This is a genomic window from Pseudobutyrivibrio sp. 49 (genome assembly GCF_900100545.1).
GTDB lineage: Bacteria > Bacillota > Clostridia > Lachnospirales > Lachnospiraceae > Pseudobutyrivibrio.
The window spans coordinates 115,343-173,013 of sequence record NZ_FNDP01000005.1 but is presented as its reverse complement, the minus strand read 5'-3'; the positions used below and the strand labels follow the sequence as shown (position 1 = coordinate 173,013).

The 57,671-nt window shown below is 40.0% G+C and carries 49 protein-coding genes (2 of these 49 running past the window's edge); 47 read left to right on the top strand and 2 right to left on the bottom strand.

The features are described from left to right. Both BLP54_RS06905 and BLP54_RS06900 read left to right on the top strand, forming a co-directional pair. Nucleotides 1–98, top strand: the end of a protein-coding gene (locus tag BLP54_RS06905; RefSeq protein ID WP_090168039.1) for a glycosyltransferase. Its footprint begins 2,263 nt before the window's first position; 98 of the gene's 2,361 nt are visible here — the last part of the coding sequence; its start codon lies beyond the left edge, outside the window; it ends in the stop codon at nucleotides 96–98. A gap of 12 nt (nucleotides 99–110) precedes the next feature. After that, nucleotides 111–1,025, top strand: coding sequence for an FkbM family methyltransferase (locus tag BLP54_RS06900; RefSeq protein ID WP_090168036.1), 915 nt, complete (start codon nucleotides 111–113; stop codon nucleotides 1,023–1,025). Between the two features lie 87 nt (nucleotides 1,026–1,112). Here BLP54_RS06900 and BLP54_RS06895 read toward each other — a convergent pair whose 3' ends face one another. Then, on the bottom strand, nucleotides 1,113–2,552 hold the full coding sequence (locus BLP54_RS06895) for an AAA family ATPase (protein WP_090168034.1): 1,440 nt from the start codon (nucleotides 2,550–2,552) through the stop codon (nucleotides 1,113–1,115). A 295-nt stretch (nucleotides 2,553–2,847) separates the two neighbouring features. On the opposite strand from BLP54_RS06895, the gene BLP54_RS06890 reads away from it, so the two are divergent. The 39 genes from BLP54_RS06890 to recD2 all read left to right on the top strand — a co-directional run bounded on the left by BLP54_RS06890 (nucleotide 2,848) and on the right by recD2 (nucleotide 49,510). Further along, nucleotides 2,848–4,164 carry a glycosyltransferase family 9 protein gene (locus BLP54_RS06890; RefSeq protein ID WP_090168033.1) on the top strand — a complete coding sequence of 439 codons (1,317 nt, stop codon included), beginning with the start codon at nucleotides 2,848–2,850 and terminating at the stop codon, nucleotides 4,162–4,164. A 16-nt stretch (nucleotides 4,165–4,180) separates the two neighbouring features. Continuing rightward, nucleotides 4,181–6,043 (top strand): glycosyltransferase family 9 protein, encoded by a 1,863-nt coding sequence (locus tag BLP54_RS06885; protein WP_090168031.1) that lies wholly within the window; start codon nucleotides 4,181–4,183, stop codon nucleotides 6,041–6,043. Nucleotides 6,044–6,091: 48 nt separating this feature from the next. Then, nucleotides 6,092–7,501, top strand: coding sequence for a glycosyltransferase family 9 protein (locus BLP54_RS06880; RefSeq protein ID WP_090168029.1), 1,410 nt, complete (start codon nucleotides 6,092–6,094; stop codon nucleotides 7,499–7,501). Further along, nucleotides 7,501–8,484, top strand: coding sequence for an ADP-glyceromanno-heptose 6-epimerase (gene rfaD / locus BLP54_RS06875; RefSeq protein WP_242870650.1), 984 nt, complete (start codon nucleotides 7,501–7,503; stop codon nucleotides 8,482–8,484). Before BLP54_RS06880 ends, rfaD begins: the two co-directional genes overlap by 1 nt. 17 nt (nucleotides 8,485–8,501) lie before the next feature. Continuing rightward, nucleotides 8,502–9,935, top strand: a complete 1,434-nt coding sequence (gene rfaE2 / locus BLP54_RS06870) for a D-glycero-beta-D-manno-heptose 1-phosphate adenylyltransferase (protein WP_090168028.1) — start codon at nucleotides 8,502–8,504, stop codon at nucleotides 9,933–9,935. Nucleotides 9,936–9,938: 3 nt separating this feature from the next. After that, a complete protein-coding gene (locus tag BLP54_RS06865; RefSeq protein WP_090168026.1) occupies nucleotides 9,939–10,508 on the top strand; it encodes a D-sedoheptulose-7-phosphate isomerase in 570 nt (189 codons plus the stop codon). Then, complete coding sequence (locus BLP54_RS06860) at nucleotides 10,501–11,010, top strand: D-glycero-alpha-D-manno-heptose-1,7-bisphosphate 7-phosphatase (RefSeq protein WP_090168024.1); 510 nt, start codon at nucleotides 10,501–10,503, stop codon at nucleotides 11,008–11,010. Before BLP54_RS06865 ends, BLP54_RS06860 begins: the two co-directional genes overlap by 8 nt. Continuing rightward, a complete protein-coding gene (locus BLP54_RS06855; RefSeq protein ID WP_090168022.1) occupies nucleotides 10,986–13,013 on the top strand; it encodes a hypothetical protein in 2,028 nt (675 codons plus the stop codon). The genes BLP54_RS06860 and BLP54_RS06855 overlap by 25 nt, the downstream gene beginning before the upstream one ends. Before the next feature lie 7 nt (nucleotides 13,014–13,020). Next, nucleotides 13,021–13,224, top strand: coding sequence for a DUF3990 domain-containing protein (locus BLP54_RS06850; protein ID WP_242870649.1), 204 nt, complete (start codon nucleotides 13,021–13,023; stop codon nucleotides 13,222–13,224). Nucleotides 13,225–13,528: 304 nt separating this feature from the next. Further along, entirely contained in the window at nucleotides 13,529–13,723 is a 195-nt protein-coding gene (locus tag BLP54_RS06845) for a hypothetical protein (RefSeq protein WP_090160474.1), read from the top strand. Further along, nucleotides 13,713–14,297 (top strand): hypothetical protein, encoded by a 585-nt coding sequence (locus BLP54_RS06840; RefSeq protein ID WP_143001161.1) that lies wholly within the window; start codon nucleotides 13,713–13,715, stop codon nucleotides 14,295–14,297. Before BLP54_RS06845 ends, BLP54_RS06840 begins: the two co-directional genes overlap by 11 nt. Nucleotides 14,298–14,364: 67 nt before the next feature. Then, nucleotides 14,365–14,676 (top strand): helix-turn-helix domain-containing protein, encoded by a 312-nt coding sequence (locus BLP54_RS06835; protein WP_176754492.1) that lies wholly within the window; start codon nucleotides 14,365–14,367, stop codon nucleotides 14,674–14,676. Between the two features lie 24 nt (nucleotides 14,677–14,700). Further along, complete coding sequence (locus tag BLP54_RS06830) at nucleotides 14,701–15,057, top strand: hypothetical protein (RefSeq protein ID WP_090168018.1); 357 nt, start codon at nucleotides 14,701–14,703, stop codon at nucleotides 15,055–15,057. Nucleotides 15,058–15,087: 30 nt separating this feature from the next. Next, entirely contained in the window at nucleotides 15,088–15,246 is a 159-nt protein-coding gene (locus tag BLP54_RS06825) for a hypothetical protein (protein WP_176754491.1), read from the top strand. Nucleotides 15,247–15,464: 218 nt separating this feature from the next. Further along, the gene (locus tag BLP54_RS06820; RefSeq protein ID WP_090168016.1) at nucleotides 15,465–16,568 is read left to right on the top strand and encodes a hypothetical protein; all 1,104 of its coding nucleotides are present in this window, start codon (nucleotides 15,465–15,467) and stop codon (nucleotides 16,566–16,568) included. A gap of 398 nt (nucleotides 16,569–16,966) precedes the next feature. Next, nucleotides 16,967–20,008, top strand: a complete 3,042-nt coding sequence (locus tag BLP54_RS06815) for an EAL domain-containing protein (protein WP_090168014.1) — start codon at nucleotides 16,967–16,969, stop codon at nucleotides 20,006–20,008. Nucleotides 20,009–20,168: 160 nt separating this feature from the next. Next, entirely contained in the window at nucleotides 20,169–20,921 is a 753-nt protein-coding gene (locus BLP54_RS06810) for a DeoR/GlpR family DNA-binding transcription regulator (protein ID WP_090168011.1), read from the top strand. A gap of 24 nt (nucleotides 20,922–20,945) precedes the next feature. Beyond that, complete coding sequence (gene pfkB / locus BLP54_RS06805) at nucleotides 20,946–21,854, top strand: 1-phosphofructokinase (protein ID WP_090168010.1); 909 nt, start codon at nucleotides 20,946–20,948, stop codon at nucleotides 21,852–21,854. 44 nt (nucleotides 21,855–21,898) lie between these two features. Next, nucleotides 21,899–23,806, top strand: coding sequence for a PTS fructose transporter subunit IIABC (locus BLP54_RS06800; protein ID WP_090168008.1), 1,908 nt, complete (start codon nucleotides 21,899–21,901; stop codon nucleotides 23,804–23,806). Between the two features lie 211 nt (nucleotides 23,807–24,017). Continuing rightward, on the top strand, nucleotides 24,018–24,281 hold the full coding sequence (locus BLP54_RS06795) for an HPr family phosphocarrier protein (protein ID WP_028247563.1): 264 nt from the start codon (nucleotides 24,018–24,020) through the stop codon (nucleotides 24,279–24,281). Nucleotides 24,282–24,318: 37 nt separating this feature from the next. Continuing rightward, complete coding sequence (gene ptsP / locus BLP54_RS06790; protein ID WP_028247564.1) at nucleotides 24,319–26,022, top strand: phosphoenolpyruvate--protein phosphotransferase; 1,704 nt, start codon at nucleotides 24,319–24,321, stop codon at nucleotides 26,020–26,022. A 121-nt stretch (nucleotides 26,023–26,143) separates the two neighbouring features. Next, on the top strand, nucleotides 26,144–27,283 hold the full coding sequence (locus BLP54_RS06785) for a cation diffusion facilitator family transporter (protein ID WP_090168006.1): 1,140 nt from the start codon (nucleotides 26,144–26,146) through the stop codon (nucleotides 27,281–27,283). A gap of 22 nt (nucleotides 27,284–27,305) precedes the next feature. After that, a complete protein-coding gene (locus tag BLP54_RS06780; RefSeq protein WP_090168004.1) occupies nucleotides 27,306–28,808 on the top strand; it encodes a nicotinate phosphoribosyltransferase in 1,503 nt (500 codons plus the stop codon). Between the two features lie 2 nt (nucleotides 28,809–28,810). After that, the gene (locus tag BLP54_RS06775) at nucleotides 28,811–29,500 is read left to right on the top strand and encodes a class I SAM-dependent methyltransferase (protein ID WP_242870648.1); all 690 of its coding nucleotides are present in this window, start codon (nucleotides 28,811–28,813) and stop codon (nucleotides 29,498–29,500) included. A 120-nt stretch (nucleotides 29,501–29,620) separates the two neighbouring features. Then, a complete protein-coding gene (locus tag BLP54_RS06770) occupies nucleotides 29,621–31,072 on the top strand; it encodes a methyl-accepting chemotaxis protein (RefSeq protein ID WP_176754490.1) in 1,452 nt (483 codons plus the stop codon). 144 nt (nucleotides 31,073–31,216) lie between these two features. Beyond that, entirely contained in the window at nucleotides 31,217–32,206 is a 990-nt protein-coding gene (locus BLP54_RS06765; protein ID WP_090167998.1) for a LacI family DNA-binding transcriptional regulator, read from the top strand. Between the two features lie 153 nt (nucleotides 32,207–32,359). Next, nucleotides 32,360–33,643 (top strand): extracellular solute-binding protein, encoded by a 1,284-nt coding sequence (locus BLP54_RS06760; protein ID WP_090167996.1) that lies wholly within the window; start codon nucleotides 32,360–32,362, stop codon nucleotides 33,641–33,643. A 151-nt stretch (nucleotides 33,644–33,794) separates the two neighbouring features. Further along, nucleotides 33,795–35,207: a carbohydrate ABC transporter permease gene (locus BLP54_RS06755; RefSeq protein WP_090167993.1), complete on the top strand. Its 1,413-nt coding sequence runs from the start codon at nucleotides 33,795–33,797 to the stop codon at nucleotides 35,205–35,207. Then, complete coding sequence (locus tag BLP54_RS06750) at nucleotides 35,207–36,049, top strand: sugar ABC transporter permease (RefSeq protein WP_176754489.1); 843 nt, start codon at nucleotides 35,207–35,209, stop codon at nucleotides 36,047–36,049. The genes BLP54_RS06755 and BLP54_RS06750 overlap by 1 nt, the downstream gene beginning before the upstream one ends. 184 nt (nucleotides 36,050–36,233) lie before the next feature. Beyond that, entirely contained in the window at nucleotides 36,234–36,494 is a 261-nt protein-coding gene (locus BLP54_RS06745) for a DUF1292 domain-containing protein (RefSeq protein WP_072913388.1), read from the top strand. 66 nt (nucleotides 36,495–36,560) lie between these two features. Beyond that, nucleotides 36,561–37,298 (top strand): alpha/beta hydrolase, encoded by a 738-nt coding sequence (locus tag BLP54_RS06740; protein WP_090167988.1) that lies wholly within the window; start codon nucleotides 36,561–36,563, stop codon nucleotides 37,296–37,298. An 89-nt stretch (nucleotides 37,299–37,387) separates the two neighbouring features. Beyond that, nucleotides 37,388–38,854, top strand: coding sequence for a methyl-accepting chemotaxis protein (locus BLP54_RS06735; RefSeq protein ID WP_090167985.1), 1,467 nt, complete (start codon nucleotides 37,388–37,390; stop codon nucleotides 38,852–38,854). A gap of 137 nt (nucleotides 38,855–38,991) precedes the next feature. Then, a complete protein-coding gene (uvrB, locus tag BLP54_RS06730) occupies nucleotides 38,992–40,971 on the top strand; it encodes an excinuclease ABC subunit UvrB (RefSeq protein WP_090167983.1) in 1,980 nt (659 codons plus the stop codon). A gap of 1 nt (nucleotide 40,972) precedes the next feature. Then, nucleotides 40,973–43,801 carry an excinuclease ABC subunit UvrA gene (uvrA, locus tag BLP54_RS06725; RefSeq protein WP_090167981.1) on the top strand — a complete coding sequence of 943 codons (2,829 nt, stop codon included), beginning with the start codon at nucleotides 40,973–40,975 and terminating at the stop codon, nucleotides 43,799–43,801. A 92-nt stretch (nucleotides 43,802–43,893) separates the two neighbouring features. Continuing rightward, entirely contained in the window at nucleotides 43,894–44,877 is a 984-nt protein-coding gene (locus BLP54_RS06720; protein ID WP_090167979.1) for a rod shape-determining protein, read from the top strand. Between the two features lie 125 nt (nucleotides 44,878–45,002). After that, nucleotides 45,003–45,806 carry a flagellar hook-basal body protein gene (locus BLP54_RS06715; RefSeq protein ID WP_090167977.1) on the top strand — a complete coding sequence of 268 codons (804 nt, stop codon included), beginning with the start codon at nucleotides 45,003–45,005 and terminating at the stop codon, nucleotides 45,804–45,806. An 11-nt stretch (nucleotides 45,807–45,817) separates the two neighbouring features. Next, nucleotides 45,818–46,636 carry a flagellar hook-basal body protein gene (locus BLP54_RS06710; protein ID WP_090167975.1) on the top strand — a complete coding sequence of 273 codons (819 nt, stop codon included), beginning with the start codon at nucleotides 45,818–45,820 and terminating at the stop codon, nucleotides 46,634–46,636. Nucleotides 46,637–46,685: 49 nt separating this feature from the next. Beyond that, complete coding sequence (locus BLP54_RS06705) at nucleotides 46,686–47,141, top strand: hypothetical protein (protein ID WP_090167974.1); 456 nt, start codon at nucleotides 46,686–46,688, stop codon at nucleotides 47,139–47,141. 128 nt (nucleotides 47,142–47,269) lie between these two features. After that, entirely contained in the window at nucleotides 47,270–49,510 is a 2,241-nt protein-coding gene (recD2, locus tag BLP54_RS06700) for an SF1B family DNA helicase RecD2 (RefSeq protein WP_176754495.1), read from the top strand. Here recD2 and BLP54_RS06695 read toward each other — a convergent pair. After that, nucleotides 49,494–50,684, bottom strand: coding sequence for an HD-GYP domain-containing protein (locus BLP54_RS06695; protein WP_090167972.1), 1,191 nt, complete (start codon nucleotides 50,682–50,684; stop codon nucleotides 49,494–49,496). The genes recD2 and BLP54_RS06695 overlap by 17 nt on opposite strands. Nucleotides 50,685–50,915: 231 nt before the next feature. Between BLP54_RS06695 and metK the strand changes: the two genes are divergently transcribed. From metK to proS, 6 genes are all read left to right on the top strand, one after another. Then, nucleotides 50,916–52,097 carry a methionine adenosyltransferase gene (gene metK, locus BLP54_RS06690; protein WP_090167970.1) on the top strand — a complete coding sequence of 394 codons (1,182 nt, stop codon included), beginning with the start codon at nucleotides 50,916–50,918 and terminating at the stop codon, nucleotides 52,095–52,097. A gap of 68 nt (nucleotides 52,098–52,165) precedes the next feature. Further along, nucleotides 52,166–53,227 (top strand): sensor histidine kinase, encoded by a 1,062-nt coding sequence (locus BLP54_RS06685; RefSeq protein WP_090167968.1) that lies wholly within the window; start codon nucleotides 52,166–52,168, stop codon nucleotides 53,225–53,227. Further along, on the top strand, nucleotides 53,220–53,909 hold the full coding sequence (locus tag BLP54_RS06680; protein WP_090167966.1) for a response regulator transcription factor: 690 nt from the start codon (nucleotides 53,220–53,222) through the stop codon (nucleotides 53,907–53,909). Before BLP54_RS06685 ends, BLP54_RS06680 begins: the two co-directional genes overlap by 8 nt. 35 nt (nucleotides 53,910–53,944) lie before the next feature. Next, a complete protein-coding gene (locus BLP54_RS06675; protein WP_090167963.1) occupies nucleotides 53,945–54,601 on the top strand; it encodes an RluA family pseudouridine synthase in 657 nt (218 codons plus the stop codon). A 23-nt stretch (nucleotides 54,602–54,624) separates the two neighbouring features. Then, nucleotides 54,625–56,907 (top strand): GGDEF and EAL domain-containing protein, encoded by a 2,283-nt coding sequence (locus BLP54_RS06670; protein WP_090167961.1) that lies wholly within the window; start codon nucleotides 54,625–54,627, stop codon nucleotides 56,905–56,907. A gap of 117 nt (nucleotides 56,908–57,024) precedes the next feature. Next, a protein-coding gene (gene proS, locus BLP54_RS06665) for a proline--tRNA ligase (RefSeq protein WP_090167959.1) crosses the window boundary here: on the top strand, nucleotides 57,025–57,671 show its beginning. The gene runs 793 nt beyond the window's last position; only the first 647 of its 1,440 coding nucleotides appear in the window; its start codon is at nucleotides 57,025–57,027; its stop codon lies beyond the right edge, outside the window.

The following is a 57,671-nucleotide window of genomic DNA, read 5'->3' as shown; positions in this document are numbered from 1 at the left end:
TTGAATGTCCGTTATATAAAAAACCAATATGTATGGAAAGTATAAAGCCTGAAAATGTATTTGGCGAAGTATGTACTTATTTAGATGGTGTATTGTGATGGGGGTACATTATGGAAAGAGTAATTGTATTTGGTGCTGGAGATAATTATAGAAAACTAAAAGAAAAATTAGAAAATCAATATAATATTTTAGCGGTTGTAGATAACAAATATAAAGAAATTGGTCATAGTATAAAATCGCCAGAATATATAAGAGAAACATCGTTTGATAAGATTATTATAACGCCAAATATTTTTTTAGATATATATAAGCAATTAATTAATATGGGGGTAGATCCGGAGAAAATAGTGATTTATGGATCTGAGGTTGATGACTATAAAATGAATATTCTAGGAAATTCATATTGGGGACAACATGCAGATGATTTAATAGTAGAAGCTATTTTTTCTCGAATTAATATATTGAAGCCGTCATATATTGATTTGGGGTGTAATCATCCTAGTAAATGTAGTAATACTATCGCATTATATATAAATGGGTGTAGAGGAATTAACATAGATGCTAGTCCTCAGGTTATTGATATTGTAAATATTTTTAAGACCGAGGATATAAATATAAACCGTGGAGTTGCAGCAAAAACAGGTGTTTTGAAGTTTTATATGGCAAATGACTGCTGTGGTCGGAATTCTTTCGTTAAAGAAGAAATGAGAGATATGGAAGTGAAAAAGACTATCGATGTTCCGGTTGTGACATTAAAGTCTATTATAGATGAGTATTGCCCTGATGGATTCCCTGACTTCTTAGATTGTGATATTGAGGGGTTAGATTATGAGGTTCTTGAAAGTTATGATTTTTTGAAAGATGGACCGAAGGTTATTTGTGTTGAAGTTCGAGAGAAAGATATTAATAAATTTGATGATATGCTGGATGGCAAAGGCTATTACAAATTCTGCAGGATAGGGGAGAACAATATCTATGTGCAGAAGAAGTATAGCAATGTGGTGAGCCATATGTCGATGGAATAGAACAAAGCAGCGGTCAACTGGGTAAAATGTTAAAAAGCCGCTGCTTTGTCGATGATGTACTTTTATTGAGAAGAGATGAGAGCGTGACTACATAAATAAATCATCTAGAGTAATCACATTATCAAATATTGAGCTATATTCATTGGCTTTGAGTCCGTATGTTGAAATCAAAGTATTATGTACGATTGATTTTTTGTTAACCATATTTGAAATGAGCATCTGTCTATTTCTAATTGTCCGTTCGTATTTATTATTGACGACAAATTCATCTCCATAAAACTTGATTTCACACATATTAACTACATTGTCTTTCCTTACTATAATAAGGTCGATTTGTGCGCCTTCTTCATCATCTGCTTTCTTTGACCATGCAGATTCTTCAGAGCTGATTGCTGGTATTCCGAGAGCAGTTTTGATCTGATGTATATGATTAAAACAGACATTTTCAAAAGCGTAGCCTCTCCAAGAAGAGATTGAATTGGAGGATGTGTTTTGTTGCCAAAATTGTCCGTCTAGTTTATCTCGATTTTTAACAAACTTTAAATAAAAAATGCAGAAAGGATCGATTAGTTTATAATGCTCGTCCATTTTGCTAAGTCCGAATGGAACATATTTCATAATAAAATCACTGGCAATAAGAGCGCTGAGCATCTCGGTGAGGGTTCCACCATTTGATATTCCTGCTTTTTCTGATATCTCGTTTCTTGTGAATCCTGAACTTCTTTTGCTTAAAACTTCGACAATTTTTTGTATCTTATCAGGATTCTTAAATGTAGAGGCAAATAGTCTACGATACTCATCTTTTAGTTGGGCGTTTTTTTCAAAAAACATAGAATCTATGCTTTGTGAAAGGCTTTTTCCTTTTTGTAGATAATTGAGGTAGTAAGGCACACCACCCACAAGCATATAACTTTGAACTATATCATATCTAGATAAAGCTGTGCCCCGTTCTTTAAGAAAATCTTCACATTCCTTTAAAGAAAATGGTTCCAAATGCATCTCGTATGTAACTCTGTCATACAAACCGCCCTGATCATTTATTAGTTTATCCAGAATCCAAGAATTAGCACTTCCACAAACCACAACCATTACATTTTTTCGATGTGAAGCCCATCCATTACAGAAGGCTTCAAATGCAGTGATGAATCCAGATTTATTTGTATCCATCCATGGAAGTTCATCCAAGAAAATAACTTGTCTGGAACCATCGTCTTTTTCCTGTAAAAACATTTCTAACATGAAAAATGCTTCTAGCCAGTCCTTTGGACAGTGGCTTTTTTTCATTCCATATGAAAGCAAGGAATAGTAAAAGGCTTGAAGCTGTTGTTTAAGAGGCCTGGCTTTTTCGTTTTTTCCAGTTTCAACAGGAGATAGACCAGCATGTCTGAAAGAAAGCTTATCTGAAAACACCTCGTCAACAAGGTATGTTTTACCTACACGCCTTCTTCCGTAAATAGCAACGAGTTCAAAAGAGTTTCTATTATAAAGTTCTATAAGTTTTTCTGATTCCGCTTTTCTTCCAATCATGAATCATAGCCTCCTTTATATGTTAATTACATAATAACTATACAATAATTAGCTGACAATTGCAAAAATATACTTTGTTCAGCTGGTTATTGTAAAGAAACTGTACAATAATCAGCTAAAGCCGCATATATGGATGCTATGAGTAATTGAAGAGCTGAAGTGTGACAATTCAATGACCAACAGGCAATTGCATTGTAAACTATAGGGTGTTTTTATATAATTATTACATAAATAAACGTACTGTGGGGAATATTACAAACGCAAAGATTTTCGATTTACACTAGTAAAAGTAGAAATGAAAGTATTTGTATATGGATTAGGGAACAACTTCACAAGATGTATTGGATGGATAAAGGCCAATTATGAGGTGATTGGTCTTGTTGATGGTGCGCCAGAAAAGCAAGGGAAGAATATTGCGGGTTTTGAAGTGATAAGCCCAGAAGAGACTTGCAATATAGATTATGATGCAATACTTGTTACTCCGAATCAGAGTTATGAGATAACGAATCGATTAGTTGAACTCGGTGTTCAGCGCGATGACATATTATATCTTAATGATGTAATGAAGATAAATGTGTCCGAAGGGAAGCTCAGAGTTGTTTTTAGATTGATAGGTGGTTTGGGAGATAACCTTATCAATCTAAATTATGTTTGGTATTTTAAAAATCATTTTGGCAATAAGGTGGAGCTGTATTTGGAGACGGATGAAAAGAGAAGTATTTCATCTGAGCTTATTGAAGGATTTAATTGTGTAAAAGAGTACGCCATTTGTGATGAAGATGATTCTTCATTCGAAGCGAAGTGTGATTTATATATTAGAGTCATAAGGTATCCCGAAATTCTCTTTTCAAAAATGGAAAAAATAGCTGCTATATGCCCTCCGTTGGTGGATTATATATTTGTGTGCGAAAAGTTTAGACTTTTTAATCTTCGTTATTTTGAACGAGGAATCGTGCCAGATGGCGGAAGTTGTTTGCATGAAGAAATCATTGGTAAAAAGAGGATACAGCAGCCGGATATAGATGGAATATTGGGAATAGATGAGAATTTTAAATGTAATATCGAACCAGGAGAGTCTCTGCTAAAGGGGATGTCACTAGAAGCTGGAGGGTTTATTACTATTCATCGTGGTTGTGATCCAAAGTATTATTCCGAGGATGGTAGTAAGCTCTGGCCTATAGAATATTACAATGAATTGATTTCTTATATTAAGAAAGATTATCCGGTATTGCCAATTGTTTTAATAGGGGCACCCCATGAGGATACTAAAGGTAAAATCAGCGCAGATATTGATTTGGTTGGAAAGACATCATCGAAAGAGTGGATGGCACTATTAAAGTATTCCCAATTACATATCGATACTGAAGGGGGAAATGTACATCTTCGCCACGCACTTCATGGTGGCAAATCCATTGTTTTATTTGGACCGACATCAGAAAAATTCTTTGGTTATTCAGAAAATATAAATATTCGAACTAATGCCTGCCCATATCCATGTGAGTGGGTTACTTTAGATTGGAGCAAAAAGTGCATCAGAGAGAATGATGATTTTGCGTGCATGAAATCTATAACGCCAGGGTTGGTATTTGAGTCAGTACAAAGTCTATTGTGAAAGGGCGGTGTGAGTTATGAATGAAAAGAGTTTAAAGCTCGCCTTTCTTATGGACGGTGGAGCGGGAAACAGATTTGTTCAGATGAACTTTATATATTGCGTAGCTAAATACCTTGATGGGGAGAAGGTTGATATCGTGGTGTTTGGCCATAAGTCTGTAGAGTTCAACAATTTGCTGATGGAAAATCAGTCGTTTATATCTGCCTACTATACACCTGATAAGAGCAACATGGGTTATGACTGTGATGCTTTTGTTCAGTTGGAGTTTTATCCAGATGTGTTGAATGAAGCGGAATCTGTGGAAGTATTGAGTCCGAAGTTGCATCAGTTGTTATCTCGTTGGCGTGAGTTTTCAAATGAACCATTTAGGAGATATGGATTTAGTCACCCTAACGAGAATTATCAGGCTTATGTTTATGGAATCAATAACAAAAAGAACGTTTTAAATGGAATGGATGCCATGTCAATTTTGGGCATGGAAAGAAGCTATTCTTGGAAGCTTGAAATAAATGATGACTTGGGATTTCTTCGTAAATACGGATTGGAAGATGGCTCGTACATCACGATACAGAGGGGGGCAACGCCATCTTCATCAAATAAAGAGAATCCAAGGTTATGGCCAATCTCACATTATGAGAAGCTGATTAGTCTACTGCATTTATATTATCCCGATAAAAAAAATGTTCAGTTGGGAGAAGAAAGTAATAGTGAAAGAATTCCAGACGTGGATGTAGATTTGTTAAGCAAAACATCCTGGAATGAACTTGGGATTGTATTAAAGCATGCCTGGCTGCATATCGATGGAGATTGTGGCATGGTTCATTATAGGCGAGCCATGGATGCAGGGACTTCTGTTGTTTTATTTGGACATACTCCAGCAGAGTACTGTGGATATGATGATAATATCAATATCACATCCGAAGGATGTCCTCATTGGTGCGCAAGGCTTGTAGATTATTGGATGGATAGATGTCCTAGAGGATTTGATGTGCCGCCATGCATGGAGTCTATAACTCCTGGCAAGGTGTTTGAAAGGATAGTTGCTTGGGATTGTCTGAATAGAATAAAGAATAATGATAAGTGTTTGGATTCGTGTAATGAACAGCTGTACCAAGATGCGGATATTATACTTGATGAAACATATAAGAGAGCTTTTCTAAGTAATATGTGCGTTCTTCATTATGAGATAGAAAAGGTACCAGTTGGAAGTCTCAAGGCTCATTTTCCAGTAAATGGTAGATTTGCGATAAAATCTTTGAAGGACTCCCCAGCATATGCAATGGCTCATGGTGATGTTGACGTATATAAAAAGTATGTTAATGAGCTGCGGTCAGATTTTGGTGACGATGTGCACTCGTTATCGAAGTGTGCTGAGCTATATCAAAAGCTGGATAATGAGGGAATTAGTCAAAAGAAATATGTGATTATAGATAGCAATAATCTAATCCAGGACGGTCAGCATAGAGCATCCTGGTTTATGGCTAAAAATGGAGAAGATGCCTACATAGATGTTTTGCGTTTATATGCATTAAAGGATGATGAGTATCATGCTTATTTTCCATTTGATTTAGTAGAGAGACGTAGCAGAGTGGTTATATATGGCGCTGGAATCTCTGGAAAATCCTACGTAGAAGAGTTGAAGCAGACTAAGTATGCGGATGTGGTTTGCATATTAGACAGAAAGCCAGAAATATGGAATCGTGAGAATGCTGACGTGGTTTGCTATGAGCCAAATCATATTGCGACTTTGCAAGAGTCTGACTATGACTATGTTGTAATCGCGATTCAGAGTCGTAAGGTGTCTGAGGAGGTAAAGAGATTCCTTGTAGAGCATGGAGTGCCAAGGGAAAAGATTGTTGCTAGGGTGTTAAGTGGATAAGAAATTAGGTAACTGTCGGAATTAATATTAGCTTTATGAGGAGATAGTATGGATTCATACCAATATTTATTTCCATACGAAAAAATAAAGCCTCATTCGAAAGTGTTGATTTATGGCACTGGAGTGATGGGGCAGGAGTACTTGCGCCAAATTTTAATTACTGGTTATTGTGAAGTGGTTGGTATGATTGATAAGAATTATTTCAATTACAGTAATATGAGAGTTCCGGTGTATGCGCCAGATTCTATAAAAGAGTTACAATATGATTATGTAGTAATTGCTCTTCAAAAAGCAGATTGGCTAAATGAAATACTGTTAGTTTTAAAGGCTGAAGATGTACCTGAATCTAAAATCGTATATACGTTATTAAGGGATACTGAGAACATTAATATTTTTGGCGGTGCAGATTCGGAACTAGTTGAAAACCCTGCATATGAGCTTACAGAAAAATCGATTGCCATATCCGTAACTGGTGGTATTGGCGATATGATTATTCAAAAAAGTTTTGTAAAAGCTATTTGCGATTTAGAAGATGGGTGCCTAATAGACATTTTTAACGTAGATACACAGGAAATGCTGGAGTATCTCTATGAAGATGATGAGCACATAAACGCAATTATCCCTAATATAGGAATAAGATATGAGTTGAATCATGAAAAATATGCACTAGCTATCTTTATTGAGGGTGGGGCATATATTAGAGTTGATCGATTTAATGATGGGATTTTTTCAGAGAACCAGTCATTTGTGAAAGCCGTAAATGGTGTTATAGAATTCTGCGACAATGAGTCGGCAAATATGAAGACCCCTTTGTATTCTTTAATGGGACGGAGAATCTATCTTGGGCAGAATTGCTATTCGTGGTTTGGATGCGGAGATGCTTTAAATATTTCAGATAAGGTGGATATACTGCTGACTGAGGGTGGAAAAAGGTGGTTTTTATATCAGGATATTATGGAAAAGCAATACATCACAGTTAATTATGGAAACGGAAAATGTTCTGATGGAAGCTTGGTTTCTAAGGCATGGGCGTTAGAGAAATTTAATAATCTGGTGGAGGAGATTTACAAAAGGCATCCAGGAATGATTGTAATACAGGTTGGAGATGCCGCTGCAGAGACTATCAAAGGAGTGAATTGTAGCTTTAAAGGAGAACCATTTGAAAATCTGGCATATATTTTAAAGAATTCACGCCTACATATCGATATAGATGGTGGATTGGTACATATGGCCACGCAGTTAGGAACCAAGTGTGTAGTATTATTTGGTCCAACTCCAGTAGAAATATATGGGTACAAGCAAAACATTAATATTGTATCTAAGGATTGTAATGGATGTTTTGGATTGTACAAAAATATGTATCAATGTGCAAAAGGGTATGAAAAGCCTTTATGTATGGAGAATATTACAGTAGAGATGGTGATGGATAAGGTAGATGAAGTATTAGGGGGCAAGTAATGAAAAACAATATGAAAGTCATATTAACAGGTGGAGCTGGTTTTATAGGGAGCTGCGTGCTTAGGATGCTAAACGATAATGGCATTGAGGATATAGTAGTTGTAGATAATATTGGCTCTACAAATAAATGGATGAATCTGGTTAATAAAAGATATCGTAAATACGTTAATAAAGACCGTTTTTTGCCTGAATTAGCATCTGGTGAATATGATGATACTGATATTATTATCCACATGGGGGCATGTTCATCTACAACTGAGCTGAATTTCGATTACTTATGGCTTAATAATGTTGAATATACTAAGGCTATGTGGAATTTTTGCACAAAACGAAATATACCACTTATTTATGCCAGCTCTGCTGCTACATATGGCGATGGCGAGAATGGTTTTGATGACAAGATGAATATTAATGAATTACGTCCACTAAATGGCTATGGCTATTCAAAGCAAGTGTTTGATCAGTGGTCATTGAAACAGGATAAGACTCCTTCTCAATATGTAGGTCTCAAGTTCTTTAATGTTTATGGACCTAATGAATATTGTAAAGGCAGCATGGCCAGCATGGTTTTTCACGGATATAATCAAATGGTGGAAACTGGAAAGATAAAACTATTTAAATCTTGCAATCCAAAGTATGCGGATGGTGCGCAAGAGAGGGATTTTGTATATGTAAAGGATGTATGTAATGTAATCAAATATTTTATCGAGCATCCTGAATATAGTGGAATTTATAATGTCGGTACTGGCAGAGCTCAGACTTTTGAAGAGTTGGTTTCTGCAGTATTTTATGCAGTTGGAAAAGAGCCTAATATTGAGTTTATAGAAATGCCGGAACATTTGAGGGGAAAGTATCAGTATCATACTAAAGCTGAAATGGGAAAGCTACGTGACATAGGCTACACTGATGAGTTTATGGATGTAGATGCTGGTGTGAAGGATTATGTAATTAATCATTTAGCTAAGAATAAGATGGTTTATTAGTATAAACGGGGGCTGATATGGGGAAGAAAATTTTGGTCGTTGGCGATGCTATGCTTGATTCATATCATTTCGGAGATGTTAACAGAATATCTCCAGAGGCGCCAGTGCCAGTATTTTTAGAAAAAGGAAACAGAAAATATTCACCGGGAGGTGCTGCCAATGTAGCTGTCAACGTGTCGGCTATAGGAGTGCCTACGGTGTTTTTTGCTATTTCAGGTAATGATAATTATGGAAACATATTAAAAGAACAGTTGGAAGACAGCGGTATTGAAACAGATTATTTGCTTGTCAAAGACGATTACAAAACGATTTCGAAATTACGTTATATTGGCCCAGGTAATCAACAGATACTACGAGTAGATAGAGAAGATACCAGCCCAATTTCCGATGATTTTTTGGATGATGCTTTTAAAAGCCTAGAGGCTGGCATACAGGATTTTGGACTAATCATCCTTTCGGATTATTTAAAGGGGTTTCTAACTGATAATACTACGAAAAGGATAATTGAACTTGCTAATAAATATGGTATTAAAACATTAGTTGATGTTAAAGATAAAAATGTTTCGAAGTACAGTAAAGCAACGCTGTTGAAACCGAATAGAAAAGAACTGGCGGAACTTTCAGGATGCGACACCAGTACAGTTGCATCTGCTGTAGAGGCAGCTAAAACATTATGTATTAAGGCAGGATGTGAATATGTGTTAGCTACTCTTGGTGCAGATGGAATGATATTAGTAAATAAGGATGGCTTGTTAAGTAGTATCAAAAGTGTAGCCAGCGAAGTCTACGATGTTACTGGTGCAGGAGACACCTCTATTGCATACCTTGCAGCGGAATTGGTGAAGGGCACTGACATCGAGCATGCCATGATTGTTGCGAATTATGCAGCAGGTGTTCAGGTATCAAAAGTTGGTACAAGCATTGTGTATCCTGACGAAGTATGTGCAGCAATGCAGGATGATGGTCGCTCAAAGGCTGCGGGCATCTTGGATTACTATCACGAAGGCGGATTAGACCCTCTTGTCCGCGCCAAAGACAGTGGAAAGAAAATCGTATTTACGAATGGCTGCTTTGATATTTTACATGTAGGGCATATTACGTATTTGCGAAAGGCTAAAAGGTTGGGAGATATCCTCGTGATTGGAGTTAATAGTGATGATTCAGTAAGGAGATTGAAAGGAGAATCACGCCCTATCAATACGTGCAAAGATAGGATGACGATATTATCATCTCTTGATTTTGTGGATTACGTTGTGGAATTTAAGGAGGATACACCAGCGGGATTAATTGAGAAGATTGCACCAGATGTTCTTGTAAAAGGTGGAGACTACAAAGTGGAAGAAATAGCAGGTGCGGACTTTGTAATGGCAAATGGAGGGGAAGTAAAGATTATAGATTTTGTTCCGGGAAAATCAACTACTGGTATTGTAGAGAAGATGAAAAGGAGCTAAAAAATGGGGATTGTTGAAGACAGAATTGCAGAGAGTATAGCTGTAAAAAAGAATATTCTTGAAGACAAGGAACTACTCAGTAGGATTGAGGCTGCGGGAAAGTTGGTAAAGCAGACCTTTATTGATGGTGGAAAAGTTTATCTTTGCGGAAATGGTGGATCTGCGTCGGATTCAATTCACATTGGAGCGGAGCTTTCTGGACGTTTTCAAAAAGAACGTAAATCATTGCCTGCAATATCTTTGAATGCTGATATTGCTGCTTTGACCGCCATCTCAAATGATTATAGCTATGACGAAGTATATGCGAGAATCCTCAGTGGAATAGCACATTCTGCAGATGTTGTCATTGGAATTAGTACCAGTGGAAATTCTGAAAATGTTTATCGAGCTATCTTAGAGGCTAAGAAGCATGGAACGAAGACCATAGGGTTATTGGGAAAAACGGGAGGAAAAATTAAGGATGTTGTGGATATTCCTATTGTTGTACCTGGTGAGAATACCGCGCGAATTCAGGAATCACACATTATGATTGGTCATATTATCTGCGAGATTGCTGAGGAAGATTATGAATAAAGTAGTTTTTCTTGACCGAGATGGGACAATAAATATTGATAAGGATTATTTATATAAGATAGAGGATTTTGAGTATTTGCCAGGTGCGGTTGAAGGGCTTAGAGCGTTGCAGGATTTGGGGTATCTTTTGATTGTTGTGACCAATCAATCTGGAATAGGGCGAGGATATTACACTGAAGAGGATTACAAGATAATCGATTCATGGCTTAAGGATGATTTGGAATTAAAAGGTGTGCACATTTCTGCTAGCTACTACTGTCCACATTTGTCAGATGCAGTAGTTGAGAAATATCGATGTGAGTGTGAATGCAGAAAGCCAAAGACGGGATTGTTTTGGCAGGCACAAAAGGATTTTAATATCGATATGAGTAGGAGCATCGCCATAGGAGATAAGGAAAGAGATTTGGCGATATGCAATGAGGCTCCAGTTCGGGGGATATTGTTAGGAAGAGATGCAGTTGATTGGGATGATGTTGTATGCAAAGTGAAGAGTTGGCAGTAGAAAAAATTGCATTATATGGTTTAGGCACAGAAACAGAAAGGCTCATTTCCCAGTGGGGAGGTGGGCCTAAAATTATTGGATTGTTAGATGGGTTTAGAGAAGAAGGGGAGCTTTATGGCTATCCAATTATTTCACTGCAGAAGGCGGTGGAAGCAGGGGTGCAGCAGATTATTGTCGTAGCTCGTCCTGGTTCGTGTAAGGTAATTGCGAAAAGGATTAGGGAAGTCTGCCTTGAAAACGGAATTTCCGTATATGATGTTCGCGGGAATGATTTATTAGAAATAAAGGAAGCTAAGTTTGATTTTAGTGGAATTAACGTATATACGAAGAGGGACTTGTTGACTGCTATCGATAAAGCAGATGTGATTGGCTTTGATCTGTTTGATACGTTTATTGGTAGAAAAGTATTGTTTTATACTGATGTATTTTATTTGGTAGAGTCTGCCTTGAAAAGGAATGGGACTGAAATTTCGGGTTTTGCTTCAAAAAGAATTGCAGTCGAAAAGGAACTATCCGTAGGTGGTGCACCAAAGCTTGTGGAGATATATGAGAGGCTTTTGTCGGAGGGAACTATTGATGGGGCATCCGCAAAAGAATTGGCAAAGCTGGAATGGGAAATTGATTCATCCTTATTTGTTTTAAGAGAAGGAATGACAGATGTTATAAAGTATGCCAATGAAAATGGGAAGATAGTAGTAGTTACCACAGATTGCTATTATTCAAAAGAACAGTTGCTAGGCATGCTTGGTAAATTTGGCTTAGATTTATGGGACGATGTTTTTGTATCTTCTGAGTATGGGAAGTCTAAAGCAAATGGTTTGTTTGATGTTTTAAAAGAGCAGTATGCTGGCAGGAAAATTCTTCATATCGGAGATGACGAGTACGTGGATGTGGAGAAAGCGGTTGAGGCAGGTATTAATTACTATCGTATATACGGAGCAAAAGATTTGTATGAATCGGTAGGATGTTTCGGCTTGGAAGAGTCTGCCATTAATTTGTCGGATAAAGTGAAGATTGGTTTGATGCTTTCAAAGTTATTTTCAAATCCGTTTCAGTTTGATGCGGATGATAATAGAATCAAGATTACTGACGCAAGAAACATAGGATATTTTATCTGTGGTCCGATGATTTTGGATTTTGCGTTTTGGTTTAAGGAAAAAGTTAAAAAAGAATCAATGACTAATGTATTGCTCTGTGCCAGAGATGGGTATTTGATGGAGAAGATTTTCGATAAGCTTGGACTTGATGTAGAGGGAAAAGTTGTATATTTTCTTACATCAAGGACAGCTGCTATTAGAGCTGGTATAGAGAGTCAAGAGGATTTGGATTATATAGACAGCATGAAATTTTTTGGAAGCGATGATGAAAATCTTAGAACCAGATTTGGAATTAGTATTGAACCAGGAGAGGATAGAACTCAGGCAATTTTAAAGAAATCAGAAGTCCAAAGGATAAATTATAAAGAGTATATCGATAGCCTTGGACTGGCATCAGGATGCACAGTAGTGTTTGATTTCGTGGCAAAGGGAACTACTCAGCTTTTTCTTAAAAAGCTGATGCCGCAAGAGTTATGTGGATTGTATTTTTTACAGCTTGAACCAGAGTTTATGTCTGACAAAGGGTTGAAAATTGAATCATTCTATACAGAAGCAGAACGGGATAAGAGTGTAATCTTTGATAATTATTATATTTTGGAAACTATTCTTACTTCGCCAATGCCATCCGTTGACGAGTTTGATGAGCATGGGAATCCTGTTTATGCATCAGAAACAAGAAGTGAAGCAAACTTAGTATGTGTTCAGAAGATGCAGGAAGGAATCCTCGAGTATGTGGATGATTATCTAAGTATTGTGCCAGAGGAACAGCGCGTGATTAATAAGCAATTAGACGAGGCTATGCTATCTTTGGTTGGGAAACTTGAGATAACAGATAGCAAGTTTAGGGAACTTGTAGTAGAGGACCCATTTTTTGGAAGGATGACGAAGATAGTTGATGTGCTGTAGGTGATTGGTGGATGCAGGTATATTTAATATTTATGAATATACGCTTTCAGATGACCTAAAGATAAAGGTGTTTGATGAAATGACAGAGGAGTGGCTTGAAGCATTTTGGGCGTTGGCAAAATTTAAGCATCCAACACATCAAATTAGTTTTCACTCAGCAAAAGCACTTGCTTCGTTGAAGTATATAGAAAGTATTGAGGGTAAAAATTGAATAGTAGTGATTTATTCTATATCTGCAGTTTAATAGAATATATTGGTCGCCAAACAAAGGAGAAAAGATCATATGTTGTAGAGGCGCTTGGGAGAGTAAAAAGAATTGACAAATCCGCTATAGCGGAATAATATAATTCCTAAGACAGGGTTGCTCTATGTAAAACATCTTATAGTAGCTAGAAATAGTTTAGATATTAACAAAATACTGATATTAATATGTTTACATGCTATAATATAGTCAAGGTATTGTGTAGTGTGCTTCCTCTGTTAGCATAGTTATAATATTAAGGAGGAAAGCGGAAATGAGAGGTTTTATTATGCCTGAAAGTAATATGATGCATTATAATAAACCGAATATCGGTGCATTACCAACAGGTGACGGGAAAGATATTTTTAGAATTATAATGAATACACCAAAGCCTAATCATGAAAAGCTGAAACAAGAAGCAGATGAATTAGAAAAGAAAATTTTCGCATCACTTGGTTTTGAAAAATAGAAAAATCGTAGCAGAATCAAAGCATCTTTACTGTACTCATATTTCAGAAGAAGATATTGATTATATAAAAGAATTTAAGGTCATTAGCGAAAGCGGTGTAGGTGTAGAGAGATTTATTAATTACTTTTCATTTGTACATGAAGATGAATTGTTAGATAGATCATATCTTGTATGGATGAAAGAAACTGATGAAATGGTAGCGTTTTTCTCTTTAAGAGCAGGATTTGTTGCGCGAAATAATATGTCTGAATTGGAGGACTCGTTTGATTCCTTACCAGGTATAGAAATATCGAATTTCGCAGTAAGTAAGAGATTTAGAGATAAATACCCTTCTACCAAAGGAATAGGAAAGGTTATATTTGAAAGCATAATTAAACCTATTATCAAAGAAGCATCGGAAATCATTGGTATTCGCATGATTTATATTTTTGCTCTACCAGATGAAAAATTGATAAATTATTATAACGATTCATTTGGGTTTTCTAGGCTGCAAGAAGCTGAAGAGCAAAAGATGCATAATCGTATAAGACCATTGTATGATAAAGATTGTATTTTTATGTATCAGAGATTATAAAGATTACTTTTAGTTTTAGAGAGTTTGCGTTATTTGCGAACTCTTTATTTATATGGAGGCTATTTACATGGGAAATAAAAATGAGCATATATTTCATGTGATGAAAGAAAAAGGAATCACTCAAAAACAATTGTCTAAGATGACAGGAATATCAGAAAGCACAATAAGCGACTGGAAGACAAAGGGAAAGGTTCCAGGAATTGATAAAATTATGTTAGTTTCAAAGGCTATTGGAGTGTCTCCTAATGAATTGCTGCGTGGAGAAAGTGAACCACTAGATGTTAATGAGATTATTCGGATGCTCGAAGGATTGGATTTGAAAGATAAGAAGTATTTGCTCGCTTATTTGAAAGGGGTTCTAAAAGATATTGATAGATAAAATCCGAAAAAGGAGGATGCAGCTATGGCAGAAGTTAGATTAATAAATAATCTAAAGGGGATTCTTTATTACATAGACACTCCACTAATGGATTTTGAGATAAAGAACCGCGAGCTTGTAAAGGCTGAAGATATGAGTAAAGGAAAGCTATATCCATGGGAATTAGCCAAGCTTGGTGTATCCTATGGTAGCTTCAATCAGTTTTTTCAGCGCAGAACTATGCGCGAGGGTTGCATGTTTTACAGAGAACATCTCAAGGCATTGGGAATGGACAAAATGGATTTTGATTTATATATCAAAAAGAATAATGGAAATAATCATTTGGATAATTATTGGGTGAAGTTTGAGGATTTTGGGGCTAAGTGTTTTGCGGAATTATAAAAGGGAGGATTAAGAGAAAGGAGATTCAATATGGATAGTATAAACATGAGAAATAGTGCAGAAATAGATGATAATGATGCAATTCGAGTAATGAAAGAAATTAGCAAAAGGGCTGAGGAGAACGGAATTGCCGATATGTCTTTAGAAGAAATTAATGCTGAAATACAGGAAGTACGTAAAAATAAATAATTATGCAGTAGTTTGTTTTAGGTATCTTAATGATGAAAAATCACTGTTTTTTTATTAAAACAGACCCTAAATTCACTAAAACAGTGAAAAACTGATTTCAAATTACAAAAATACCTCCATCATCCGATATATATTACACATCAAAGTTTTTTAACACATAGGGAGTATAATGCTTATAACAGATTAGTATGTAGTTTTATAATCTGCGAGGCACTGCTATGAAGAAATATCGATTTATTAAGGGTATAGAGGTGTTGGTGATGGTTGCTATTTTGGCAGCTCCAGTTAATGTGCTCGCAAGTGAGCCAGAAGAAGTAGTTGAGGAAGTACCAGCAGAAGATAAGCAGGAAACTGAAGCTGCAGAAACAACAGACACAACACTAATTCTAAATACAATTCTAGAAACAACTCCAGTAACTGAGGAGCAGCCAACTCCTGCAGGGGAAAATTCAGAAAATAAAGAGACACCACAGGCTTCAGAGACACCAGAGACTCCAGAAACTCCAGAAACTCCAGAAACTCCAGAGTACAAAGAGCCTGTAGTCTCAGTGATTTTCCCTTCTCTTCCAGAAGAAGGGGAATCTCCACTGGATTTCTTTATCGATCCGGAGCAGCTTATATATCTAACAGATGCAGCAGCATACGGTGGTGGTCGCGTAGATAGTGGCGCAACAATCTTATTCAGAAATCATGACAGAGATTACGATTTCTCGCGCTACAGTGACAGATTTGAGGTTTTAAACCAAAGTGAGGTGCCTGTAAAGGTTACAGTTACAGCTCAGATTACCAATCTTGGTGAAATTGAGATGGTAGGCAGTCCATACACATGGGATGATGAAGCCTGCCAGATGTACATGGCGGTTGTAGACAATGAAGGTCATGAGCGACCATTGATTGAAGACGGAACGGTAAAAATTGAAGTTGAGATGGCAGAGGTTGATCAGTATTCCTTTGGTCTTGTGGGCTACTGTAATCCAATGGGGCGTTGGCAAGATATCTATGTAGGACCACGTGTAACACTGACATGGGACATGGAGCCAGTAATGCCAGAGGAACTTAAAACACCAGAAATAGAAATTTACAACGAAATCCTAGAGACAGAGCCTTATGAAGAGCCAGAAGAGCCTGATGCAGATTTAGAGCCTGAAATTGAATCAGAACCAGAACCTGAGTCTCCTTCGGAACTAGAACCTGAATCTGAAACAAAGCCAGACTCAGACCAAGAGCTAGAACCACCCTCTGAAGAAAATCAATCCACCCAGGACGACGAGCCGCCACCACCAGATGACAACTCAGAGCCAGGACCACCAAGTGACGATTAACAAAAATAAAAAACTTTTCCGTTATATATAAACTTTCCAATTCATCATCCGATAATATAAGTAACAAAACAAAAATGAATTGTCCATCAAAGCAAGCGGACCAATTCTCCGTTATCAGGTTTGGCAAAGGTCTTATCGGATGATGCGAAGGGAAAGTAACTTTGAAGGATGATTCGGCAGAAAGGACCTAATAAATGAATATCACAGTTTTCGTTTAGGAGCTGCTTTTCGACTTCGAATACCGAGGCCGGAGGGCAGCTCAATTATTGTATTCTAGGGATTTTATTTCACTTCCAGGTGGCGTCACACCAAATCTCAACACACTTATTAGATAGAAAGTTCACAATTGGATGATAGAATGCTAATGACTCAAAATGTAACTAGTAGGGGTGCAACTAATGGGGGACTTTCGTGAGTTTAGAATGTCAACAGATGAATTGACAGGTTTGTTGGATAAACAGACCTTCTTCGCTTGCGCCCAAAATTTAATAGATACAGCCCCTGAAGGTCAGGAATATGCATTCATTTTCTTTGATCTAGAAAATTTCAAAATCTTTAATGCAAACTATGGATATGAAATTGGTGATGAGCTATTAATATCCATCGCATATATTCTTAAAGACGAATTTGAAGGCCAGCTGATCTCTCGTTTTTCAGGGGATCATTTTGTGGCTTGCGTAAACACCATTCAGGTTATTCAATCTATCAAATCTATCCGCGATAGAATCAAATTAATACGAAAGAGCGTAAGCGTCGAGCTGAAGGCAGGTATTTTCATCTATGATGGTGAGGAAAAGGATGTAATCAAATGCTGCGATAAGGCTCGTATGGCCTGCATCAGTATCAAGAAAAAATATGATGTTGGATATCGTGTTTATGACAAGGAACTGGGTGGAAGCATTCAGCGTAAACAGGATATTTTGGACAGGGTAGATGAGGCAATCGCAAAGCGATATATCAAGGTATACTATCAGCCAATAGTGCGCTCGTTTACAGGAGAAGTCTGTGCGTGGGAGGCCTTGGCAAGATGGCAGGATCCAGTAAAGGGCATAGTTTATCCTAATGAATTCATTTCAGTTCTTGAAGAATACAGAATGATTCAAAAGATAGATATGTTTGTAATTGACGAGGTGTTCGGCCGATATCATCGTGAGGTGGAAGGAAGGATGCCTGCTGTACCAGTTTCCATAAATCTTTCAAGAATTGATTTTGAGGTTATGGATTTGGTTGAATTCCTAGAAACTAAGATTCGTCAGTACAAATGTCCAAAGAATATGTTCCATCTGGAAATCACAGAAAGTGCCTTGATGGATAACACTGAGCACATCATGGCTCAAGTTGGCAGGCTTCGTCAGCATGGCTTTGAAGTATGGATGGACGATTTTGGAAGCGGTTATTCGTCTCTGAATCTTTTAAAGAATTATAAGTTTGACCTTGTAAAAATAGATATGGATTTCCTCCGTGATTTCGAGGATACAGAAAATGACAAAATAATTCTTAGGCATATTGTGTCTATGATTAAGAATCTTGGCACACACACACTTATAGAGGGTGTTGAGACACAGGAGCAGTTCGACTTCATGAAGAGTATTGGCTGCGAAATGATTCAGGGTTATCTCATCGGAAGACCAATGCCTTATCTTGAGGGTCTCGATAGTATAAAGAAGAGTGGAAGAAAGCTGGAGTCATATGAGGATCGTCTTTTTAATGATGAAATCGGAAAGGTTGATATCTTAAAACAGAATCCTCTTCAAAATGTTGAACATCCAGATGATGAAAGTGCATTGCCGCTGGCGGTATTGTTTGTAGAAGACGAGATTTGGAGCTTTAAATATATCAACGAAGAGTTCATGAATACCATGAAGCTCTTTGGATATAAGGACGAGGCTGATATTGAGCTTATGTTGAACAAGGAGCATACAAGATGGCTCCAGTACCATCATTTCATAGATATTTGCGCCCACAGTAAGGCTGAAAACATTTCAGAAAGCATGGATTACATTGTCAGTGGACGAATTGTTAACATGCGAGTACGTTACTTGAGTGCGTCACAGGGTGGAAAGCGTGAGGCATACATGGTTTCCTTCAGACTCTTATCTCGTTTTAGAAATAGTGATTACGATAATAGACTTACATCAATTAGCAAGTCAATGATTTCCATGTATGAAAGTGTTGATTTGTTTGGAATACATGATGACTTCTACGAGAATATTTATTTGAGTGACAGCCGCTTACACGCGGATTTTGATGAGGGAAAAAAGAAATCTCATGAAATTATAGAAGGAATATGCGAGCACCTCGTTCATGAGGACGACCGTTCTTATTTTAGAGAGATGTTTGATATGGATACTATAGAGGCGAGAATTGCAGAGGAACCAGGTGGTGCTGTAGTAGGCTTCTATAGAATTTTAGATTCCAGATACAATTATGTATGGAAGACAGTAACTCTATCCATAATGCATTTTGAAAATAACGATTGTGTGCTTTGTTGTGTAAGCGAGGCGCCAAATGAAATTGCAAGGCGTATGACTGATAGCCAGCAGGAGAGACGTAATTTAGATGAGGATAGCAGAATTGATGCAATAAACATGAATCCTACATTTGAAAACATTTTGCAGCTGATTCCTGTAGGTGTTTTCTGGAAGGACAGGGAGCGAAAATTCCTTGGTGCAAACCAGATGTTTTTGGATTACTATGGCCTTCAATCAGTTCAGGAAATTATAGGAAAAACAGATGAGGACATGGGTTGGCACATAAATCCAGACGCCTTCAAGAAGGATGAACTGGAGGTAATCAATAATGGTCGTACTATCGAAAATGTCCGTGGAGAATGCATTGTCAGAGGTAGCGTAAGAAAGATTGCAGCCAGCAAACAGCCTTACGTTGTGGATAGAAAAATAGTTGGTTTGGTAGGCTATTTCAAGGATGTTACTGATGAACTGAAGGAGCAGGAAAAGCTGGAACTTTTAACTATGACAGATGCTCTTACAGGACTATACAATCGACGTGCTTTTGCTGAGATAGTTGAAAAATTTATGCATCAGTATGAGTCTGACAAAACAGATTTCGCACTTATGATGGTGGATATTGATAAGTTCAAGCAAATCAACGATCTGTATGGCCATGATTATGGTGACTTGGTGCTTACGAAGGTCAGCAACATTTTGAAGCATGTAGCATCTGATAATAGTGTAGTTTTCAGGTTTGGTGGTGATGAGTTCGTAATCCTTCATCAGCATAAAAATACAGCAGAGCTTGAAAGCATAAAGCTGGAAATCCTAGCCGAATTAAATCGAGCAAATCAGATGTCGACCAACTCTATAAATGTTCAGCTATCGATAGGTGTAGCTGTTTATTCAGAGTACGGAAACCTGAGAGATTGCCTTGAAGCAGCTGATAAAGAGATGTACGCAGAGAAAGAACAACATAAAAAGGAGTAATAGTATACAAAAACAAAATGCGAAAAATGTGTATTATGACGGAATTTGATTATTTGTGATTGAATATGACTATTTATGATTGCCACCATGATTTACTAATGTTATATTTTGATTGTATTAATCATAAATGAGCAGAAATGCTCAAAGGGGTGGTGATTGAATGCTTACTGAAGAGAGAAGGACACGAATAATCGAAATCGTCAATGAAAAGAAGGCTGTATCTGTAAATGAGCTTGTTGAGCTTTTGGATACATCAGCAGCCACAATCAGACGAGATATAAATGAACTGAATCGTTCTCACAAATTAATAAAGGTGTTCGGTGGAGCTACTTCAATCTCAGCGAAGGATGTCATCACCAAAGAAGATGCCGTTAAACAAAAGGTTCAGAAAAACGTCGCTGAAAAGGGCAATATAAGCCGCTATGCTGCTGGTCTTATTCAGGACAATGATTTTGTTTATATCGATGCCGGTACCACTACACTGGCCATGCTGGAATTTATTAATAACCATAAAGCAAAATACATCACAAACGGTGTTGTTCACGCGAGAATCCTTATGGAAAAAGGACTTGAGGTTATTATGATTGGGGGAAGACTTAAGGCTTCCACAGAGGCAGTGGTTGGTCCAGATTGTACAGAGTTCATTCGTAAATATCATTTTACGAAGGCGTTCATGGGTACCAATGGAATTTCAGTTCATGCAGGCTTCACTACACCAGATGCTGATGAGGCCATGATTAAGACAGCCGCCATCAGACATGCATATAAGTCATTTATTCTGGCGGATCACACGAAATTTGATGAAGTTAATTCTGTGACTTTTGCAGAGATTGGTGATTGCACCATCATCACAGACAAGCTTCCATCAAAGGATTATATGAACAACACTACAGTAAAAATCTGTAGCGAATAGGAAATAGAATACGGAGGTACGAAGATGGTTTATACGGTTACATTTAACCCTGCAATCGATTATGTAGTACGAATGGATGGAGATTTACTCCCAGGTATGACAAATCGTTCTGCTAGTGAGGAGTATTATTTCGGCGGAAAGGGTATCAATGTATCCATGGTTTTAGCTGAGCTTGGTGTTAAGAGCACAGCCCTTGGTTTTGTTGCAGGATTCACAGGAAAAGCAATCGAGGAAGGTGTTCGCGAGCAGGGCATTGATGCAGAGTTTATTAAGCTTAAAGAAGGCAATTCCAGAATCAATGTAAAGCTTAAGGCTTCAGAGGAGACTGAGATTAATGCTCAGGGACCAAAGATTGATGAAGAATCTCAGATGGAACTTTTTAATAAGCTTTCAAAGTTAGTTGAGGGTGATGTTCTTATACTTGCTGGTTCTATTCCAAATTCACTTCCAGATGACGTTTATGAAAGAATTCTTTCAGCGCTCGATGGAAAGGGAATTCAGTTTGTTGTTGATGCAACAAAGGATTTGCTCACAAACGTTCTTAAGTATCATCCATTCCTTATCAAGCCAAACAACTTCGAGCTTGGCGAGATTGTAGGAAAGGTGCTTACTACAGACGATGAGATATATGAAGGAGCATTAAAGCTTCAGGAAATGGGAGCGAGAAACGTTCTTATTTCAATGGCAGGCGATGGCGCTATGCTGGTTGATGAAAATGGCCAGAGATACCGCATCGGCGTACCAAAGGGACAGGTTAGAAATTCAGTAGGTGCTGGAGATTCAATGGTAGCAGGCTTTGTGGCAGGTTACATGAAGGAGAAGAATTACGACACAGCACTTAAGATGGGTACAGCAGCAGGTTCAGCAACAGCTTTCTCAGACGGACTTGCAAAGGCAGCTGATATCGAAGCTTTGTATAAAACATTGAAATAAATGTTTATATAAATTTTATTAATGTTTTTAATGTAGGAGGGAATATGAAAATTTCAGAGTTTATCGATCCTAAAGGGATCAAGCTTCAGGTTGCGTTAGAAGACCAGAACGATGCAATTGATCAACTCATTGCACTTCATGATTCTGTAGGTAACTTGAAAGACGTAGCACAGTTCAAGGAGGCTATCCTTGCACGTGAGGCAAAGGGTTCAACAGCTATCGGAAATGGTATCGCTGTTCCTCACGGAAAGTCAGCAGCTGTTGCAAAGGCAGCTGTTACAGCTATTACTTGCCCAGCAGGTGTTGATTATAAGGCACTTGATGGCAAGCCAAGCAATCTTTTATTTATGATTGCAGCTCCAGAGGGTGGAGCAGATACTCACCTTGAGGTGCTTTCTAAGCTTATGACAATGCTTATGGATGCAGCATTCTGCAAGACTCTTGTAGAGGCTAAGACAGTTGATGAATTCCTTGGACTTATCGACAAGAAGGAAGCAGAGAAGGATGCAGCTTCTGGCGTAAAGGCTACTTCTGGTTCTGGTTCAAAGAAGATTGTCGCAGTTACAGCATGCCCAACAGGTATTGCTCACACATTTATGGCTGCTGAGTCTCTTGAGCAGAAGGCTAAGGAGCTTGGCATTGGTTTCAGAGTAGAGAAGGATGGTTCTGGCGGAGCTAAGGATCCTCTTACAGCTGCTGAAATCGCTGAGGCAGATGCAGTTATCGTTGCATGTGATAAAAATATCGATATGAGCGTTTTCGATGGCAAGAAGGTTGTGCTTGCTTCTACAAAGGAAGCAATCCACACACCAGAGAAGCTTTTCGAGAAGGCTGAGACAGCTTCTGTATATCATCACACAGGAGCAGTTACAAAGAGAGCAGATGATTCTAACGAGACATTAGGACGTCAGCTTTACAAGCACTTAATGAATGGTGTATCACACATGCTTCCATTCGTTATTGGTGGTGGTATCCTTATCGCTATCGCATTCTTGCTTGATGATTATTCAATTGATCCTAGCAACTTCGGTTCTAATACACCTGTAGCTGCTTGGTTCAAGACAATTGGTGGTGGAGCATTTGGATTTATGCTTCCTATCCTTGCTGGTTTCATTGCTCAGTCAATTGCTGACAGACCAGGTCTTGCAGTTGGTTTCGTAGGTGGTCTTCTTGCATCAACAGGAGCTACATTCGCTAACCCAGGTGGAGCTATTCCATCAGCCTTCCTTGGTGCATTAGTAGCAGGTTTTGCAGCAGGCTACTTCATGAAGTGGCTGGAGAAGGTTTGCGACGTACTTCCACAGTCTCTTGAAGGTATCAAGCCAGTACTTATTTACCCACTTTGCGGTATCACAGTAATCGGTATTATAATGTGCGCAATCAACCCAATCGTTGGTGCCCTTAACGCATGGATTTCAGGTGTTCTTACAGGAATGGGAACAACATCACTTATTCCTCTTGGAATCATCCTTGGTGCTATGATGGCTACAGATATGGGTGGTCCACTTAACAAGGCAGCATATGTATTCGGTACAGCTGCTCTTGCAGAGCAGAACGAAGTAGGCTGGATGATTATGGCAGCAGTTATGGTTGGTGGTATGGTTCCTCCAATCGCTATCGCTCTTGCTACACTTATCTTCCCTAAGAAGTTTACAGTTGCTGAGAGAAAGGCTGGTCCAGTTAACTTTATCATGGGCTTCTGCTTCATCACAGAGGGTGCTATCCCTTATGCAGCAGCAGATCCACTTCACGTTATCCCATCTCTTATGGTTGGATCAGGCGTGGCAGGTGCTCTTTCAATGGCATTCAAGTGCACACTTATGGCTCCACACGGTGGAATCTTCGTATTCCCAGTAGTTGGTCATGCTGTACTTTACCTTGTAGCTCTTGCAATTGGTTCAGCAGTTAGCTGCGTACTACTTGGTGTATTAAAGAAGACAGTAGAAGACTAATAATATAGAAGAAATAATATTATAAGCTTTCATACCATTCCGAGGGGGCTTCCTCTCGGAATGGGTTTTTGTTTATTTTTGTTATTTATTTGACAAAAACTTATATTTTTTTTAGAGAAACAATAATAGACAAATAGGTTGTTTTTCTATAAAGTATATAAATGTACTTTTTTAGGGATTAATTAGTACGTTGAAACGAAAGGAGATATTTATGGTTTCAAAAGTAGTTAAGGTTACAAACGAGCAGGGTATGCACATGCGTCCAGCTACAGTTTTCAGCGCAGCTGTTACACCATTTGAGTCAGATGTTAAGATTGGATACAATGGTATGCAGTACGATGGAAAGAGCGTTATGATGCTTATGGCAGCTTGCATTAAGTGTGGAGCAGAGATCGAGATCATCTGTGATGGTTCTGATGAGGAAGCTGCACTTGCTAAGGCTGTTGAGCTCGTAGAGAGCGGTTTAGGAGACTAATTCGTTACACTATTCATATTTAGAGGGAGGAACATCTATGTACAAGGGCATAGAAGCATCTAGAGGAATAGGTATTGGTAGTATCTGCCTCATCGTAGAGCGCGACTTATCTTTTGAGTCAAAGCACATTGATGATACAGATGCAGAGAAAGCAAGATTTAATTCAGCTATTGATAAGTTCAAGGCTGAGACAGCTGAAATGGCTGAGAATATTAGAAAGAACATCGGTCCAAAAGAGGCTGAAATCATGGAAGGTCACTTAGCTATGATCAACGATCCAACAATGGCTGGTGAGATGACTAAGATGATTGAGGCTGGTCAGTGTGCAGAAGCAGCAGTTACAGCTGTTTGCGATATGTTCATTGGCATGTTCTCTAAGATGGAAGACGATATGATGCGTCAGCGTGCATCAGATATTTCTGATATCAAGATTAGCTTGCTTAAGATTTTACTTGGGGTAGAAGATGTTGATATTAGTAAGGTTGCTCCAGGCACTGTTTTAGTTGCCCACGATCTGACACCTTCTATGACATCTCAGATTGTTAAAGAGAATGTTGTTGGTATTATCACAGAGGTTGGAGGTAAGACTTCACATTCTGCTATTCTTGCAAGAGCCTTAGAGATACCTGCTGTCCTTTCAGTTCCTGGAATTACAGAGCTTGTTAAGGACAAGGATACTGCTATCGTCGACGGTACAGAGGGTGATGTATATATCAATCCAGATGGTGACGTAGTTTCGAAGTACGTTATCAAGCGTGAAGAGTTTATCCGTGCTCAGGCTGAGCTTAAGAACTTCTTCGGTAAGGAGACAGTTACAGCTGACGGAGACAGAGTAGAGCTCTTCTGCAACATTGGAACACCTAAGGACGCTAAGAAGGCTATCGAATGTGACGGTGAAGGTATCGGCCTTTTCCGTTCAGAGTTCTTATTCATGGACAAGCCACATCTTCCAACAGAGGATGAGCAGTTCGAGGCTTACAAGGAAGCCGTTGAGACTATGGCTGGTAAGACAGTCATTATCCGTACTCTTGATATTGGTGGTGATAAGGATATCCCTTATCTTGGTCTTGAGAAGGAAGAGAATCCATTCTTAGGATACAGAGCAGTTCGTTACTGCTTAGCTAATAAAGATATTTATAAGACACAGCTCAGAGGTCTCCTCAGAGCCAGCGCTTATGGAAAAGTTAAGATTATGGTACCACTTGTTACTTGTGTTGATGAGGTTCGTGCTGTTAAGGCTCTTGTTGAAGAGTGCAAGCAGGAGCTTAAGGCAGAGGGCATCAAGTACGATGAGAACATCGAGGTTGGTTGCATGGTTGAGACAGCAGCAGCTTCACTTATTGCTGATCTTCTTGCAAAGGAAGCAGATTTCTTCTCAATTGGTACAAACGACTTAACTCAGTATACAATGAGTGTTGATAGAGGAAATGCAAATGTTGCATACCTTTACTCAGCATTTCAGCCAGCAGTTCTTCGTTCAATCAAGAACATTATTCAGGCTGGTAACGCAGCTGGTATTCCAGTTGGTATGTGTGGTGAGGCAGCAGCAGATCCACTCATGATTCCACTTCTTATGTCATTCGGACTTGATGAGTACTCAGTGAACCCAGTTCTCGTACTTACAGCCCGTAGCATTATTTCTAAGTGGTCTAAGGCTGAGGCTGATGCTTTAGCAGAGAAGGCTCTTAGCCTTTCAACAGAGGCTGAGGTAGTAGCTCTTCTTAAGGCTTCTGCAAAATAATGTGAATTAAATCAAGAAATGGTATAATAAACCTTGAGCAATTTAGTTGCTCAAGGTTTTTTTATTATAAAAAGCCTTTCCCTTGAGGGGAAGGTGGCCCATAGGGCCGGATGAGGTGAATATGAAAAATACAAACATGAACGTAGCGGACGCAGTAGATAATCGAAACCAGGTCATTGTTAGAACAAGTATCATAGGAATAATTGCCAATCTTCTTCTGGCAGGATTTAAGGCACTGGTAGGTTTATTATCAGGTTCTATCGCCATTATTCTTGATGCAGTGAATAATTTATCAGATGCTCTTTCGTCTGTAGTTACAATTATAGGTACCAAGCTGGCAGGTAAGATGCCTGACAAGGAGCATCCTATGGGCCACGGACGTGCAGAATACCTAAGTGCTCTTTTAGTAGCAGCAATTATTATTTATGCAGGTCTTACATCGTTGAATGAATCTATTCTTAAGATTGTTCATCCAACTGAGGTAAAATATGAGACTTTTACATTAGTTGTTCTCGTGGCAGCTATTTTTGTGAAATTTTTCCTTGGAAGATTCGTAAAATCAACAGGCGAAAAAGTGAATTCCAGCGCTCTTATAGCTTCGGGAGCAGACGCAAGTTTTGATGCTATTATTTCTACATCTGTTTTGCTTTCGGCTATAATATATATTGCTTTTGGTATTTCACTTGAGGCGTGGTTAGGTGTGATTATTTCCTTAATCATCGTAAAGGCTGGTTGGGAAATGATGTCAGATACTCTTGATGATATCCTTGGACGTCGCCCAGACAGAGAGCTTACCGTTGGTATCAAGAGACTTATCTGTGAGGAGCCAGAGGTTCGCGGGGCTTACGATTTAGTGCTTAATAACTATGGTCCAAATAAATTTTTCGGTTCTGTACATATTGAGTTGCCGGATGTTATGACTGTAGAAGAGGTGGATAATCTTACACGTCGTATACAGGCAAAGGTATTCAAGGAGACAGGAGTTGTCCTGACAGGTGTTGGTGTGTATTCATATAACACTAAGAATGACGAAGCGGCTCGCATTCGTAACCGAGTTCTCGAGATTGTTAAGCAGCATGAATGGGCGCTTCAGTTACATGGCTTTTATGTTAATACAGAGACAAAAGAAATGCGCTTTGACGTAGTATTCAGCTTTGAAATAGTTCACACTGAAGGTGTTGAGATTATACATAATGAAGTACTTGCAGAGTACCCAGAATACGATATTCAGATTGCCGCTGATGTAGATGTGGCAGACTAGGATAAGACAGGAGAATCGAGTAATGAAACAGACACAGGACAAAGAAAGAAATCTTACCATGATGATGGATGAGTATGAGTTGACTATGGCCAACGCATATTTCAATGATCCAACCATCGATCCAAAAACAATGGTAAGTTTTGATGTATTTTACAGAAAGAATCCAGATGGGGGCGGTTTTGCAATCTTTGCAGGTCTTCAGCAGATTAAGGATTATCTTTTAAATATGCACTTCACAGATGAGGATATTGCTTATCTTCGAAGTGTAGGTCATTTTACAGAGGACTTTTTAGAGTACCTGAAGAATTTCAAATTTACAGGCGATGTGGATGCATTCCCGGAGGGAACTATCATGTATCCAAATGAGCCTATTATCACTGTTACAGCTCCTATTATTGAGGCACAGTTGGTGGAGACTGAGATTCTTGCTCAGGTAAATCATCAGTCTCTTATAGCTACAAAGGCCAGCCGTATTGTAAGAGCCGCTGCAGGTCGTGCTGTTTCAGATTTTGGCGCAAGACGTGCACATAATAACGATGCAGCAATTTACGGAGCAAGAGCAGCTTATATTGGTGGTGCTGCAGGTACTGCAACAGTTTCTGCAGGTCAGTATTTTGAGATTCCAATTGGCGGAACAATGGCCCACAGCTATGTAATGTATTTTACAAGTGATGATAATGATTATGGTACATCAGAGCTTCAGGCTTTCAGAAGCTTTGCAAAGAGCTACCCTAACAACTGTATTCTTCTTGTAGATACTTATAATGTTCTTAAGTCAGGTGTACCTAATGCTATAAAGGTATTCCAGGAGATGAAGGATGCAGGTATCAAGTCAAAGAGCTTTGGTATCAGAATTGACTCAGGTGACTTGGCATATCTTACAAAGAAGTCTCGTCAGATGCTTGATGCTGCGGGCTTTACAGACGCTAAGATTATCGTAAGTAACTCACTTGATGAGTACACCATCACATCTATTCTTCAGCAGGGTGGTCAGGTTAATTCCTTTGGTGTTGGCGAGCGTCTTATCACAGCAAAATCTGAGCCTGTATTTGGTGCGGTATATAAGCTTTGCGCAGTTACAGATGCCAAGACTGGAAAGACTATTCCAAAGATTAAGATTTCTGAGACAGTGGAGAAGATTACTAATCCTGGTCTCAAGGATGTATATCGAGTTAAGGATGAGCACGGAAGAGCAGTAGCAGATATGCTTGCAATCAAGGGAGAGCTGGTAGATATGTCTGTTGCTGGTGGTTACAAATTCGTAGACCCAGAGCAGCCATGGAAGAGCACTCATGTATTTGAAAATTGTACAGTAGATCTTCTTCAGAAGCCTCTTATCAGAGATGGCAAGGCAGCATGTGAGGATGAGGATATTCAGACAATCAGAGCAAGAGTAAAGGAACAGCTGGAGACCAGTGTATGGCCTGAGGAGCAACGTTTCGAGAATCCGCATAAGCACTATTTGGATATGACTCCTGCATACTATAACATGAAGATGGAACTCTTACGTGAAGAGGATAAATAAGATTGATATCAGATTTACAGATTAAAGAATATAATACAAAGCTTGCGCAGCATGATTTAGCCCTTGTGTTTTCGGACCAAGGGCTTTGCCTTACTGATGGCAAGCTTCAAATAATGGCAGATTTCAGGGAAATGCTTCCAAGATTAAAGCAGAGTAATCTTCAGCGAGAGATGCTTGTGAAGGCTGCAAGGATAAAGGGGCAGGAGATGCCTCAGACTCTAGTGGATGCCACGGCAGGCTTTGGTGAGGATTCCCTTATTTTAGCGGCGGCTGGCTTTCAGGTACGTTTATATGAATTCGATGAGATAATAGCGGTACTTCTTCAGGATTGCATGGAAAGAGCAGCGGAAATTCCAGAGCTAAAGGCGGCAGTAGGTCGCATGGAGCTTATTTGTGGAGACAGTGTGGAGGGCATGAAGAATCTGGATTATACGCCGGATATTGTTCTTCTTGACCCAATGTTTCCAGCCCGTCAGAAGAGCGGGCTGATTAAAAAGAAATTCCAGCTGATTCAAAGGCTTGAAAGTCCATGTAGCACTGAAAATGAGCTGTTAGAAGCAGCAGAGATGGCTGGACCTAAGCGAATAGTAATCAAACGTCCTCTCAAGGGACCATATCTGGCTGACAGAAAGCCAAGCTACAGTTTAGAGGGGAAAGCTATTAGGTACGATTGCATGGTTTACGCAAGATAAAGGGCCTTTGAGTATAATTCATCAAATGGCATTTTTTGTTCACGGAATACCCTTATTTTTATACTAAAATCAATGATATATAACACAAGTAGTGTGCGTATCTTTAAAAAGAGGGTAAAAATGAAAAAGAATAAGCGTACAACAGTCAGAAGAAGAATAACTAGGCATGTAGTAATTGCAATTGCAATAACTATCACGGTTATGACTATTGTTAATCTTATATATTTGTCTCGACGAATTATCGAGCAGCAGGAGATGAAGCTGGAGCTTGCTACTCAAATGAGTGCTGGCGAAGTGCAGAATTGGATTAAGGACATGTCTACTGTTACAGAAGATATGGCAAGTTCTCTTACTGCTTTAGGTGATTTGAATGAGGTTACAGTGCGAGCCGTCGTAGACAGAGTGGCATTGAATCATCCTGAGCTCTATTATGTATATTTCTCAGACAGACTGGGTAATGCGACTATGGCTAGAGGAGTTCAGTTTGCTGAAGGGGTAGACCCTAGAGAACGAGTTTGGTATAAGACTGCAGAAGCGCTAGGCCATACGGTAGTAATAGATCCTTATTCCAGCGCATCGCGACCAGACGTCATGATGGTAACAGTTGCCACTCCTGTTTATTGGGGAACAATGCTAGTTGGAGTTGTTGCTGTTGATGCAGATATTGCAACTGTTCAGGATTTTATTAATTCGATAGATTTTGAAAATGGTTCCTATGGGTTCCTTTTAGATAGCAAAAATAATATAATCGCTCATCCAAACGCCGATTTTAATCCAAAGAATGGAAATATAACATCAGCAGTGGATGTTATGCCTGAACTGGATGATATTTTATCCACATCAAAGCAGGATAAATATATAACAGCTCCTGACTATACAGGTAAAAGAATGGTATATTCAGCTCAAACGCTTGAGGGTAGCAGGTGGACAGTGGCTGTGGCCTATCCAGAGTCTAACTTTCTTTCGCATGTGGATCGAGGAATTCGAATTAGTTTGTTTGTGGCAATATTGTGTGCAATTCTAGCAGTTGGTGATATTACAGTTACAGTTAGAAGAGTACTGAAGCCTCTAGGTAAGATTAATCCGGCAATGCAAAAAATCGTGGAAGGCGATTTCTCTACCAAGCTAAATTTCGCTGAAGCAAATGATGAGATTGGTGATTTACAGGATGAACTAGCTATTGTGTTAGAGGCTTTGTCAAAGGTAATTGACAAGCAGGCTTATGTGCTTTCTGAGATGGAAAATGGAAATCTTATTGTGGAGGATATTGAGAACTTCCCAGGAGAATTGAATCAGATTGCCAAGTCAGTTAATTCAATCAAGGAAACCTTCAACGATATTATTTCAGATATTCAGTTCTCAGCAATCAATTTACAAAGCTATGCTATGGGTATTAATGAGACAACTGATATGGATGAAATGAGGATGATATTTGAGGAGCTTTCTGCGGAAGCAAACGCATTAATGGATAAGACATCAAAGTTCATCACAATGCCAGGTGGACCAAAGACTACAGACTATGATTCAACTGGTGCATATAGCAGTCAGAATGATTATCGTGATGATTTTTAATTATTGACAGAAATAGAATAAGAAACAGATTTAGAGTCTCTGACGAAAATCAGAGGCTCTTTTTGTATTGTTTTTACAAAAATAGCGCAACCGATTGCAAACGGAGATTTCTTGTGGTAGGGTTTGTACTGAGGTGGAAAATATATGGGACATACATTAGATTCGATAGCTAAGGAGCTTGGTCTTTCAAAGACAACGGTAAGCCGTGCAATTTCAGGCAAGGGTCGTATTTCCGAGGAAACAAGACAAAAAGTTAATAAATATATCAAGGAGATTAACTACAGACCTAGCGCTGTAGCACGCTCTCTTGCGGCCAATCGTACTTTCAACGTAGGGCTTGTAGTGCCTGCGGATTCTGCTTTGGGAGAGATGCCATACTTCCAGACTCTTATGACAGGAGTCTGCGACAGAGCTATGGATTATGATTATGATGTTCTTATCCTGCTTGCTGATAACGATGGAATCACACCTTTGAAGCATGCTGTTCAGAATCGTAAGATTGATGCGGTTATTGTCAGCCGTTGCGAGAGAGATTCCATGGTTATTAATTTCTTGAAAGCTTCAAATATTCCTTATGTAGTAGTGGGAAATCCTATGGATGACGAGGTGCTCTGTGTAGATCATGATAACCAGGGCGCGGCATCAAGAATGATTGAAACACTTATTGATAAAGGGATTACACGTATGGCTCTCATTGGTGGTGGTGAAAATATTAATGTAACCCACAGCCGTTTAGAGGGCTTTAGAGATGGCTTTAAAAACAAAGGTCTTAAGGCAGACGAAAGTCTGATTTTCTTAAATATGCATAAAAGCGCAAGGATGGATTCTGTGTTGCGCGAGGTTATTTCAGAGGGGGCAGAATGTATTGTCTGCATGGATGATATGCTTTGCAACTCCGTATTAAACTGCCTCCACAATGATGGTATTTCTGTGCCTGAGGATGTAAAGCTTTGCTCCTTTTATGATTCTAACTTACTATCAACATCAAAACCTTCAATAACCAGCCTTTATTTTGATGCAAAGAGACTGGGAAGTGAATGTATTGAGCTTCTGATGCGCAACCTAGATGGTGAAAGTGTCACAAACTTGGTAGTGACTGACTTTAACATTCAGATGCGCGACAGCACAACTTAGTAAAAATTAATAAAAAAGATACACAATAGTCGTTAAATTTGCTGTGTTGACGAAAAACGCTACAAAGGATAGGATTATGTATGAAGAACAACCGGTTGCACAATGACGACAACCTGGGAGTATAAATATCATGTAAAAAATGGAGGAATAATCATGAAGAAAAAGTTAGTATCAGCACTTCTTGTTTCTACAATGGCAGTTTCTGCATTTGTAGGATGCGGTGCAGCAGCTGAGGAAACACCAGCAGCAGATTCAACAGAGTCTACAGAGGAGACAGCAGAGGCATCTACAGAGGATGCAATTGCAAATCTTATTGCAGCAACAGAGGGAACAGTAAACATTGACCTTTGGTGCTCAGAGACAGAAGAATATCAGACAGTTATGAAGAAGCTTTGCGATGATTTCGCAGCTCAGTATCCAGATGTAGATTTCAACATCACACTTGGTGCTGTTTCAGAAGCTGATATGAAAGATAGAGTGTTAGAGGATGTTGAGGCAGCAGCTGATGTATTCGTATTCCCAGATGATCAGCTTGAGGCACTTGCTAAGGCAGGCGCTCTTAACGAGGTAGCAGCTCAGTATACATACGATATGAACGAGACAGATACTCCAGCAACAGTTGAGGCTGCACAGTACGATGGAAAGCAGTATGGCTATCCATTCACAGCTTCTAATGGATATTTCTTATACTATGACAAGAATCAGTTATCTGATGAAGATGTAGCTTCTTGGGAAGCACTTACAGCAAAGGCTGAGGAGCTTGGTAAGGAAGTTGGTTGTGAGACAGCAAACGGCTGGTACTTATATGGATTCTTCAAGGGCGCTGGTTGCAACCTTACAGAGAACGAAGATCAGTCAAACAACTGTGATTGGAACAATGAGACAGGTCTTGCGGCAGCAGAGGCACTTCAGGAAATCGCTTCTTCTAAGGCATACAAGAGCTACGGAAACGATGACCTTCTTGCAAACCTTAACGATGGCAAGGTTGTAGCTTATGTATCTGGTACATGGAATGTAAACGCATTCTCAGAGGCTTATGGTGATGGCTATGCAGCCACAAAGCTTCCTACATTCAAGGTAAATGGTGAAGACAAGCAGATGGCTTCTTACTCAGGATACAAGTTCGTAGGTGTTAACGCATACGCAGAGAACACAGGTTGGTCAATGCTTCTTGCTGAGTACCTTACAAACGCAACATCTCAGGAAGCTGTTTACGAAGCAACAGGTGAGGGCCCTTCAAACACAGAGGCACTTGCAAAGGCTTCTTCTCCAGCACTTGATGCTCTTGCAGCTCAGTCAGAATTTGCACAGCTTCAGAGAGTTGGTGGCAACTACTGGACACCAGCAGAGTCACTTGGAAAGAACATCCTTGAGGGCAAGGTAAGCCAGCAGGTACTTGATGATGCTGTAGCAGGTATTACACAGCCTGTAGAATAAGCAAGTATTTTGTCTAGCGGAGCGAAGGCAAAATGTTTGCCACGACGCAGCCTCTTTGCCGAAGGCAATCATAATGGCTGCGTCTTCCCGCTAGTATGATGTAGACTTCCCCCTGATAAGGGGGAAGCCTTTTATATGAAGAGGACTATGTATGAAGAAAATCGGTAATTACTTTAAAGACTTTGGGCAAGCAATAGCCCACGGCGACATCTGGGTAAAGCTTTCCCTTATCATCATGGGTGCAGGCTACTTTGGAAGAAAGCAGTTTGTGCGCGGCATACTCATGACAGTGCTCCAGATAGGAGTGCTGGCATCAATTTTTGGTGTATTTGCACCTTATATGTCAAAGCTCAATACTCTGGGAACGGTTCAGAGAGAAGAGATTTTTGATATTGTAACTATGAAAAAAACTGTTAATAATTACGATAATTCTCTGTTGATTCTCCTTTATGGAATTATTGGAATTCTGGTAATTATTGCATTTATCGCATTATATATTGGTAATATTAAAGCAACATATTGCCTTCAGAAGATGCAGGAGAACGGTGAAAAGCTAAATACATTTGTAGATGATATTGTTTCATTCAAAAATGAAAGATTCCACATCACCCTCCTTACTCTCCCAAGCTTAGGCGTAATTCTTATCAACATCATACCTATTTTATTTATGGTATGTATCGCATTTACGAATTATGATGAAAATCATCAGCCACCTACATATTTGTTTACATGGGTTGGTATTAAAAACTTCGTAAATCTTTTTACAACAAGCCAGACAATCACATTTGGTTACGCTTTTGTAAGAGTATTAATTTGGACATTGATTTGGGCTGTTCTTGCAACAGCAACAACCTTCCTTGGCGGTATTCTTCTTGCTCAGTTTATCAACCATGAGGACACTAAATTTAAGGGAATGTGGAGAACACTTTTTGTAATCACAATCGGTATTCCACAGTTCGTTACACTTCTTCTTATCAGTAAGATGTTTGGTGATAATGGTATCGTAAATACATTTTGCTCAAATGTAGGAATCCTTGATTTCTTCAAGAACATTGGATTGCTTAATGCGGCAGATTCCTTCATCCCATTTTTATCACGTCCAGGTTGGGCACACATAACAATTATTCTTGTAAATATATGGGTAGGTATTCCTTATCAGATGCTTGTTGCTACAGGTATTCTTATGAATATTCCATCAGACCAGATTGAATCTGCAAAGATTGATGGTGCAAACAAGTTCCAGATTTTCTGGAAGATAACAATGCCTTATGTAATGTTTATTACAGGCCCATCACTTATTCAGTCAGTTATCGGTAATATTAATAACTTTAATGTTATTTACTTACTTACATACAATTACCAGACAACAAATATGGCTATGGCTAATTCACATGCCAACGAGGTTGACTTGCTTATCACCTGGTTATTCAGACTTACAAATGAGTACAGTAACTTCAAGATGGCATCAGTAATTGGTATTGTAACATTCGTAGTTTGTGCGGCCCTTTCACTTCTTACTTTCTCAAGAATGATAGGTGGAGATAAAGAGGGGGTATACAGATAATGAAAAAAACATGGAAAATAGTCGGAAGACATATTGTTCTTGCAGTACTTGCATTTATTTGGTTGATACCAGTTTTTTGGTTGGTAGTAACAACATTTGGTGTGGAAAAGGGAATTAATACAAATCACTTCTTCCCGGCACATTGGACACTTGCAAACTATCATCAGCTTTTCTTTGAGCCAGATGCAGCAGCAAATTTCCCTGCGTGGTTTAAGAATTCAATGATTATCGGTGTCTTTAGCTGTCTTGTTTCTTCAATATTTGTAATCATGACAGCTTACGCATTTTCATTTATTGAATTTAAGGGTAGAAAGAAGCTTATGAGCTTTTCACTCATCCTTGGAATGTTCCCAGGCGTACTTTCAATGATTGCTATGTACTTCATTTTGAAGATGCTTGGACTTACTGATAGTGTAGTAGGACTTATTATCCTTTATTCAGGTGCATCAGGTCTTGGTTACCTGATTTTGAAGGGATTCTTCGATACAATTCCTACTTCACTTCACGAAGCAGCAAAGCTTGAGGGCGCATCAGAGGCAACAATCTTCGCAAAGATTGTAGTGCCACTTTCAAAGCCAATGATTGTTTATACAGTCATCAACTCCTTCCTTAATCCTTGGATGGACTTCGTAATGGTTCGTCTTATGATTAAGTCAAAGAATGCAGCGGACTGGACAATGGCTCTCGGACTGTTCAACTTATTACAGCGTGCTCTTGTTAACCAGTACTTCGCATACTTCTGTTGCGGTGGATTAATGATTGCAGTGCCAATCTCTATCCTCTTTATCATCATGCAGAAGTTCTACGTAGAAGGTGTTACTGGCGGAGCCGTGAAGGGATAAGGAAATTTTTTGTCGAGTCGACTTTAAGATAATTATATGTAATATATGTGAAATGCGCCCCACCGAGGGGCGCTTTTCTATAATATTTCATATTTTTTGTATACTCTTTACACAATTATAATGTAGTATAATGTCCATAAAACGGGGGGATTTACAATCCTGAAATTTTAAGGAGGAACCCGCAATGGACAATGAATTTAGAGAGTATATTACTTTTGTTGTAAAGACGAAAGATGGCAATGAAGTAGAAATGGCTGTCATTGACCAGTTCGAGTTTGAGAACAAAGGTTATGTAGCTGCTGCTATAGTTGACGGTGATACAGTTAGTGATGAGGGATGTTTTATCTATCGAGTAAAGGTTGGAGAAGAAGATTTTAAGGTAGAAAAAATTACTAACCAGATTGACTATAACAGGATTGCAGAAGCATACATGGAAATGATTTAAAAATTTTGACCAGCTCGACGGAGCTGGTCATTTAATTTTTAAATCATTTACTTTATAATCAAAAGAATGATGAAAAGATTTAATAGTGCGAAACTTAGAAAAATTATAATAGTGATACTCCTGTGGGTTGTTTTTATCGTAAAAGCAACTCTTGTTTTGCAAACTGCATATGAGGCTACAGATAGGGCTAAGGAATATGTAAAACATCCTGCGGAGGGTGTGACTGTTATCGATAAGACAAAGACATTAGAATTTACACCTGAAAATCCTACAGCAGGATTTATTTTTTACCCAGGAGCTCTTGTGGAACCGGATGCATATGCACCATTACTGGAACAGTTGGCAGAACATGGAATAAAATGCATTATGGTTAGAATGCCACATTATATGGCACTTTTGGATGCAAATGGTGCTCGTGGAATCAGAGAGATGTATCCTGAAATCAAGCACTGGTATTTAGGAGGTCACAGCCTTGGTGGTGCCATGGCTTCCATGTATGGAAACATTCATAGTGATGAATTTGATGGGCTTATCTTTTTAGCTGCTTATGCTACAGATGATTTGACAGATGATGATTTAAAGGTTCTTTTAGTTCGTGGAGATCAGGATAAAGTTTTAAACATGGACAGATACAACGAATGTCTAAAGAATCTTCCTTCAGATTATCAGGAATATGTTATCGAGGGTGGATGTCATGCTTACTTTGGAGATTATGGTCCACAAAAGAACGACGGCAACCCTTCTATCACAGTGGAGGAGCAGACTCGTCAAACCGTTGAAAAACTAGTAGATTTTATGGAATAATCTCGAAATTTTTGTGAAAGTAATTGTACAATTGAATTTTTTTCTATATTCTTTAAGCGGGAGCATATTGTTTGGTGATAGGAGGCAATATGAGTTTAAAGGATAAACACGTATACGAAAGAAATAAACTTGCATTTAAGTTTGGAACCATAATAATGGTGTTTGAAATTTTATCGACTATCGTCTACCAGGCAAGTCGAGTAGGCTTTTTGACCACCAATGTTATGTTAGTTATTCAGGCTTTAATTGCAGGTTTTTTTATTTATAGTTATCTTCGTTACAGCAAAAGAAACCGCGGAAAATATCTGATGATGGCATCTCTTATAGGTAGCTACTTTGTAGTAATGCTGGGAAGTGTTCACATCACCTATATTTGGGCTTTTGGACCAGCTCTTCTGATTGAGGTTTTGTTGTTCGCGGATAATACGTTGACGTTGGCCACAGCAGCATTGGTAGTAGCAATTAACGCCGGATATCTTCCTCTTTTCTACAAGTATTCAGTAGAAGTTGAAGATAGAAGGCATGCAGTTTCGACGGATTTAGTATTTTCGATTTTGATTAGTTTGATGGCAATTTTCTATGTACGCCTTAACAGTAAGCATAATGGGGAGTCCTTGGAAGAGATTGAAGAAGGTGCAAGACAGCAGGAAGAAAACGCCAGAGTCATGAAGGAAATAGGCGAACAGATTGCAGCAAAGCTTGAGGATGCTAATGACGCCATGGAGGGCTTAGCTACAAAGGTTCAGTCTTCTGCAGAAAGTGCACAGCAGATTTCTGAATCAGTTACCATGACCGCTGAGGCCGTACAGACTCAGACAGAAATGAATGCAAACATTACGGAGTCACTTGAAAACATTGCTCATCAGTCACGGGCTATGAGACGTAATGCTGATGAGGTTACAGAGAACATCACCGATGGTAATTCTCTTGTACAGGAGCTTAGAAAGAAGTCGGAGGAAGCATCTGCAATTAATGCTGAGACAGCTACAATGACAGCAGATTTGCAGCAGTCAGCGGATACAGTTAAAGATATTGTTAGTACCATTCTTGATATCAGTGGACAGACAAACCTGTTAGCTCTTAATGCATCTATTGAGGCAGCCCGTGCCGGTGAGGCTGGTAAGGGATTCGCGGTTGTTGCTGATGAAATTAGAGCTCTTTCAGAACACACAAAGGAATCTGCTGAGGAAATTGCAAATACGATCGATGAACTTATCAAGAAGGTAAATATTGCATCTGATAATATGCAGCGTTCCGTTGATTCAGCAAATCAGCAGGGTGAGATGATTGTGGAAACAGGAGACAAGTTCAAGGAGATTCTTGAGAAGGTTTCTGATTTAACAAGACGTGCAACAGTTATTTCTGAGGATGTTGATTCCTGTGTAGATGCAAACACAAAGGTTATGGATGCTATCAGTAATCTTTCAGCTACATCAGAAGAGGTTGCAGCATCAGCTGAATCCAGCATCACAATTAGTGAGGACTGCGAGGCTGATATGAAGAGCACAGAAGATATCCTTCATGCAATCCTTGAGATTAGTAGAGCAAGCAATTGATAATAGAAAAATAACATGGTCTGTGGCATTTGCTGCAGACCTATTTTCATTGCGCACAAGCAAACAAATGTTTGAATTTTATAAAGTCTGTGATATAATGATTCATGTACCGTTGGACTTATAGTTTAGGTGAAAATATGGATTTTAAATTACATTCACAGTTTAAGCCTACAGGCGATCAGCCTCAGGCTATAGAAGATTTAGTCCGTGGTTTCAAAGAGGGAAATCAGATGCAGACACTTCTCGGTGTTACTGGTTCTGGAAAGACCTTCACCATGGCTAATGTTATAGAGCAGCTGAATAAACCCACACTTATTATTGCTCACAACAAGACACTTGCGGGTCAGCTTTATTCCGAATTCAAGGAATTTTTCCCAGAGAATGCAGTTGAATATTTTGTATCCTACTACGATTACTATCAGCCGGAGGCCTATGTGCCTAGTACTGATACCTACATCGCAAAGGATTCCTCTATCAATGATGAGATAGATAAGCTTCGTCTTTCTGCTACAGCATCACTGTCTGAAAGAAGAGATGTAATTATCGTATCTTCTGTTTCATGTATCTATGGCATTGGTGAGCCAGATGATTTTCAGAACATGATGGTGTCCCTTCGTCCAGGAGATTTTAAGGACAGGGATGATGTCATTCACGAGCTGATTAATATTCAGTACATGAGAAACGATATGGATTTTGCCCGTGGTACATTCCGTGTCCGTGGAGATACATTGGAAGTCATTCCAGCCAACACCAGCGATTACGGTATCCGTATCGAGTTCTTTGGTGACGAGATAGACCGTATATGCGAAACAGAAATCATGACAGGTCAGGTGAAACGTGAGCTGGAGCATGTGGCTATCTTCCCAGCCAGTCATTATGTTATTCCGCAGGATAAGATTAACTCAGCCTGCGCAAGCATCGAGGCGGAGCTGGATGAGAGAATTAAATATTTTAAGTCAGAAGATAAATTAATAGAGGCTCAGCGAATTGGTGAGCGTACTAATTTTGATATAGAGATGCTTCGTGAGACAGGCTTCTGTTCCGGTATCGAAAACTACAGCCGTCACATGACTAATCAACAGCCAGGAGAGCCGCCAAAGTGTCTTATTGATTACTTCGGTGATGATTTCCTTATCATCGTGGACGAGAGCCACATCACCCTGCCACAGGTGCGTGGTATGTTTGCAGGCGACCAGGCTCGAAAGCGTACACTTGTTGAGTATGGTTTCAGACTTCCATCGGCACTTGATAACAGACCACTTAATTTTGGTGAGTTTGAATCAAAGATAGATCAGATTATGTTCGTAAGTGCCACACCAGGTGACTACGAAGAGGAGCACGAGATGCTTCGTACAGAGCAGGTTATCCGTCCTACAGGCTTGCTGGATCCAGAGGTGGAGGTTCGTCCTGTAGAAGGTCAGATTGACGACCTGTTCAACGAAATTAAGAAGGAAACAGCAAAGAAAAATAAGGTTATGATTACCACCCTTACCAAGCGCATGGCAGAAGATCTTACAGATTATCTGGCAGAGCTTGGAGTCAGGGTTAAATACATGCATTCCGACATCGACACCATGGAGCGTGCGGAAATCATCCGTGACCTGCGCCTGGATGTATTTGATGTACTTGTTGGAATCAATCTTCTTCGAGAAGGTCTGGATATTCCAGAGATTACACTGGTGGCTATTTTGGATGCTGATAAGGAGGGCTTCCTTCGTAGTGAGCGCTCACTTATTCAGACTATCGGACGTGCTGCCAGAAACTCAGAGGGCCATGTTATCATGTATGCCGACACCATGACAGAGTCCATGGAAAAAGCTATCTCAGAGACAGAGCGTCGTCGCGAGATTCAGAAGGCTTACAACGAGGCCAATGGAATCACTCCTACTACCATTCAGAAATCTGTCCGAGAGCTTATCTCCATTTCCAAGGACATTGCAAAGAAGGAAATGCAGTTTAAGAAGGACCCAGAAGAGATGGATAAGCAGGAGCTTGAAAAGCTTATTGCAGATATTCAGAAGAAGATGCAGAAGGCTGCCGCAGAGCTCAACTTCGAAGCAGCGGCTGAGTATCGTGACAAGATGGTAGAGTTAAAGAATATGTTATTGGAGTTATAAAATGAAAGAACGAAAATACATCAAAATAAAAGGGGCCAACGAGCACAACCTGAAAAACATCAGCATAGACATTCCACGTGATGAATTTGTTGTTCTCACAGGTCTTTCAGGCTCAGGAAAATCATCCCTGGCCTTCGATACAATCTTTGCCGAGGGACAGCGTCGCTACATGGAATCCTTATCCAGCTACGCCCGCCAGTTCTTAGGCCAGATGGAAAAGCCAAATGTAGAGCACATGGAAGGAATGCCACCTGCTATCTCTATTGACCAGAAGAGCACTAATCACAATCCACGTTCTACGGTTGGAACAGTTACTGAGATTTATGACTACATGCGCCTTCTCTATGCCCGCTGCGGTGTGCCACACTGTCCAAATTGTGGAAAGCCTATCAGCAAGCAGACAGTAGACCAAATGGTGGATGTGATTATGGCACTTCCAGAGCGCACCAAGATACAGCTTCTTGCACCTGTTGTAAGAGGCCGTAAGGGTACCCATGAAAAGCTTTTTGAGAAGGCGAAGAGGTCTGGTTATGTTCGTGTAAACGTTGATGGAAATGTCTACGATTTATCTGAGGAAATCTTATTAGATAAGAATATTAAGCATAACATTGAGATAGTTGTTGACCGTCTTGTTATCAAGGAAGGTATCGAGAAGAGACTTACAGATTCTATCGAGGCAGTGCTTAAGCTGGCTGAGGGTCTGATGATTGTAGATGTTATCGATGGAGAACCTATCAGATTTTCTGAAGGGTTCTCGTGTCCAGATTGTGGAATCAGTATCGATGAGGTGGAGCCACGAAGCTTCTCCTTCAACAATCCATTTGGTGCCTGCCCAGAGTGCTTCGGTCTTGGCTATAAGATGGAGTTTGATGAGGACCTTATGATTCCTGATAAAAGTCTTTCTTTCAACGGTGGCTGTGTGCAGGTAATGGGCTGGCAGTCATCTAGTAAGAAGGGGAGCTTTGCCCATGCGTTATTGGAGGCATTGGCAAGCGAGTACGATTTCTCTTTGGATACACCTTACAAGGAGTTACCAGAGAAGATTCGTCACATGTTCATCCATGGATTTGATAAGTCCGTTGACGTTCACTATGAGGGACAGCGTGGTCGAGGCGTTTATCCTACAGTGTTTGAGGGATTAATTGAAAATGTTAATCGTCGTTACAAGGAGACCTTCTCGGAGTCTGCCAAGAGAGAGTACGAGGAGTTTATGTTCTACAGCGAGTGCCCTTGCTGTCATGGACAGCGTCTAAAGAAGGAATCACTGGCTGTTACTATCGACGACAAAAATATTTTTGAAATGACTCAGTATCCTATCCATGAGCTTTATGATTTGATTGAGAATCTTCAGCTTACAGAGCAGCAGAAAAAGATAGGTGCTGTTGTACTTAAAGAGATTAGAAACAGACTTAAATTCATGGTGGATGTAGGCTTGGATTATCTTACCCTTGCAAGAGCTACAGCATCTCTTTCAGGTGGAGAGGCTCAGCGAATCCGTCTTGCTACCCAGATTGGTTCAGGACTTGTTGGCGTTGCCTACATTTTGGATGAACCATCCATTGGTCTTCACCAAAAGGATAATGACAAGTTATTAGCATCTCTGAAGGGGCTTAGAGACCTTGGAAATACGCTGATTGTCGTAGAACATGATGCGGATACCATGAAGGCTGCAGATTATCTTGTGGATATCGGACCTCGCGCAGGCAAGGATGGTGGAGAAGTGGTTGCCGCTGGTACGCCTGAGGAAATAATGGCTAACCCTAATTCCATCACAGGTCAGTATCTCAGTGGAAAGCTTTGCATCCCGGTCCCATCAGAACGCAGAGAGCCAAAGGGTTGGCTAACTATTAAGGGGGCCAGAGAGCACAATCTTAAGAATATTGATGTTGATATTCCACTTGGAATAATGACAGTTGTTACAGGCGTATCAGGTTCTGGAAAGAGCTCACTTATCAACGAGATTCTTTACAAGGATTTGGCTAAGCGCCTTAACAGAGCAAGAAAGATTTCTGGAAAGCATGATGATATCATCGGCACAGAAGCGCTTGATAAAGTAATTGACATCGACCAGTCACCAATCGGACGTACACCTCGTTCAAATCCTGCCACTTACACTGGTGTATTTGATCTGATTCGTGACTTGTTTGCTGGTACTACTGAGGCAAAGGAGCGTGGCTACAGCAAGGGCCGATTCTCTTTCAATGTAAAGGGTGGTCGCTGCGAGGCCTGCTCAGGTGATGGTATCATCAAAATAGAGATGCACTTCCTTCCTGATGTGTATGTTCCTTGTGAGGTATGCGGTGGAAAGCGTTATAACCGTGAGACTCTTGAGGTTCACTACAAGGGAAAGACTATCTACGATATCCTTGATATGACTGTTGAGGAAGCTGTAGAGTTCTTTAAGAATGTACCAAGCATCCTAAATAAGATTCAGAGTCTTTATGACGTAGGGCTTGGATATATCAAGCTTGGTCAGCCATCTACCACACTTTCAGGTGGTGAGGCTCAGCGAATCAAGCTTGCTACAGAGCTTTCACGTCGCGCTACTGGAAAGACAATCTATATCTTGGATGAGCCTACTACAGGTTTACATTTTGATGATGTAAACAAGCTTGTGGAAATCATGAGAAAGCTTTCTGATTCAGGAAACACTGTTGTAGTCATTGAGCACAACCTTGATGTTATCAAATGTGCAGATTACATTATTGACATGGGACCTGACGGAGGAGACCGAGGCGGTACAGTAATTGCCAAGGGCACTCCTGAGGAGATTGTGAAGGTTAAAAAGAGCTATACCGGACAGTATTTGAAAGAATACTTGAATCCTTAAAGATTTCGTATATAATAGAAAAGTAAAAATGCGTCATTCTGTCCAAATGGACAGTAATATACAATATACAGAAATTAGAAAGGAATAAGAAAATGGCAGGTTCAGATATCGGTATTGATTTAGGTACAGCGAGTGTTCTTGTTTATGCAAAGGGCAAAGGCGTTGTTTTAAAAGAGCCTTCAGTAGTGGCTTTTGATAGAGATACTAACAAGATTAAGGAAATTGGTGAGGAGGCACGTCTTATGATCGGACGTACTCCTGGTAATATTGTGGCAGTTCGTCCACTTCGTCAGGGTGTTATCTCTGACTACACAGTTACTGAGAAGATGATTAAGTACTTCGTACAGAAGGCTATGGGCAAGAAGAGCTATCGTAAGCCTCGTATCGCAGTTTGCGTACCTTCTGGTGCTACAGAAGTAGAGAAGCGTGCCGTTGAGGATGCAGCTTTTGCAGCAGGTGCACGTGAGGTGTCTATCATTGAGGAGCCTATCGCAGCAGCTATCGGTGCTGGTATCGATATTTCTCTTCCAATGGGTAACATGATTGTAGATATTGGTGGTGGTACAGCAGATATCGCTGTTATCTCACTTGGTAGCTCAGTTGTCAGCACATCTATCAAGGTTGCTGGTGATGATTTCGATGAGGCTATCGTTCGTTACATGAGAAAGAAGCACAATCTTCTTATCGGTGAGCGTACAGCCGAGGATATTAAGATTAAGATTGGTCGTTGCTTCCCACTTGGTGAGGCAGAGACTATGGATGTTAGAGGAAGAAACCTTGTTTCAGGTCTTCCAAAGACTATTACAGTTTCGTCAGAGGAGACAGAGGAAGCTCTTAAGGAAGCTACAATGCAGATTGTTGAGGCTATTCACTCTGTTCTCGAAAGAACTCCACCAGAGCTTGCAGCTGACGTTGCCGACAGAGGTATCGTTCTTACAGGTGGTGGTGCACTTCTTCGTGGTCTCGAGGAGCTTATCGAGGATCGCACAGGTATCAACACAATGACAGCTGACGAGGCTATGACATGCGTAGCTATCGGTACAGGCCGTTATGTAGAGCTTCTTGCAGATTCATAAAACATAGAATATTTAGATAACCCCTTTTGTTAAAAAATATAACAAAAGGGGTTATTTTTATTTTAAAGTATCCGATAACCTAGATGTAGAATAGTGTAAAGCTTGCAAAAATGTAGGAGGCTTACATGGTAAAAGGACTCTATACAGGCTATACCGGAATGGTTAACGAGCAGAGAAGAATGGACGTTATGACCAACAATCTTGCGAACTCTGCTACCACTGGATACAAGAAGGAAGCTTTGGTTGCACAAGCTTTTGATGAAAGACTTGCAATCAAAATTAAGGATACTTCTCATTTACACAATGCTCCTGAGGGAATCGGTTATATTTCATTAGGAACAAAGGTTGGTGAGACTTATACAAATTGGGACCAGGGAGCTTTTCAGATTACTGATAAGGATTCTGACGTAGCACTGGCAGGCAAAGGCTTCTTCGCTATTGAGTTCACAAACAAGGCAGGGGAAACCTCCATCAAGTACACGAGAGATGGTGCTTTTGTAGTTGATGTGGATGGTTATCTGAGAACTGTGGATGGTGATTTTGTTCTAACACAGGATGGAGCATTAAATTCACAGGGTGGCGAGGACAATTACGTGCAGATTGATCCGAATCTTAAATACGAGATATCTCCAGATGGAACCATCAGACAGAACGGAGAGGATGTTACCACTATAGGTATTGTAGATATTGAAGACTACGATTACATCAATAAATACGGCGAGAATCTTTACGATTTAATCGATGGAGGTACCGTAATTGAAGCAGAGGCAACAGTGCAACAGGGAATGCTTGAAGCCTCAAATGTAAACGTAATTGATGAAATGGTAAGCATGATTACAATCGCAAGAGCCTATGAGGCTGGTCAGAAGATGATTCAGACAGAGGATTCAACGTTAGAGAAGACATGTAATCAGGTTGGCAATGTATAGGAGGTAGCTAGATGGTAAGATCATTGTGGTCAGGCGCTTCTGGAATGAAGGGTCAGCAGATTCAAGTAGATACAATAGCTAACAACTTAGCTAACGTTAATACCACAGCCTATAAGGCTCAGTCTGCACAGTTCAAGACTTTGCTTTATCAGACACTTGAAGCTACAAGTACAAATGCACAGGGTGAATCAAAGCCTACAAGTGCACAGGTTGGTTTGGGTACAAGAGTAGCATCTTTGAATGCTAACTTTACGCAAGGTGCTCAGATGGCCAATGATAGTAAAACTGCAATGTGTATCATCGGCGAAGGCTTCTTTGCAGTACAGGATGGTGAGGAAAGACACTATACCAGAAATGGTAATTTTACTTGGGCAATTGGTCCTGATGGAAATAAGGTACTTACCACAGCTGAAGGATATCAAGTACTGGATCAGGCAGGTCGGGTGATTACACTTCCTGCAACAGCAGGTGAGCTTGGATTTGCAGTAAATATTGATGATGGTTCTACATCATATAAGGATGCAGCAGGAAATATTATTCAAACCGGACAGTCTATAGCGCTATACCAATTTACCAACAGAGTAGGACTAAATAAAATAGGCGAGAATCTCTATGATGAAAGTGATGCATCTGGAGAACCTATCAGCGAATGGAACACTGCGGGAGTTACCCGTAGCCAAATTGCACAGTGCTATTTGGAAGGCTCCAATGTAAATGTAGCTGATGAAATGGTAAATCTTATCATTGCACAGCGTGCATACGAAATGAACTCAAAGGCTATCACCACTTCAGATACAATGCTGGAGCAGGCTAATAACCTTAAGAGATAAAAGTAATTAAAAAGGGATAGTAGTTGTTGTCACGAAAGGGGACAAAAAAATGGATGTAACAGGAATGAGCACGTATTTACAAACACAATACGCGAATCAAACAAAGGCAAATGCCGAGGCAACTGCCAAATCTGTCAATGGTATTTCGAAGGATTCCAGTAAGGAAGAAATCACCAACGCAGTTAAGGATTTCGAGACTTACATGATGGAACAGGTTATCAAGCAGATGAAGGAGACCTTCGTAAACGAGGATGAGGATGAAGATACTACAATGTCTCAGTACAAGGATCTTTATCTTGATCAGGCCATTACACACATTGCTTCACAGCTGGTAGACCAGATAGGTGGTTCTGTAACAGACGATTTTGTAGAGCAGATTATGAGAAACTACGGAATCACAGGAACTTCAAGCCAGGCTTCAGAAAATGCAGGACTTGATGCTGAGAGAGTGTCAGACGATATTGCTCAGCAGAACGGAAGTACAGTAACTGGTGTACAGGCATAGTATAAGAAACCACCATGTTACACTCTCAAGCCTAAGATGTTACTACACTCAGCTGAAGAAAGCTTCGCTTTAGTAACACTTAGAGCTTGATAGTTACATGGTGGTATTTTTATGCTATCATTTATCGCATGGAAGAAATAACAGGTTACGTAGAAAACATAATATATAGAAATGCCGACAATGGCTACACAGTGCTGGATTTTGTGGTGGATGAGTTCCTTATCACTTGTACAGGAGTATTTCCTACAGTAGGTGAGGGAGAGAATCTTCTCCTGAGAGGAGATTACGTAGATCATCCTACCTATGGAAAGCAGTTCAAGGCTGTAAGTTATGAGGCGGTGGCTCCTACAGATGCTGCTTCTATGGAAAGATATCTTGGCTCTGGTGCAATCAGGGGAATCGGTCCGAAGCTTGCAGCCAGAATTATCAAGATGTTTGGTGGAGATACCTTCCGAATTATTGAAGAAGAGCCGGAGCGTTTAGCTGAGGTAAAGGGAATTTCCATCAACAAAGCTATGGAGATTTCAGACCAGATTGTAGGCGCCAAGGATATCAGAAATGCCATGATTTTCCTTGATAGATATGGATTACATGGTAACAAGGCTATCAAGATTTACAACCGCTTTGGAAATGATATTTACAACATAATCCAGAGCAATCCATATAAGCTTGCAGACGAGGTTTCAGGTATCGGTTTCAAAACTGCCGATGAGATAGCAAGCCAGGTAGGAATCAAGGTTGACTCTGAGTTTAGAATTAAGGGCGGTATCATGTATGTCCTTACCCAGGGGGCCAGCTTTGGTCACACATATTTGCCAGAGGATACTCTTGTAGATATGTCGGTGGATTTGCTTAAGGTAGATGCTGAGTCCGTAGCTGCGCAGATTATGAATCTGGCTATGGATAAAAAGCTGATTATAAAGCGAGATCCAGAGGGTAACCGTCAAATATATTCCAGAGCATTCTATCGTATGGAGGAATCCATTGCCGGAATGCTGAAGGATCTTAATGTGACCTACAAGGTGGACAGGGAAGATTTAGAGAAGGTCATCCGTCGAATTGAAAAAGAAGGAGAATTCCAGCTGGATGATTTGCAGAAGGAAGCAGTACTTGCAGCAGTTGAAAGAGGATTTTTCGTTCTTACTGGTGGTCCTGGTACAGGAAAGACCACTACCATCACCACCATGATTCATATATTCGAGGAAGAGGGGTACAACATCTTCCTTGGGGCCCCAACTGGACGTGCAGCGAAGCGAATGAGCGAAGCTACAGGCTACGAGGCTCGTACTATCCACAGAATGCTGGAGGTTTCTGGGCGTGTGGGTGATGATGACGATGACGTAACAAGCTTCGCAAAATTTGAGCGCAATGAGGACAATCCTTTGGAGTGCGATGTTATCATTATCGATGAGATGTCTATGGTAGATGTATCTCTTATGTTTTCCCTTCTTAAGGCAATATCACCAGGAACACGTCTTATTCTTGTTGGCGATGAGCATCAGCTTCCTAGTGTCGGACCGGGCAATGTTCTAAAGGATATTTTGGCTTCAGGACAATTCTGCTCGGTTACACTTGAGAAGATTTTCCGTCAGGCACAGGAAAGTGATATCGTCATGAATGCCCACAAGATTCATCAGGGCGAGCATGTAGTTTTGGATAATAAATCCAAGGATTTCTTTTTCTTAAAAAGGGATGAGGCGGATACAATTATCAATGTAATGCTTACTCTTGTAAGGGATAAGATGCCTAAATATGTTGATGCTGGAATCAGTGAAATTCAGGTGCTTACTCCTACCAGAAAGGGTCTTATTGGAGTGGAGCGACTGAACACTATTTTGCAGCGCTTCCTTAATCCGGAATCTCCTGACAAGAAGGAGTGGAAGGGTGATACCCGGCTTTTCCGTGAGGGCGATAAGGTTATGCAGATTAAGAATAACTATCAGCTTGAATGGGAAGTGACTGGAAATTACAACATCACTTTGGAAAAAGGCGTAGGAGTTTTCAATGGTGATGTGGGAATAATTAAAGATATCAATGACTGGGCAAAGACAGTGACAGTAGAGTTTGAAGAGGGCAGAAAGGTGGTTTATCCATTTGTCAATCTAGATGAACTTGAGCTTGCCTATGCTATTACCATTCATAAGTCACAGGGCTCAGAGTACCCCGCCGTGGTTATGCCTATTATGGATGGTCCAAGGATGCTTATGAATCGAAATATCCTTTACACAGCAATCACCAGAGCAAAAAAATGCGTCACCATGGTAGGTGACGCAGAGGTTTTCTATTCTATGATAGATAATGTTTCTCAGGCCAAGCGCTATTCAGGTCTCAAGGATAGAATAGAGGAAGCCTTTAGAGAATTGATTTAATAAAAAAATTGCTATAGGCGCTGTCGGCGAGATTAATAATTTCGCCACTATCAAGCTGCACTACAGGTCGTGAAAGGCTAGATTTATTAATGTAGACTACACGGCCTGTTTTTGCGTCATTCAGCATGACGCGACTGTTATTATAGGTGTTTGCAATATGTTCCAGGAAGGTAAGAATATATTTAGTTTTAAATTTGTGTAAGCCTTCCCTTTCGAATTCACTAATTACTTGGAAGGAGCATAGTGGGTCACGGTGCGCTCTTGCTGAAGTCATGGCATCATACACATCAGCGATGGCCACGATGCAGGCAAAATCATCTATTTCATCTTCTTCCAGACCTCTTGGATATCCGCTGCCGTCACATCTTTCATGATGTTGGAGAGCGGCATATAAAATTCTAGGATCAAAGCCCTTGCCATTAAGAACCTTTTTACCAAGGGTGGTATGGGTTTTCATGGTGGCAAATTCTTCGTCGGTAAGTTTATCTGGCTTATTAAGTATTTCTTTAGGAATTTGGGTTTTGCCTATGTCATGAAGCAGTCCTGCAAGCGTCAGTAAATTAACGTCTTCCAGTGGCAGCTTCAACCATTTTCCAATAACGCGGGAAATGAGGCCCACATTTAAAGAGTGGGAATAAACAGGGTCTTCCAAATTACGCATATTACCAAGCATATTTAAAAGCTCAATGGTTGTCTTTGATTTAAAAAGTGATTCGCAGTTTTTAAGCATTTCATCCGTGGAACAGGTAGCTCCGGCTAAGATGTCATCGAAATTCTTCTGAAGGAATGCTAAATTGATTGCATAATCCGATTGAAATTTTTGGAAAGTAGGCGATGCCTTTAATCTTTGAGTGTAAGGAATCTGTGTATAAGATTGTTTTACAGCCTCTTTAGGATGAGCAAGGTCTACTTCTTTTTTCTTTTCTTTTTGTGCAGGTTTTGTTTTTTTAGGTTCAGGTGTTTCTTCCTGAACTGGCGCAGGAACTTCTTCTACGGGCGCCTCTTCCTCGATATCTTCCACAGTGGCAGACTCTATCTTATAGAAAGTAAGCTTTGCAATCATCTGAGGCGTAAGTTTTTCCCCGGCCTTCACAATGGTCTGCCCTCTTTTGGTGACCACTGGTTCTGAAACAATCATATTAGGTTCAAGTTTGTCTACTGTTAATGTTGTCATCTTTAGACCTCACCTATTGTATATACAATTTAATTATAATAATTGAAAAATCTAAAGACAATATAGTTCACAGTAGTTACAAATTTTGGTGATTGTGAAATGTCCGTGAATAAAAGACAAAACAAGGCATCTAGCTATTGTTTATATGTAAAATTGGGAGTATACTTAGCGTACCTAAGTATGCGCTTAGGTGTATTTCATTTTTAATTTTATATAGAAAGAGAGTCGAAAATGGAAAAGTTACTTTTTACTTCAGAGTCAGTAACAGAAGGCCATCCAGATAAGGTGTGTGATGCCATATCTGATGCCATCCTCGATGCTTGCTTAGCTGAAGATCCTATGAGTAGAGTAGCTTGTGAGTCTTGCTCATGTACAGGTTTCGTACTTGTTACAGGCGAGATTACTACAAAGGCTCAGCTCGACGTTCCAGCTATTGTTCGCAAGACTCTTCTTGAAATCGGTTATGACGATGGAAAGAAAGGCATTGATGGAAACTCTTGCGCTGTTATGGTCGCTCTTGATCAACAATCCGCAGACATTGCAATGGGTGTTGACAAGGCTCTTGAGGCAAAGGAAGGCTCACTTACAGACGACCTGGATACAGGCGCCGGTGACCAGGGTATGATGTTCGGTTACGCTACAAACGAAACAGAAGAGCTCATGCCTTATCCTATTTCTCTTGCTCATAGACTTGCTCTACAGCTTGCAAATGTCCGCAAAGACGGTACTTTAAAGTACCTCCGACCAGATGGAAAGACACAGGTATCTGTAGAGTATGACGAAGCTGGCAAGCCAGTTAGACTTGAAGCTGTAGTTTTATCTACTCAGCATGACGAAGACGTTACTCAGGAACAGATTCACGAAGACATTAAGAAATATGTCTTTGATCCAGTCCTTCCAAAGGACATGATTGATGATAAGACAAAGTTCTACATCAATCCAACAGGCCGCTTTGTAATCGGTGGCCCACACGGTGATGCAGGTCTCACAGGCCGTAAGATTATCGTAGACACATACGGTGGATACGCTCGTCACGGCGGCGGTGCTTTCTCAGGAAAGGATTGCACAAAGGTAGACCGCTCAGGTGCTTATGCAGCACGTTACGTTGCAAAGAACATCGTAGCAGCAGGACTTGCAGATAAGTGCGAGATTCAGCTTTCATACGCTATCGGTGTTGCAGAGCCTACATCAGTTATGGTAGACACATTCGGTACAGGGAAGCTTTCTGATGAGAGAATCATTGAGATCGTTCGCGAGAACTTTGATCTTCGTCCAGCAGGAATCATCAAGATGCTCGACCTTCGTCGTCCAATCTACCGTCCAACAGCAGCTTATGGTCACTTTGGCCGTACAGATGTTAAGCTTCCATGGGAGCAGACAGACAAAGCTGAGACATTAAAGAAATATCTTTAAAATTATCAATATGATATAATAAAAGCAGTCCTATACAGGGCTGCTTTTATTATATTTGGAGACGTGTCATGAAATTAAAACACAGGCTTATTATTTCATTTTTCATAATCGCTGTCGTACCAATCATCATGTACATATTACTATTGCTTAGCGGCAGGTTCGATCGCACCTTACTTAAATTCGTAATTGCGGAATTGTTTATCATGTCCTTTACCGCCTTTATGATGGTTACCTGGATATATAGTGGTGTCGTTATTCCTTTAAAAAAGCTGATAAGAGCCGCTAATAATATCAAAGAGGGCAATCTAGATTACAGTGTCGCAAGCACAGGCAAAGATGAGATGAGTGAGCTTTGCAATTCCTTTGAGGATATGCGAGTTCGTCTTCAGAACAATGCCAAGGACCGACTTGAGGATGAAGCAGAACAGAGAGCTTTGATTTCAAATATCGCCCACGATCTTAAGACTCCAATCACAGCTATCAAAGGCTATGCAGAGGGAATGTTGGATGGCGTAGCAGACACTCCTGAAAAGCAGGAGAAATACATTCGAACTATCTACAATAAAGCTAACGAGATGAACACACTCATCAATGAGCTTACCTTGTATTCAAATATTGATACCAACAAGATTCCATACAATTTCCAGAAGCTAAACTTAAGCGCCTATTTTACAGATTGTATAGAGGAGCTGGGGATGGATTTGGAGAATCAGCATATTCGTCTGGATTATTCCAATTTTGTTGACCCTGATGTGCAGATTATTGCGGATCCAGAGCAGCTTGGACGCATCATTCATAATATCGTTAGTAATTCCGTGAAGTATATGCGTGCTGATGTTTCATCACGAATTGGTATTACTATCAAGGATGTAGGTGATTTTGTTCAGATTGAAATTGCTGATAATGGGAAAGGTATCGCCACCCACGATTTGCCATATGTTTTTGACAGGTTTTATCGTGCAGATACCTCTAGAAATTCTGCAGCAGGTGGAAGCGGTATAGGTCTATCCATTGTTAAGAAAATCATTGAAGACCATGGTGGCAAGATTTGGGTTACAAGTAAGGAAAACGAAGGCACCACCATGTACTTCGTAATTCGTAAATATTTAGAGGAGGTCTACAGTGAGTAGAATACTTATTATTGAGGACGAGGAATCAATTGCTGAGCTTGAAAAGGACTACCTGGAGCTTTCTAACTTCGAGGTAGACATAGAAGGCGATGGCGAAAAGGGCCTGCAGAAAGCTTTGGCTGGAAATTATGATATGTACATTTTGGATTTGATGCTTCCAGGTATCGATGGCTTTGAGCTTTGCAAGCGAATCCGTGAGGTTAAGAATGTACCTATTCTTATGGTTACAGCAAAGAAAGAAGAGATTGATAAGATTCGTGGACTGGGTCTTGGGGCAGATGATTACATCACAAAGCCATTTTCACCAAGTGAGTTGGTTGCCCGTGTAAAGGCCCATTTATCAAGATATGAGAGACTGGTTCAGTCACCAAATATTCAGAAGAATGAAATTAGTATTCGTGGACTTAGAATTGACAAGGCTAGCCGTCGTGTTTGGATTAATGGTGAGGAAAAAGTTTTTACAGCCAAGGAATTCGATTTGCTTGCATTCCTTGCAGAGAATCCTAACGTTATCTATTCAAAGGAGCAGCTCTTTGAGACGCTTTGGGGAGAGGAATCCATTGGAGATATCTCCACAGTCACTGTGCACGTAAATAAGATTAGAGAAAAGATTGAGCTAAATACTTCAAAACCTCAATATATTGAGACTATCTGGGGTGTTGGTTATCGATTTAAAGTCTGATAAAATATAACTATCACTTGAGGGGGTGTAATGCTATGGAAGTATTATTCGAAGACGACAGCATCGTAGTATGCTACAAACCAGCTGGTCTGGCGACACAGACCAGAAATATAGGTGAAAAGGACATGGAAAGCGAGCTTTCCAATTATCTCAAGGCCAATGGGGAGAGCCCTGAGATTCATGTGGTTCACCGTTTGGATCAGCCTGTAGAGGGGGTTATGGTTTTTGCTAAGACAAAGGCTGCAGCCAATAATCTCACAAGACAGATTGCTGATCACAAATTTAAAAAGCATTATTATGCAATCATTACCAGAGAGTCTTTTCCAGATGAGGGGGATTTGGTGGATTACTTGGTAAAGGATAATCGCACAAATCTTTCAAAGGTGGTTTCGGAAAATGACCCTAGAGCGAAGAGGGCTTCGTTGAGTTATCATACCATTGATGAGTGGGATGACCGCAAGCTCCTTGATATCGAGCTACAAACAGGACGTCATCATCAGATTAGAATACAGCTTGCCAGCAGGACAGCTCCAATCCTTGGAGATGTTAAGTATGGCGGAGTTTCTACAGGGCATAATCTGGCACTGTGCTCATATTCAATAGGATTTACACATCCTACCTCTGGCGCACAGGTTGAGTTTCAGGTTAAGCCAAAGGGAGAAGATTTTTTAGACAGTAAAATTGCTAATTAACTGACAAAACAGGGGGTTTTCAATTGATCAAACTCTACGTTGCAGCTTATTTGCTGACAGCATTTATCATGCTGGTGTGTGGAGTGTACATTGCTACAAAACACACTATAAAGCAAAATAAACTTAATATCTCAATAATGCAGCTTCTGGCTGTGGGAATTTTTGCTTGCCTTTCTTACAGTCATGCTATATCTGTGCGCACGGAAACGGCATCTGAATTTGGTTATGCCTTTTATTTCATAGGCATCGACTGGATACTGATAACGTTTTTGTTCTATGCCCGACAATATACAAGAATCTGGATAGATCAGTATGCATCAGCGTTGATTACGGCTACTATAGCAGCACTTGATTCCATCAGTCTCTTTTTTAACTACAAATGGCATCATGCTTTTTATCTTGTGAAGAAGGAGTTTGATGGAGAGTGGTTCTATGCCTTCCAAATCAATGATTACTACGTAGTGCATTTGGTATTCTGCTATATCCTTGTGGCCATGATTATTATGATTTTCATTCAGAAATCATATCTGACCAGCGGCTTTCACAGGAACAGATACCTTTCTATTCTGGTAATCTTTGTGGGCATCATATTGTTGGATATTGTTTATCTCTTCTTTGATTACCCAGTAGATATTTCCATTTGCCTGTATTCGGTGGCATCGATTTTCGTAAGCTACTACACGCTTTTGTATAATCCAAAAACCTTCGTGGAATACATGCTCAGTACCATTACTGAAAGAATGGAATGCGCGCTGGTATCCTTCGATGAGAACGACAACTGCATCTATTCTAATCAGCAGGCCAACAGAATGTTTTCACCAGGTGGAGACAATAAGCTTATCGAGGACAGATTCAAGAGATGGAGAGAGGGAAGAGAAACTAATTCCATTTCAAATACCAATTGGAGTGCCATTTACAATTTTAATGGAGAGGAGTATCGCTTCGATATTCACTTCAATAAGATTTACGATAAGAGAGGTTTTTACTGCGGATGTTACTTCTCCTTCTATGATGTTACTGGAGATTTCCTTGCATATGAGGAGGAGAAATATCGTTCTACTCACGATGCCTTGACAGGTGCTCTTAACAGAGAAAGCTTCTATGAGGAAGCCAGAAATATCCTGGATGAGAATCCTGAGATAGATTATGTAATGGTTTGTTGCGATATAAAGGGCTTCAAGCTTATCAATGATGTGTTTGGTGTAGATAAGGGCGATGAGCTTCTTGTCCGCTGTGCAGATACGATTCGAGAAAAAATTGCGGGAGGTGCTACCTTCGCTCGACTTGAAGCAGACCGTTTTGCTATTTTGGTACCAAAGAATCGATACAGTGAAGAGATATTTATGACTGGGATGAATCAGGTTAGTCATTCCCTTGATAATTCACAGTATCGCATGGTTATTCTGGCAGGTGTATATGACATCTTTGACAGAGATGCTCCAATCGTTTCAATGTGTGATGGTGCATTCCTTGCCATTGAATCAATTAAGGATAGCTTTAAAAACAGCATTGCCTACTATGGCGACATGCTTCGCCGTGAGTACATGACTGAGCAGAAAATATTGGCTGAGTTTGAGACAGCCCTTCAGACAGGGCAGTTTGCCATGTTCTTACAGCCGGTGGTTACTGTTGATGGAAGAATCACAATGGCAGAAGCACTGGTTCGCTGGATTCATCCTGACAGAGGAATTATTGCTCCAGCGTCCTTCATTCCACTGTTGGAGAAGACCGGATATATCTACAAGCTTGACCAGTACATTTGGGAGCAGGCGGCCAAGAGACTGGCTTACTGGACTACACTGGGACATGAGGAGTTGTCTATTTCGGTTAATATCTCGGTTAAGGATTTCTATTACATGGATATATACGAAACCTTGGTTTCAATTGTGGAGAAGTATCACATTGAGCCATCACGTCTGAAGCTTGAGATTACAGAGACGATATTCATGACAGAGAAGGAACGCCAGATAGATATTATGGCATCCCTTAAGGAATACGGTTTCCTTATAGAAATTGATGATTTTGGAAGCGGATATTCTTCTTTGAATATGTTGAAGGAGGTTCCGGCAGATATTCTTAAGATGGATATGGCTTTCCTTGCTATGGATAAAAATATTACAAGAGGTCGCAAGATTGTAAATACTATCATCACCCTTGCAAAGGCTCTTGGAATGATGGTTACTATAGAGGGCGTGGAGAATGAGGATCAGATGAATTATCTTAAAGGTACAGGAGCTGATTATCTCCAGGGCTACTACTTTAATAAGCCACTTCCGGTAAAGAAATTCGAAGAACTATATCTTTAAAATTTTTTTGAAAAATTTGGTGCAGGTCCATCTCATCTAAGGGGTGGACTTGCTTTTTATTTTGTATTAGAATAATAGGGCTTAACTAGATTTTTATAATAAGAAAAGGAGAAAAAAATGGCACAGGAAAAAAAGCTGGTAGAAGCGATTACCTCTATGTCAGAGGATTTCGCTCAGTGGTATACCGATGTAGTTGTTAAGGCTGATTTGATTGCATATTCATCAGTAAAGGGATGCATGATTATCAAGCCCGATGGGTATGCTATTTGGGAAAACATCCAGCACGAGTTAGATAGAAGATTCAAGGAGACAGGCGTACAGAACGTTTACATGCCTATGTTCATCCCGGAGAGTCTTCTTCAGGTTGAGAAGGACCATGTAGAGGGATTTGCACCAGAAGTAGCTTGGGTTACACACGGTGGTCTTAACCCGCTTCAGGAACGTCTTTGCGTTCGTCCTACTTCAGAGACTCTTTTCTGTGATTTCTATAAGGATATTATTCACTCTCACAGAGATTTACCAAAGGTTTACAATCAGTGGTGCTCAGTAGTTCGTTGGGAGAAGGAGACACGTCCATTCCTTCGTTCTAGAGAGTTCTTATGGCAGGAGGGCCACACAGCTCACGCTACAGCAGAGGAGGCAGAGGAGCGTACAGTTCAGATGCTTAATCTTTACGCAGACTTCTGCGAGGAAGTTCTCGCTATGCCTGTAGTTCGCGGACAGAAGACTGAGAAGGAGAAGTTCGCAGGAGCAGAGGCTACATA

What these genes read in the sequence shown, in the direction of transcription:
- BLP54_RS06720 (WP_090167979.1), top strand. Translation starts at nt 43,894, where the DNA reads ATGGCAGGTTCAGATATCGGTATTGATTTAGGTACAGCGAGTGTTCTT.
- BLP54_RS06880 (WP_090168029.1), top strand. Translation starts at nt 6,092, where the DNA reads ATGGATTCATACCAATATTTATTTCCATACGAAAAAATAAAGCCTCAT.
- BLP54_RS06785 (WP_090168006.1), top strand. Translation starts at nt 26,144, where the DNA reads ATGAAAAATACAAACATGAACGTAGCGGACGCAGTAGATAATCGAAAC.
- BLP54_RS06815 (WP_090168014.1), top strand. Translation starts at nt 16,967, where the DNA reads ATGGGGGACTTTCGTGAGTTTAGAATGTCAACAGATGAATTGACAGGT.
- BLP54_RS06705 (WP_090167974.1), top strand. Translation starts at nt 46,686, where the DNA reads ATGGATGTAACAGGAATGAGCACGTATTTACAAACACAATACGCGAAT.
- BLP54_RS06780 (WP_090168004.1), top strand. Translation starts at nt 27,306, where the DNA reads ATGAAACAGACACAGGACAAAGAAAGAAATCTTACCATGATGATGGAT.
- BLP54_RS06855 (WP_090168022.1), top strand. Translation starts at nt 10,986, where the DNA reads ATGCAAAGTGAAGAGTTGGCAGTAGAAAAAATTGCATTATATGGTTTA.
- BLP54_RS06860 (WP_090168024.1), top strand. Translation starts at nt 10,501, where the DNA reads ATGAATAAAGTAGTTTTTCTTGACCGAGATGGGACAATAAATATTGAT.
- BLP54_RS06750 (WP_176754489.1), top strand. Translation starts at nt 35,207, where the DNA reads ATGAAAAAAACATGGAAAATAGTCGGAAGACATATTGTTCTTGCAGTA.
- BLP54_RS06895 (WP_090168034.1), bottom strand. Translation starts at nt 2,552, where the DNA reads ATGATTGGAAGAAAAGCGGAATCAGAAAAACTTATAGAACTTTATAAT.
- BLP54_RS06755 (WP_090167993.1), top strand. Translation starts at nt 33,795, where the DNA reads ATGAAGAAAATCGGTAATTACTTTAAAGACTTTGGGCAAGCAATAGCC.
- BLP54_RS06765 (WP_090167998.1), top strand. Translation starts at nt 31,217, where the DNA reads ATGGGACATACATTAGATTCGATAGCTAAGGAGCTTGGTCTTTCAAAG.
- BLP54_RS06835 (WP_176754492.1), top strand. Translation starts at nt 14,365, where the DNA reads ATGGGAAATAAAAATGAGCATATATTTCATGTGATGAAAGAAAAAGGA.
- BLP54_RS06685 (WP_090167968.1), top strand. Translation starts at nt 52,166, where the DNA reads ATGAAATTAAAACACAGGCTTATTATTTCATTTTTCATAATCGCTGTC.
- BLP54_RS06760 (WP_090167996.1), top strand. Translation starts at nt 32,360, where the DNA reads ATGAAGAAAAAGTTAGTATCAGCACTTCTTGTTTCTACAATGGCAGTT.
- BLP54_RS06825 (WP_176754491.1), top strand. Translation starts at nt 15,088, where the DNA reads ATGGATAGTATAAACATGAGAAATAGTGCAGAAATAGATGATAATGAT.
- BLP54_RS06865 (WP_090168026.1), top strand. Translation starts at nt 9,939, where the DNA reads ATGGGGATTGTTGAAGACAGAATTGCAGAGAGTATAGCTGTAAAAAAG.
- BLP54_RS06885 (WP_090168031.1), top strand. Translation starts at nt 4,181, where the DNA reads ATGAATGAAAAGAGTTTAAAGCTCGCCTTTCTTATGGACGGTGGAGCG.
- BLP54_RS06890 (WP_090168033.1), top strand. Translation starts at nt 2,848, where the DNA reads ATGAAAGTATTTGTATATGGATTAGGGAACAACTTCACAAGATGTATT.
- BLP54_RS06800 (WP_090168008.1), top strand. Translation starts at nt 21,899, where the DNA reads ATGAAAATTTCAGAGTTTATCGATCCTAAAGGGATCAAGCTTCAGGTT.
- BLP54_RS06710 (WP_090167975.1), top strand. Translation starts at nt 45,818, where the DNA reads ATGGTAAGATCATTGTGGTCAGGCGCTTCTGGAATGAAGGGTCAGCAG.
- rfaD (WP_242870650.1), top strand. Translation starts at nt 7,501, where the DNA reads ATGAAAAACAATATGAAAGTCATATTAACAGGTGGAGCTGGTTTTATA.
- BLP54_RS06830 (WP_090168018.1), top strand. Translation starts at nt 14,701, where the DNA reads ATGGCAGAAGTTAGATTAATAAATAATCTAAAGGGGATTCTTTATTAC.
- BLP54_RS06810 (WP_090168011.1), top strand. Translation starts at nt 20,169, where the DNA reads ATGCTTACTGAAGAGAGAAGGACACGAATAATCGAAATCGTCAATGAA.
- BLP54_RS06740 (WP_090167988.1), top strand. Translation starts at nt 36,561, where the DNA reads ATGATGAAAAGATTTAATAGTGCGAAACTTAGAAAAATTATAATAGTG.
- BLP54_RS06745 (WP_072913388.1), top strand. Translation starts at nt 36,234, where the DNA reads ATGGACAATGAATTTAGAGAGTATATTACTTTTGTTGTAAAGACGAAA.
- BLP54_RS06900 (WP_090168036.1), top strand. Translation starts at nt 111, where the DNA reads ATGGAAAGAGTAATTGTATTTGGTGCTGGAGATAATTATAGAAAACTA.
- BLP54_RS06820 (WP_090168016.1), top strand. Translation starts at nt 15,465, where the DNA reads ATGAAGAAATATCGATTTATTAAGGGTATAGAGGTGTTGGTGATGGTT.
- BLP54_RS06795 (WP_028247563.1), top strand. Translation starts at nt 24,018, where the DNA reads ATGGTTTCAAAAGTAGTTAAGGTTACAAACGAGCAGGGTATGCACATG.
- BLP54_RS06735 (WP_090167985.1), top strand. Translation starts at nt 37,388, where the DNA reads ATGAGTTTAAAGGATAAACACGTATACGAAAGAAATAAACTTGCATTT.
- rfaE2 (WP_090168028.1), top strand. Translation starts at nt 8,502, where the DNA reads ATGGGGAAGAAAATTTTGGTCGTTGGCGATGCTATGCTTGATTCATAT.
- BLP54_RS06675 (WP_090167963.1), top strand. Translation starts at nt 53,945, where the DNA reads ATGGAAGTATTATTCGAAGACGACAGCATCGTAGTATGCTACAAACCA.
- uvrA (WP_090167981.1), top strand. Translation starts at nt 40,973, where the DNA reads ATGAAAGAACGAAAATACATCAAAATAAAAGGGGCCAACGAGCACAAC.
- ptsP (WP_028247564.1), top strand. Translation starts at nt 24,319, where the DNA reads ATGTACAAGGGCATAGAAGCATCTAGAGGAATAGGTATTGGTAGTATC.
- metK (WP_090167970.1), top strand. Translation starts at nt 50,916, where the DNA reads ATGGAAAAGTTACTTTTTACTTCAGAGTCAGTAACAGAAGGCCATCCA.
- BLP54_RS06715 (WP_090167977.1), top strand. Translation starts at nt 45,003, where the DNA reads ATGGTAAAAGGACTCTATACAGGCTATACCGGAATGGTTAACGAGCAG.
- uvrB (WP_090167983.1), top strand. Translation starts at nt 38,992, where the DNA reads ATGGATTTTAAATTACATTCACAGTTTAAGCCTACAGGCGATCAGCCT.
- BLP54_RS06695 (WP_090167972.1), bottom strand. Translation starts at nt 50,684, where the DNA reads ATGACAACATTAACAGTAGACAAACTTGAACCTAATATGATTGTTTCA.
- pfkB (WP_090168010.1), top strand. Translation starts at nt 20,946, where the DNA reads ATGGTTTATACGGTTACATTTAACCCTGCAATCGATTATGTAGTACGA.
- recD2 (WP_176754495.1), top strand. Translation starts at nt 47,270, where the DNA reads ATGGAAGAAATAACAGGTTACGTAGAAAACATAATATATAGAAATGCC.
- BLP54_RS06845 (WP_090160474.1), top strand. Translation starts at nt 13,529, where the DNA reads ATGAGAGGTTTTATTATGCCTGAAAGTAATATGATGCATTATAATAAA.
- BLP54_RS06770 (WP_176754490.1), top strand. Translation starts at nt 29,621, where the DNA reads ATGAAAAAGAATAAGCGTACAACAGTCAGAAGAAGAATAACTAGGCAT.